The sequence below is a fragment of the Bradyrhizobium sp. 87 genome (assembly GCF_023073015.1).
Lineage (GTDB): Bacteria > Pseudomonadota > Alphaproteobacteria > Rhizobiales > Xanthobacteraceae > Bradyrhizobium > Bradyrhizobium canariense_D.
Genome location: NZ_JADPIQ010000007.1, coordinates 112,032 through 167,114, shown reverse-complemented (window position 1 = coordinate 167,114; position 55,083 = coordinate 112,032). Strand labels below are relative to the sequence as shown.

56 protein-coding genes and 2 pseudogenes (1 of these 58 cut by a window edge) are annotated in these 55,083 nt (G+C 64.4%); 32 read left to right on the top strand and 26 right to left on the bottom strand.

Features of this window, described 5'->3' with window-relative positions:
* Positions 1 to 169: 169 nt before the first annotated feature.
* From IVB50_RS01920 to IVB50_RS01885, 8 genes are all read left to right on the top strand, one after another.
* The gene (locus tag IVB50_RS01920) at positions 170 to 445 is read left to right on the top strand and encodes a DUF1153 domain-containing protein (RefSeq protein ID WP_002714638.1); all 276 of its coding nucleotides are present in this window, start codon (positions 170 to 172) and stop codon (positions 443 to 445) included.
* 192 nt (positions 446 to 637) lie between these two features.
* Positions 638 to 2,245 carry a flagellar basal-body MS-ring/collar protein FliF gene (fliF, locus tag IVB50_RS01915; protein ID WP_085349194.1) on the top strand — a complete coding sequence of 536 codons (1,608 nt, stop codon included), beginning with the start codon at positions 638 to 640 and terminating at the stop codon, positions 2,243 to 2,245.
* A 17-nt stretch (positions 2,246 to 2,262) separates the two neighbouring features.
* Entirely contained in the window at positions 2,263 to 3,354 is a 1,092-nt protein-coding gene (gene fliG / locus IVB50_RS01910; protein WP_018453886.1) for a flagellar motor switch protein FliG, read from the top strand.
* A complete protein-coding gene (locus IVB50_RS01905; protein ID WP_018453885.1) occupies positions 3,354 to 3,974 on the top strand; it encodes a FliH/SctL family protein in 621 nt (206 codons plus the stop codon). The genes fliG and IVB50_RS01905 overlap by 1 nt, the downstream gene beginning before the upstream one ends.
* A 3-nt stretch (positions 3,975 to 3,977) precedes the next feature.
* Complete coding sequence (gene fliN, locus IVB50_RS01900; RefSeq protein WP_247294081.1) at positions 3,978 to 4,328, top strand: flagellar motor switch protein FliN; 351 nt, start codon at positions 3,978 to 3,980, stop codon at positions 4,326 to 4,328.
* A gap of 44 nt (positions 4,329 to 4,372) precedes the next feature.
* Complete coding sequence (locus IVB50_RS01895; RefSeq protein ID WP_026232617.1) at positions 4,373 to 5,758, top strand: sigma-54 dependent transcriptional regulator; 1,386 nt, start codon at positions 4,373 to 4,375, stop codon at positions 5,756 to 5,758.
* A 289-nt stretch (positions 5,759 to 6,047) separates the two neighbouring features.
* The gene (locus tag IVB50_RS01890) at positions 6,048 to 7,298 is read left to right on the top strand and encodes a vanadium-dependent haloperoxidase (protein ID WP_247294079.1); all 1,251 of its coding nucleotides are present in this window, start codon (positions 6,048 to 6,050) and stop codon (positions 7,296 to 7,298) included.
* 164 nt (positions 7,299 to 7,462) lie between these two features.
* Complete coding sequence (locus IVB50_RS01885) at positions 7,463 to 8,611, top strand: M20 family metallopeptidase (protein ID WP_247294077.1); 1,149 nt, start codon at positions 7,463 to 7,465, stop codon at positions 8,609 to 8,611.
* Between the two features lie 30 nt (positions 8,612 to 8,641).
* On the opposite strand, the gene IVB50_RS01880 is transcribed toward IVB50_RS01885, so the two are convergent.
* The 10 genes and pseudogenes from IVB50_RS01880 to IVB50_RS01835 all read right to left on the bottom strand — a co-directional run.
* Positions 8,642 to 8,800 (bottom strand): hypothetical protein, encoded by a 159-nt coding sequence (locus IVB50_RS01880; protein WP_018453881.1) that lies wholly within the window; start codon positions 8,798 to 8,800, stop codon positions 8,642 to 8,644.
* A gap of 95 nt (positions 8,801 to 8,895) precedes the next feature.
* Complete coding sequence (locus IVB50_RS01875; RefSeq protein WP_026232615.1) at positions 8,896 to 9,477, bottom strand: flavin reductase family protein; 582 nt, start codon at positions 9,475 to 9,477, stop codon at positions 8,896 to 8,898.
* 31 nt (positions 9,478 to 9,508) lie between these two features.
* On the bottom strand, positions 9,509 to 10,345 hold the full coding sequence (locus IVB50_RS01870; protein WP_018453879.1) for an ATP-binding cassette domain-containing protein: 837 nt from the start codon (positions 10,343 to 10,345) through the stop codon (positions 9,509 to 9,511).
* Between the two features lie 20 nt (positions 10,346 to 10,365).
* A complete protein-coding gene (ssuC, locus tag IVB50_RS01865; protein ID WP_018453878.1) occupies positions 10,366 to 11,172 on the bottom strand; it encodes an aliphatic sulfonate ABC transporter permease SsuC in 807 nt (268 codons plus the stop codon).
* Positions 11,169 to 12,335 (bottom strand): FMNH2-dependent alkanesulfonate monooxygenase, encoded by a 1,167-nt coding sequence (gene ssuD / locus IVB50_RS01860; RefSeq protein ID WP_245288374.1) that lies wholly within the window; start codon positions 12,333 to 12,335, stop codon positions 11,169 to 11,171. The genes ssuC and ssuD overlap by 4 nt, the downstream gene beginning before the upstream one ends.
* A gap of 8 nt (positions 12,336 to 12,343) precedes the next feature.
* Positions 12,344 to 13,297, bottom strand: a complete 954-nt coding sequence (locus tag IVB50_RS01855; RefSeq protein ID WP_018453876.1) for a sulfonate ABC transporter substrate-binding protein — start codon at positions 13,295 to 13,297, stop codon at positions 12,344 to 12,346.
* 38 nt (positions 13,298 to 13,335) lie between these two features.
* Positions 13,336 to 14,298: a sulfonate ABC transporter substrate-binding protein gene (locus IVB50_RS01850; protein WP_247294074.1), complete on the bottom strand. Its 963-nt coding sequence runs from the start codon at positions 14,296 to 14,298 to the stop codon at positions 13,336 to 13,338.
* 360 nt (positions 14,299 to 14,658) lie between these two features.
* On the bottom strand, positions 14,659 to 15,825 hold the full coding sequence (locus IVB50_RS01845) for a cytochrome P450 (protein ID WP_247294072.1): 1,167 nt from the start codon (positions 15,823 to 15,825) through the stop codon (positions 14,659 to 14,661).
* 77 nt (positions 15,826 to 15,902) lie between these two features.
* Positions 15,903 to 16,691, bottom strand: a complete 789-nt coding sequence (locus tag IVB50_RS01840) for a helix-turn-helix transcriptional regulator (RefSeq protein ID WP_026232612.1) — start codon at positions 16,689 to 16,691, stop codon at positions 15,903 to 15,905.
* Positions 16,692 to 16,819: 128 nt separating this feature from the next.
* Positions 16,820 to 17,161, bottom strand: a pseudogene (locus IVB50_RS01835) (DUF2200 domain-containing protein); the annotation flags it as partial.
* 397 nt (positions 17,162 to 17,558) lie between these two features.
* On the opposite strand from IVB50_RS01835, the gene IVB50_RS01830 reads away from it, so the two are divergent.
* Positions 17,559 to 18,062 (top strand): hypothetical protein, encoded by a 504-nt coding sequence (locus IVB50_RS01830; RefSeq protein ID WP_247294070.1) that lies wholly within the window; start codon positions 17,559 to 17,561, stop codon positions 18,060 to 18,062.
* A gap of 28 nt (positions 18,063 to 18,090) precedes the next feature.
* On the opposite strand, the gene IVB50_RS01825 is transcribed toward IVB50_RS01830, so the two are convergent.
* Both IVB50_RS01825 and IVB50_RS01820 read right to left on the bottom strand, forming a co-directional pair.
* Positions 18,091 to 19,296 (bottom strand): LLM class flavin-dependent oxidoreductase, encoded by a 1,206-nt coding sequence (locus IVB50_RS01825; protein ID WP_018453870.1) that lies wholly within the window; start codon positions 19,294 to 19,296, stop codon positions 18,091 to 18,093.
* 98 nt (positions 19,297 to 19,394) lie between these two features.
* The gene (locus tag IVB50_RS01820) at positions 19,395 to 20,285 is read right to left on the bottom strand and encodes an acyltransferase family protein (protein WP_018453869.1); all 891 of its coding nucleotides are present in this window, start codon (positions 20,283 to 20,285) and stop codon (positions 19,395 to 19,397) included.
* Between the two features lie 25 nt (positions 20,286 to 20,310).
* On the opposite strand from IVB50_RS01820, the pseudogene IVB50_RS01815 reads away from it, so the two are divergent.
* The 3 genes and pseudogenes from IVB50_RS01815 to IVB50_RS01805 form a co-directional block, all read left to right on the top strand.
* Positions 20,311 to 20,616, top strand: a pseudogene (locus IVB50_RS01815) (nitrate reductase cytochrome c-type subunit); the annotation flags it as partial.
* Positions 20,613 to 21,266: a NapC/NirT family cytochrome c gene (locus IVB50_RS01810; protein WP_018453867.1), complete on the top strand. Its 654-nt coding sequence runs from the start codon at positions 20,613 to 20,615 to the stop codon at positions 21,264 to 21,266. The pseudogene IVB50_RS01815 and the gene IVB50_RS01810, both read left to right, overlap by 4 nt.
* Positions 21,267 to 21,355: 89 nt before the next feature.
* On the top strand, positions 21,356 to 22,471 hold the full coding sequence (locus tag IVB50_RS01805; RefSeq protein ID WP_018453866.1) for an ATP-dependent RecD-like DNA helicase: 1,116 nt from the start codon (positions 21,356 to 21,358) through the stop codon (positions 22,469 to 22,471).
* A gap of 94 nt (positions 22,472 to 22,565) precedes the next feature.
* Here the strand turns inward: IVB50_RS01805 and IVB50_RS01800 are convergent, their stop codons facing one another.
* Positions 22,566 to 24,263: a caspase family protein gene (locus tag IVB50_RS01800; RefSeq protein WP_085359416.1), complete on the bottom strand. Its 1,698-nt coding sequence runs from the start codon at positions 24,261 to 24,263 to the stop codon at positions 22,566 to 22,568.
* A 245-nt stretch (positions 24,264 to 24,508) separates the two neighbouring features.
* On the opposite strand from IVB50_RS01800, the gene msrA reads away from it, so the two are divergent.
* The 4 genes from msrA (at position 24,509) to IVB50_RS01780 (ending at position 26,426) form a co-directional block, all read left to right on the top strand.
* Entirely contained in the window at positions 24,509 to 25,213 is a 705-nt protein-coding gene (msrA, locus tag IVB50_RS01795) for a peptide-methionine (S)-S-oxide reductase MsrA (RefSeq protein WP_018453864.1), read from the top strand.
* Between the two features lie 15 nt (positions 25,214 to 25,228).
* Entirely contained in the window at positions 25,229 to 25,648 is a 420-nt protein-coding gene (msrB, locus tag IVB50_RS01790; RefSeq protein ID WP_018453863.1) for a peptide-methionine (R)-S-oxide reductase MsrB, read from the top strand.
* Positions 25,649 to 25,756: 108 nt separating this feature from the next.
* The gene (locus tag IVB50_RS01785) at positions 25,757 to 25,921 is read left to right on the top strand and encodes a DUF3309 family protein (protein WP_083926348.1); all 165 of its coding nucleotides are present in this window, start codon (positions 25,757 to 25,759) and stop codon (positions 25,919 to 25,921) included.
* Positions 25,922 to 26,132: 211 nt separating this feature from the next.
* The gene (locus IVB50_RS01780; RefSeq protein WP_007596188.1) at positions 26,133 to 26,426 is read left to right on the top strand and encodes a hypothetical protein; all 294 of its coding nucleotides are present in this window, start codon (positions 26,133 to 26,135) and stop codon (positions 26,424 to 26,426) included.
* Between the two features lie 79 nt (positions 26,427 to 26,505).
* Here IVB50_RS01780 and IVB50_RS01775 read toward each other — a convergent pair whose 3' ends face one another.
* Complete coding sequence (locus tag IVB50_RS01775) at positions 26,506 to 27,063, bottom strand: DUF4112 domain-containing protein (RefSeq protein WP_247294068.1); 558 nt, start codon at positions 27,061 to 27,063, stop codon at positions 26,506 to 26,508.
* Positions 27,064 to 27,124: 61 nt separating this feature from the next.
* The gene (locus IVB50_RS01770; protein ID WP_085349175.1) at positions 27,125 to 27,550 is read right to left on the bottom strand and encodes a DUF5413 family protein; all 426 of its coding nucleotides are present in this window, start codon (positions 27,548 to 27,550) and stop codon (positions 27,125 to 27,127) included.
* A 132-nt stretch (positions 27,551 to 27,682) separates the two neighbouring features.
* Between IVB50_RS01770 and IVB50_RS01765 the strand changes: the two genes are divergently transcribed.
* From IVB50_RS01765 to IVB50_RS01755, 3 genes are all read left to right on the top strand, one after another.
* A complete protein-coding gene (locus tag IVB50_RS01765; protein ID WP_026232611.1) occupies positions 27,683 to 27,928 on the top strand; it encodes a cysteine rich repeat-containing protein in 246 nt (81 codons plus the stop codon).
* A gap of 37 nt (positions 27,929 to 27,965) precedes the next feature.
* A complete protein-coding gene (locus IVB50_RS01760; RefSeq protein ID WP_018453858.1) occupies positions 27,966 to 28,193 on the top strand; it encodes a hypothetical protein in 228 nt (75 codons plus the stop codon).
* A 260-nt stretch (positions 28,194 to 28,453) separates the two neighbouring features.
* Positions 28,454 to 28,729 (top strand): hypothetical protein, encoded by a 276-nt coding sequence (locus tag IVB50_RS01755; RefSeq protein ID WP_051112961.1) that lies wholly within the window; start codon positions 28,454 to 28,456, stop codon positions 28,727 to 28,729.
* A gap of 156 nt (positions 28,730 to 28,885) precedes the next feature.
* Here IVB50_RS01755 and IVB50_RS01750 read toward each other — a convergent pair whose 3' ends face one another.
* The gene (locus IVB50_RS01750) at positions 28,886 to 30,511 is read right to left on the bottom strand and encodes a hypothetical protein (protein WP_018453856.1); all 1,626 of its coding nucleotides are present in this window, start codon (positions 30,509 to 30,511) and stop codon (positions 28,886 to 28,888) included.
* Positions 30,512 to 30,548: 37 nt separating this feature from the next.
* Positions 30,549 to 31,841: an adenylosuccinate synthase gene (locus tag IVB50_RS01745; RefSeq protein ID WP_247294066.1), complete on the bottom strand. Its 1,293-nt coding sequence runs from the start codon at positions 31,839 to 31,841 to the stop codon at positions 30,549 to 30,551.
* A gap of 366 nt (positions 31,842 to 32,207) precedes the next feature.
* On the opposite strand from IVB50_RS01745, the gene IVB50_RS01740 reads away from it, so the two are divergent.
* The gene (locus IVB50_RS01740; RefSeq protein ID WP_018453854.1) at positions 32,208 to 33,140 is read left to right on the top strand and encodes a DMT family transporter; all 933 of its coding nucleotides are present in this window, start codon (positions 32,208 to 32,210) and stop codon (positions 33,138 to 33,140) included.
* A gap of 28 nt (positions 33,141 to 33,168) precedes the next feature.
* On the opposite strand, the gene IVB50_RS01735 is transcribed toward IVB50_RS01740, so the two are convergent.
* Positions 33,169 to 33,573 (bottom strand): VOC family protein, encoded by a 405-nt coding sequence (locus IVB50_RS01735; RefSeq protein ID WP_018453853.1) that lies wholly within the window; start codon positions 33,571 to 33,573, stop codon positions 33,169 to 33,171.
* Positions 33,574 to 33,659: 86 nt separating this feature from the next.
* Complete coding sequence (locus tag IVB50_RS01730) at positions 33,660 to 34,064, bottom strand: hypothetical protein (protein ID WP_018453852.1); 405 nt, start codon at positions 34,062 to 34,064, stop codon at positions 33,660 to 33,662.
* Between the two features lie 73 nt (positions 34,065 to 34,137).
* On the opposite strand from IVB50_RS01730, the gene IVB50_RS01725 reads away from it, so the two are divergent.
* Positions 34,138 to 34,743, top strand: a complete 606-nt coding sequence (locus IVB50_RS01725) for a TetR/AcrR family transcriptional regulator (protein ID WP_018453851.1) — start codon at positions 34,138 to 34,140, stop codon at positions 34,741 to 34,743.
* Positions 34,744 to 34,760: 17 nt separating this feature from the next.
* Here the strand turns inward: IVB50_RS01725 and IVB50_RS01720 are convergent, their stop codons facing one another.
* Positions 34,761 to 35,150 carry a hypothetical protein gene (locus IVB50_RS01720; protein ID WP_018453850.1) on the bottom strand — a complete coding sequence of 130 codons (390 nt, stop codon included), beginning with the start codon at positions 35,148 to 35,150 and terminating at the stop codon, positions 34,761 to 34,763.
* Between the two features lie 105 nt (positions 35,151 to 35,255).
* Here IVB50_RS01720 and IVB50_RS01715 point away from each other — a divergent pair, with 105 nt between their 5' ends.
* Positions 35,256 to 36,191, top strand: a complete 936-nt coding sequence (locus tag IVB50_RS01715; protein WP_007614154.1) for a DMT family transporter — start codon at positions 35,256 to 35,258, stop codon at positions 36,189 to 36,191.
* 97 nt (positions 36,192 to 36,288) lie between these two features.
* Positions 36,289 to 37,266: a tripartite tricarboxylate transporter substrate binding protein gene (locus tag IVB50_RS01710; RefSeq protein ID WP_018453849.1), complete on the top strand. Its 978-nt coding sequence runs from the start codon at positions 36,289 to 36,291 to the stop codon at positions 37,264 to 37,266.
* A 156-nt stretch (positions 37,267 to 37,422) separates the two neighbouring features.
* Here IVB50_RS01710 and IVB50_RS01705 read toward each other — a convergent pair whose 3' ends face one another.
* Positions 37,423 to 39,108: a methyl-accepting chemotaxis protein gene (locus IVB50_RS01705; protein WP_026232608.1), complete on the bottom strand. Its 1,686-nt coding sequence runs from the start codon at positions 39,106 to 39,108 to the stop codon at positions 37,423 to 37,425.
* Between the two features lie 252 nt (positions 39,109 to 39,360).
* On the opposite strand from IVB50_RS01705, the gene IVB50_RS01700 reads away from it, so the two are divergent.
* The 5 genes from IVB50_RS01700 (at position 39,361) to IVB50_RS01680 (ending at position 45,289) form a co-directional block, all read left to right on the top strand.
* Positions 39,361 to 40,404, top strand: a complete 1,044-nt coding sequence (locus tag IVB50_RS01700) for a C-terminal binding protein (protein ID WP_026232607.1) — start codon at positions 39,361 to 39,363, stop codon at positions 40,402 to 40,404.
* Between the two features lie 88 nt (positions 40,405 to 40,492).
* Positions 40,493 to 41,836 (top strand): extracellular solute-binding protein, encoded by a 1,344-nt coding sequence (locus IVB50_RS01695; RefSeq protein WP_247294064.1) that lies wholly within the window; start codon positions 40,493 to 40,495, stop codon positions 41,834 to 41,836.
* 167 nt (positions 41,837 to 42,003) lie between these two features.
* Positions 42,004 to 42,960 (top strand): sugar ABC transporter permease, encoded by a 957-nt coding sequence (locus IVB50_RS01690; RefSeq protein WP_018453845.1) that lies wholly within the window; start codon positions 42,004 to 42,006, stop codon positions 42,958 to 42,960.
* Positions 42,953 to 43,849, top strand: a complete 897-nt coding sequence (locus IVB50_RS01685) for a carbohydrate ABC transporter permease (protein WP_018453844.1) — start codon at positions 42,953 to 42,955, stop codon at positions 43,847 to 43,849. Before IVB50_RS01690 ends, IVB50_RS01685 begins: the two co-directional genes overlap by 8 nt.
* 84 nt (positions 43,850 to 43,933) lie before the next feature.
* Positions 43,934 to 45,289 (top strand): esterase-like activity of phytase family protein, encoded by a 1,356-nt coding sequence (locus IVB50_RS01680; protein ID WP_247294061.1) that lies wholly within the window; start codon positions 43,934 to 43,936, stop codon positions 45,287 to 45,289.
* Between the two features lie 192 nt (positions 45,290 to 45,481).
* Here IVB50_RS01680 and IVB50_RS01675 read toward each other — a convergent pair whose 3' ends face one another.
* Positions 45,482 to 47,158, bottom strand: coding sequence for a mucoidy inhibitor MuiA family protein (locus IVB50_RS01675; RefSeq protein ID WP_247294060.1), 1,677 nt, complete (start codon positions 47,156 to 47,158; stop codon positions 45,482 to 45,484).
* Between the two features lie 150 nt (positions 47,159 to 47,308).
* Positions 47,309 to 47,929 carry a response regulator gene (locus IVB50_RS01670; RefSeq protein ID WP_026232606.1) on the bottom strand — a complete coding sequence of 207 codons (621 nt, stop codon included), beginning with the start codon at positions 47,927 to 47,929 and terminating at the stop codon, positions 47,309 to 47,311.
* A 202-nt stretch (positions 47,930 to 48,131) separates the two neighbouring features.
* On the opposite strand from IVB50_RS01670, the gene IVB50_RS01665 reads away from it, so the two are divergent.
* Entirely contained in the window at positions 48,132 to 49,148 is a 1,017-nt protein-coding gene (locus tag IVB50_RS01665) for an AraC family transcriptional regulator (RefSeq protein WP_018453840.1), read from the top strand.
* A gap of 13 nt (positions 49,149 to 49,161) precedes the next feature.
* Here IVB50_RS01665 and IVB50_RS01660 read toward each other — a convergent pair whose 3' ends face one another.
* From IVB50_RS01660 to IVB50_RS01650, 3 genes are read right to left on the bottom strand one after another with little or no spacing between them, the layout of a single operon-like run.
* A complete protein-coding gene (locus IVB50_RS01660) occupies positions 49,162 to 49,797 on the bottom strand; it encodes a GNAT family N-acetyltransferase (RefSeq protein ID WP_018453839.1) in 636 nt (211 codons plus the stop codon).
* 22 nt (positions 49,798 to 49,819) lie between these two features.
* Complete coding sequence (locus IVB50_RS01655; protein WP_007596236.1) at positions 49,820 to 50,470, bottom strand: CoA transferase subunit B; 651 nt, start codon at positions 50,468 to 50,470, stop codon at positions 49,820 to 49,822.
* 15 nt (positions 50,471 to 50,485) lie between these two features.
* Positions 50,486 to 51,193: a CoA transferase subunit A gene (locus IVB50_RS01650; protein WP_018453837.1), complete on the bottom strand. Its 708-nt coding sequence runs from the start codon at positions 51,191 to 51,193 to the stop codon at positions 50,486 to 50,488.
* A 289-nt stretch (positions 51,194 to 51,482) separates the two neighbouring features.
* Between IVB50_RS01650 and IVB50_RS01645 the strand changes: the two genes are divergently transcribed.
* From IVB50_RS01645 to IVB50_RS01635, 3 genes are all read left to right on the top strand, one after another.
* Positions 51,483 to 53,411, top strand: a complete 1,929-nt coding sequence (locus IVB50_RS01645) for an AsmA family protein (RefSeq protein WP_247294098.1) — start codon at positions 51,483 to 51,485, stop codon at positions 53,409 to 53,411.
* A 208-nt stretch (positions 53,412 to 53,619) separates the two neighbouring features.
* Positions 53,620 to 55,005: an ABC transporter substrate-binding protein gene (locus tag IVB50_RS01640; protein WP_018453835.1), complete on the top strand. Its 1,386-nt coding sequence runs from the start codon at positions 53,620 to 53,622 to the stop codon at positions 55,003 to 55,005.
* A gap of 76 nt (positions 55,006 to 55,081) precedes the next feature.
* On the top strand, positions 55,082 to 55,083 hold a 2-nt sliver of the coding sequence (locus IVB50_RS01635; protein WP_018453834.1) for a sugar ABC transporter permease. 871 nt of this gene lie beyond the right edge of the window; just 2 of its 873 coding nucleotides fall inside the window; only part of the start codon is in view: it crosses the right edge, with 2 bases visible at positions 55,082 to 55,083; its stop codon lies beyond the right edge, outside the window.

The following is a 55,083-nucleotide window of genomic DNA, read 5'->3' as shown; positions in this document are numbered from 1 at the left end:
CGAACACCCCCTTCGGCCCGCCTGGACGCACCGTCCCGCCGGCCGAGTCGGCTGCGTTCCAGCCATTTTCAACGAGAATTGTATTGAAGCCTTAGGCTTAGCGGATTTTTAAGCCGGCGCGCGTAGGGTTCCTGAGTGAGTTCAGTGGTTGAGAGTTTGTGAGTACGCCATGACAGAACCCCATCGCCCGAGGGTAAAATACGTCATCGGGCCGGACGGTAGTCCGTTGACGATTGCGGATCTGCCTGCACCCGGCACCAAACGCTGGGTCATCCGCCGCAAGGCCGAGGTCGTCGCCGCAGTTCGTGGCGGTCTTCTCTCCCTCGAGGAGGCCTGCAGCCGTTACACGCTGACGGTTGACGAATTCCTCTCCTGGCAGTTTTCGATCGACCAGCATGGTCTGGCGGGACTTCGCACCACCCGTATCCAACAATATCGCCAGTAGGCAATCCGGAAATCTGCGGCTTTTGACGAAAATCGGCCTCGTCTTGCGAGGCCGATTTTTTTCATGCTTCGTTTTGGCGCGACTTTTGTCGCAGCTCTTAACCTTCGTTAACCATATCGAAACCATCACCTAGGCAATAATTGCCCAGTCGGCCTTTCCTGTGAAAGCAGCCGAATCTGTCGGGGCGGTTGCTTGCAAGGTCTTGCGGACTTTCTGAAGGGTATCGGAGCCGCCCGGTTCGGGGCGATGATCGCGGTCACCGCCGCGCTCGTCGGCTTTTTCGCGTTCGTCATCATGCGCGTCACCACGCCGCAGATGACGACGCTGTTCACCGACCTCAGCGTCGAGGACTCCTCGGGCATCATCAAGGACCTGGAGCGTCAGGGCATCCAGTTCGAGCTGCGCAACGAGGGCACCATCATCATGGTGCCCAAGGACAAGGTCACCCGGCTGCGGATGAAGCTCGCCGAGGGCGGCCTGCCCAAGGGCGGCGGCGTCGGCTACGAGGTGTTCGACAAGTCGGATGCGCTCGGCACCACCTCTTTCGTCCAGAACATCAACCATCTCCGCGCGCTGGAAGGCGAGCTCGCCCGCACCATCCGCGCCATCGACCGCATCCAGGCCGCCCGCGTCCATCTGGTGCTGCCCGAGCGCCCGCTGTTCTCGCGCGAGGCGCCGGAGCCGTCGGCCTCGATCGTGGTGCGGGTCCGCGGCGCGCTGGAAGCCCAGCAGATCCGCGCCATCCGCCACCTCGTCGCCTCGGCCGTGAACGGGCTGAAGCCGCAGCGGGTCTCGATCGTCGACGAGACCGGGCAGCTGCTCGCCGACGGCGCCCAGACCGATCCGGACCAGCAGATCGGCGACGAGCGCCGCACCGCCTTCGAGAAGCGGATGCGCAAGCAGGTCGAGGACATCGTCTCCTCCGTGGTGGGGACGGGACGCGCCCGGGTCCAGCTCTCCGCCGATTTCGACTTCAACAAGGTCACCCAGACCTCGGACAAGTACGATCCCGAAGGCCGCGTGCTGCGCTCGAGCCAGACCCGCGAAGAGCAGAGCATGACCGCCGACAACAACGGCCAGGTCACCGTCAACAACGAATTGCCGGGCAACCAGCAGAACGGCGGCGTTGCGGCCAAGGACCAGAGCAAGAAGAGCGAAGAGACCAACAATTACGAGATCTCCCGCACCACCAAGACCGAGGTGACCGAGGCCGGCCGGGTCAACCGCATCTCGGTCGCGGTGCTGGTCGACGGCATCTACTCCAAGAACGAGAAGGGCGATCTGGCCTACCAGGACCGCACCAAGGAGCAGCTCGACCGCATCGCCACGCTGGTGCGCTCGGCGATCGGCTTCGACCAGAAGCGCGGCGATCAGGTCGAGGTGGTCAATCTGCGCTTTGCCGATGCCCCCTCCACCCCCCCGATCGCCGAGCCGAGCGGCTTACTCGGCATGCTCCAGTTCACCAAGGACGACGTCATGTACTTCGTCGAGCTCGGCGTGATGATGCTGCTCGGCCTGGTCGTGCTGTTCCTGGTGGTCCGGCCGCTGGTCAAGCGCATCCTGGCATCCGACGAAGTCGCAGCCGCCATCTCCGGCGCCCTCACCGGTCCGGCGAGCGACGAGGCCGCTCCTGCCAGCCAGGCGCTCTTGCCGAGCGGCGCCGCGAGCGCGATCGACGTCGCCACGGTCCAGGGCCAGGTCCATGCCCAATCCGTCCATCGCGTCGGCGAACTCGCCGAGCGCAATCCCAACGAGACCGTCGCCATCATCCGCCAATGGCTGACCGAACCCACGAAATAATCGAGAAGTGATCTGATATGGCCGCCGCCCTGCAAAACGCCAATTCCAACGACATCACCAGCGTGATCTCCACGCTCGGTCAGCGTGCGGGCAGCCGCGGAGGCGCGAAGACCGAAGCGGTGGCGGGGCCGAAGCGCGCCGCGATCCTGATGCTGGCGCTCGGCGAGCAATATGGCGGCAAGATCTGGTCGCTGCTCGACGACGACGAGGTGCGCCAGCTCTCCCTGGAAATGTCGACGCTCGGCACTGTCGAGGTCGACACCGTGGAGGACATGCTGCTCGAATTCGTCTCGCGGATGTCGGCCTCCGGCGCGCTGATGGGCAATTTCGACGCCACCGAACGGCTGCTCCAGCAATACCTGGCCCCCGAGCGCGTCAACGGCATCATGGACGAAATCCGCGGCCCCGCCGGCCGCAACATGTGGGAGAAGCTCTCCAACGTGCAGGAAGAGGTGCTCGCCAACTATCTCAAGAACGAATATCCGCAGACCATCGCGGTGGTGCTGTCGAAGCTGAAGCCGGAACACGCCGCGCGCGTGCTCGGCATCTTCCCGGAGGACCTGGCGCTCGACGTCGTCAACCGCATGCTGAAGATGGAGGCGGTGCAGAAGGAGGTGATCGAGAGCGTGGAGAAGACGCTGCGCACCGAATTCATGTCCAATTTGTCACAGACCCGCCGACGCGACGCCCACGAGGTGATGGCGGAAATCTTCAACAATTTCGACCGCCAGACCGAAACGCGCTTCATCACCTCGCTGGAAGAGGACAACCGCGAATCGGCCGAGCGGATCAAGGCGCTGATGTTTACCTTCGACGACCTCGTGAAGCTGGATTCCGGCTCCGCCCAGACCCTGATGCGCAACGTCGACAAGGACAAGCTCGGCGTCGCGCTCAAGAGCGCCAACGAGGACGTCCGCAACTTCTTCTTCGGCAACATGTCCTCGCGTGCGGCAAAAATGCTCCAGGACGACATGGCGGCGATGGGCCCGGTCCGCCTGCGCGACGTCGACGAGGCTCAGGCGCTGCTGGTCAACCTCGCCAAGGATCTCGCCGCCAAGGGCGAGATCATGCTGACCAAGAACCGCGCCGACGACGAGCTGGTGTATTGATGGCCGCTCCGGCAAAATTCCTGTTCGACAACGACTTTGCAGCGCCCGACCGGACGCGCGAGAAGGCCGCCACCGCGGCCGAGATCGCCCAGAAGGTCGCGGAAGCCGAGGCGCGCGCCTATCAGGACGGCTTCGCCGCCGGCCAGCGCGAGGCCAAGGCCGAGAGCGACCGCCGTGTCGCGCTCGCCATGGAAGAGATCAACATCGCCATCCGCGGCATCGCTTCGGGCATCGGCAACATCGAATCCAAGATGGAAACCGAGGCGGTCGACGTCGCGGTCGCGGTGGCGCGCAAGCTGTGCGCCGATCTGGTCGCCGCCGAGCCGCTCGGCGAGATCGTCGCGCTGGTCAAGGACTGCTTCTCGCATCTGGTCGCGACGCCGCATCTCGTCGTCCGCATCAACGACGCGCTCTACGATTCCGCGCGCGAGAACATCGAGCGCCTGGCTAGGCAGAACGGCTTCGAAGGCCGGCTGGTGATTCTGGCCGAACCCGAGATTGCCACCGGCGACTGCCGGATCGAATGGGCCGATGGCGGCGTCGTGCTGGAGCGCGCCGCCATCACGGCCAAGATCGACGAAATGGTGGGACGCTATGTTGCGTCCCGCAGGGGGAGTTAAGCCATGAGCGACACTGACGGACAGGTCCCGCTGCCCGATCTCAACGGCCCGATGCCGCCTACCGGCACCGACGTCGGCTACAACGAGGACGAATACGCGACGCGCGCCGCCTCCGACCTCGAGGCCGTGTTCGACGTTCCGGTGCAGGTCTCGGCCGTGCTCGGCCGCTCCAAGATGGACGTCAGCGAGCTGTTGAAGCTCGGACCCGGGACCGTGCTCGAGCTCGACCGGCGCGTCGGCGAGGCCATCGACATCTATGTCAACAACAAGCTGGTCGCCCGCGGCGAAGTGGTCCTGGTCGAGGACAAGCTCGGCGTGACCATGACCGAAATCATCAAGACTGAACGCGCCTAAAGCGACGACGCGCGGCAGCGCGTCCAGACGGACAGGAGACTGATATGCGGCTTCTCATCGTTGGCACATTGAAGGGCCAGCTCACCACCGCCACCAAGATCGCGATGGCGAACGGCGCCACCGTGACCCACGCCGAGGATAACGAACAGGCAATGCGCGTGCTGCGCGGCGGCAAGGGTGCCGACCTGCTGCTGGTCGACGTCGCCCTCGACATCCGCGATCTCGTGATGCGGCTCGAGGCCGAGCACATCCACGCGCCGATCGTCGCCTGCGGCATCACCAACGACGCCCGCGCCGCGGTCGCCGCGATCCACGCCGGCGCCAAGGAATACATCCCGCTGCCGCCGGACCCGGAACTGATCGCGGCGGTGCTGGCTGCCGTCGCCAACGATTCCCGCGAGCTGGTCTATCGCGACGAGGCGATGGCCAAGGTGATCAAGCTCGCCCAGCAGATCGCAGGCTCGGACGCTTCGGTGATGATCACCGGCGAATCCGGGACAGGCAAGGAAGTGCTGGCTCGCTACGTCCACACCCGCTCGGCCCGCGCCAAGCGCCCGTTCATCTCGATCAACTGCGCCGCGATCCCCGAGCATCTGCTGGAGTCCGAGCTGTTCGGCCACGAGAAGGGTGCCTTCACCGGCGCGATCGCCCGCCGCATCGGCAAGTTCGAGGAGGCAACCGGCGGCACGCTGCTGCTCGACGAAATCTCGGAGATGGACGTCCGCCTGCAATCGAAACTGCTCCGCGCCATCCAGGAGCGCGTGATCGACCGTGTCGGCGGCACCAAGCCCGTCCCGGTGGACATCCGCATCATCGCGACCTCGAACCGCAACCTGGTGGACGCGGTGCGCGAGGGCACGTTCCGCGAGGACCTCTTGTTCCGGCTCAACGTCGTGAACCTGAAGATCCCGCCGCTGCGCGAGCGTCCCGCCGACATTCTCGAGCTCGCCCAGCACTTCGTGAAGAAATACGCCGAAGCCAATGGCGTGCCGATGCGCCCGATCTCGGCGGAAGCGCGCCGGGTGCTGTCCACCAACCGCTGGCAGGGCAACGTCCGCGAACTCGAAAACACCATGCACCGGTCAGTCCTGATGGCGCAGGGCGACGAGATCGGCGCCGATGCGATCCTCACGCCCGACGGCGACCGCCTCGACCTCGCCAAAACCGTGCCGGCCGTGGCCCATGCCACCATGGCCGCCGAGCAGGTGACGCGGGCCCTGGTTGGCCGCACCGTCGCCGACGTCGAGCGTGACCTGATCCTGGAGACGCTGAAGCACTGCCTCGGCAACCGGACCCATGCCGCCAATATCCTGGGCATCTCGATCCGTACGCTGCGCAACAAGCTCAACGAATATTCCGACGGCGGCATTCCGATCACGCCAGCGGGAACGCCGGGTGAATATCCACGCATGCCGATGGTGGGGGCGTAGGCGCTCTACGCTGACTGAGAGAAACGAATGCCCGGGCTGGTCCCGGGCATTTTTCTTTGAGAAGAACGCAAAGCAGTCACCACAATCCGTGGCTTCCGGCGAAAGTCAGGATCCATTACTCAGTGCGAACGGTAAGCCACGCCGACCCATTCGGAGCTACTCTTCCGCCGCGTGAAGCAGTTCACAATCAAACCACAACAAGATGGTTAAAGTCCTCGAGCCGCGCGACGTGATGTCGGGCAGAGCCGCATTGGTCTCGCGAAACGTCCTTTACATCGAAGGGCATCCCATGAAGAACTCGTCGTGGACCATCTTCCGCCTCTCATTGATTGTAACGCTGCTCGCAGCGTCGGCGCCGCTTGCGCGCGCCGACGTGATCATGGATTGGAATGCAAAGGCCGACGCGATCGCCACTGAAAAGCAAATCCTTCCAGCGCCCCACAGCCGTGCCTTGTCTATGATGCACGTCGCGATGTTCGAGGCGGTCAACGCGATCGATCGCCGGTACGCGCCTTACAAGCTTGCCCTATCCGCGGATCGTTCGACGTCGCGGGAAGCTGCGGCCGCAGTTGCGGCTCACGACGTGCTGCTGTCGCTCTATCCGGACCTCAAGCCGGAGCTGGATGCGGCGCTGACGAGTTCTCTGGTGCCGATCGCCGACGGCGAGTCCAAGATCGCGGGCATCGGCCTCGGCAAGGAGGCCGCGATGCAGATCATCGCGCTTCGTGAGAACGATGGCAGCGCCGCCCTTGAAACTTACCGGCCCCTGACAACGGCGGGTGCCTACGTTCCGACGACCGTCCCGCTGTTCTCGATCGCGGGCGCGACGACGCCCTGGGTCATGACGTCCGGATCTCAGTATCGCCGCGGCCCGCCGCCGGCGCTCGGTTCAGAGCTGTGGACCCGGGACGTCAACGAAATCCGCGAGGTCGGCAGCCGAACAAGTGTGATCCGGACGCCCGAGCAAACCACGGTCGGTCGATTTTGGTTCTTTGTCGGTGCCCGCACCTACAATCCGATCGTGAGGCAGGCGGCAACGGCCAAGGGCATGGATCTCGTCGACTGCGCCCGGCTGTACGCGCTGACCTCAATTGCCGGCAACGACGCCTTCGTCGCCGTTTTCGACGCGAAGTACCACTACAATTTCTGGCGGCCGATCACGGCCATACGCAACGCCGACCTGACATCGAACGCAGCGACGCCTCGCGACGCATCCTGGCTGCCGCTGGGGGACACGCCGATGCATCCGGAATATCCCTGTGCTCACTGCATTACGTCGGCAGCGATTTCGACCGTGCTCCAGACCATCGTTGGAGATTTCGGCGAGTTCTCGGTGACCAGCCCCACGGCACCAGGCGTCACCCGCAAATGGACGCGGCTCCAGGACTATAGCGACGAAGTCTCCAACGCCCGTATCTGGGCCGGCTTTCACTATCGGTTCTCGACCGAGATCGGCAAGGAGATGGGCCGGAAGATCGGCGCGCTGACCGTCGCCACGCAGCTTCGCGGCGTGGAAGCGATGGCGGAGCCGAGGCGTTAGCCGGTTGCCACACGCTCAACTTCGTTCTGGCGAAAGCCGGGACGACGTGGAAGGCACGGTGCGTCCAATTCCGTGGACCGGCGACATGGCCGCACCGCGTTCTCCGACTAGGTCACACCGGCGCTAGGCCCTATAACCCGCGTGAGAACCACGCGAGGGTCAACATGTCTCAAGCTCAAATCACGGACTGGCTGGCGACGCAGCGGCAGGCGATGATCGACCTGCTGCGCGATGTCGTGAACATCGATTCCGGGTCGTATGACAAGGAAGGCGTCGATGCGGTCGGGGCGCGGTTCGAGCGGCATTTCGCCGAGCATGGCATTCCGTTCCGGCGCGAAAGCCATGCCACATTCGGCGATGCCATCCATGCCGAAGTCGCAAAGCCCGGCAGCAACGAGAAGCCGGTGCTGTTGATGGGACATCGCGACACCGTGTTCGGCAAGGGCGAGGCCGCGCGGCGTCCGTTCACGATTCAAGACAAGCGCGCCTATGGTCCTGGTGTTGCCGACATGAAGTCCGGCGTCGTCATGAACATATTCGTCGCAACCGCGTTCCACAAATTCGGCGGCAACCCGCACCCGATCAAGCTGCTGATCACCTCGGACGAGGAGATCGGCTCGCCCTCCTCGCGGCCGGTGATCGAGCGCGAAGGGCGCGCCGCGCGCGCCGTGTTCAATTCCGAGCCGGGCCGCCCGACCGGCAATATCGTCACGGGGCGCAAGGGCGGCATCTTCATGCATGTCGCGATCACCGGCAAAGCCGCGCATTCCGGCGCCAATTTCGCCGCCGGCGTCAGCGCGATCGGCGAGCTCGCGCACAAGATCGTCCATATCCACGCGCTGACTGATCTCGACAAGGGCATCACGCTCAATGTCGGCCTCCTCTCGGGCGGGCAGTCCGTCAACACGACGGCGCCTTACGCCGAAGGACAGATCGACCTGCGCTACGTCGATCCGGCGGACCGCGCGAGGGTGATGGCCGCGATCGAGACCATCATCGCGACGTCCTACGTTCCTGGCACCAGCGCGACGCTGACGGTCAAAGGCGAGTTCGTGCCGGTGGTACAGAGCGCCGATTCAAGGGCGCTGTTCGAGAACTATCAGGCCGCCGCAAGGCAGGCCGGCCTCACCACGCTCCAGGGCGAGTTCTCCGGCGGCTGCGCCGATTCCGGCTTCACCGCCGCGGTCGGGACACCGACCATCTGCGGGCTCGGCCCGGTCGGCGGGCTCGCGCACTCGCCGGAGGAATATCTCGAGCTCGACAGCATCGTGCCGCGCGCACAGGCGCTGGCGCTGGCGATCTTGCGGGGGTAAAAACAGGTGCCGCGCCCGCCCGCGAAAACCTCACGAATAGCTCGGCGCATCCGGCCTGCGGAAGATCTGGATGGGGTCGCCCGGCACGATCGGATGGCCGCTGAACATCGCATAGGCATAGAGCGCGAGATAGGCGATCGCGAGCGCGCCGACCGCATAGAAGGCCCAGGTCGCGACGCGTTTCATCATTGCGCTCCATTGCTGTCCCGGCGGGAGGCTCAGGCAGCGCTTCTAGAGCGATGAGGAGGAAAACGCCAGCCTGCACGGCCTGTCGCCGGCGGCGATCAAATGCCGCGCCGTACCTGGGTGGGAACGCTGACGTCCGCAAGCCGGAGTGCGTCTTCGTCCTGATCCACCGCCACGTACTGGCCGTGCCAATAGGCCAGCGCAGCGTTGCGGGTCGAATTCCTGACGTCTCTGACACGCCCGATGATGATCCCGTGCGAATGGCGCTCGAAGATCTCTTCGACCTCGCAATCGACGGCGGACAATGCGCCAACCAGCAGCGGAACACCCGAGACCGCCGTCACCCATCTGGCGCCCGCGAAACGATCGGCACCCTTGAGCCCGCCCTTGCCGGCAAAGCGCTCGGCGATGTCGAGCTGATCGGCCGCGAGGATGTTCACGCCGAAGGCGCCGTGGCGCCGGATCAGCGGGAAGGAGGAGGCGTCGCGGTTGATGCTGACGATCAGCGTCGGCGGATCGACCGAGAACGAGCTGACCGAGGTGACGGTCATGCCGGTGATGTCCTTGCCCCGTCCGGCGGTGATGACGCTGACGCCGCCGGTAAGGTGGCGCATGGCGCCGCGGAAATCGGCGGAGGAGACGGCATTTTCGGTCATGAGATCGCGGGGCACTACATTCATGGCTTCGTCCCCAAGCGGGGTCCCTGTCTATCTAGGTACGATCGTCCGCCGACAAAAGGTGGCTCAGGATCGAGCCTTCGAGACCCGCGAGCTCGGCCGAACCGCGTTGGCGGGGCCGGGCCGTGTTAACCACGACGTCATGGGCGATCCGCCCTTCCTCGATCACCAGCACCCGGTCGGCCAGCGCGACCGCCTCGGCGACATCGTGGGTCACCAGGATCGCGGTAAAGCCCTGGTCGCGCCAGACGCGCTCCAGCAACCGTTGCATCGAGATGCGGGTCAACGCGTCCAGCGCGCCAAGCGGCTCGTCGAAGGCGAGCACGCGGGGGCGCGAGACCAGCGCGCGGGCAAGCGCCACGCGCTGCTTCTGGCCGCCCGACAGCACCGAGGGCCACTGGTCGCGCTTGTCGGTCAGTCCGACTTCGGTCAACGCCTTATCGGCGCGTGTATGCGCATCACTGGATGGACGATCGCGGCCAAGGCCGACCTCGACATTGGAGAGAACGCGGGCCCAGGGCAACAGCCGAGGCTCCTGGAACATCACGCGGATATCCTCGGGCTTCACCGCGTCGCCCAGCGAGATGCTGCCGGCTTCGAACTTCTCCAGGCCGGCGATGAGGCGCAGCAGCGTGCTCTTGCCGCAGCCGCTCTTGCCCACGATGGCGACGAACTGGCCGGCGGGGATCTGCAGGTCGATGCCACGCAGCACCTCGTTGTCGCCGTAGGATTTGCGCAGGCCGCAGATGCTGAGCGGCAGGCCAGAGGTCTGCACCGGGCGCTCCTCGCGCACGACGCGGGCGTGAGGCGCGAAATTGGCCCGGCTGGCGAGTTCGGTGTCCGGAAGGGAGGTACGAAGGGCTGTCTGCATGTGATTCCCAGTATGTCTGCTCAGCGTTTCCAATAAGCGGGGTGCCAGGAGAGCGTCAGGCGCTCCAGCACGCGGGAGGCGCTGTCGGCGAGCTTGCCGAGCAGCGCGTAGATCAGGATCGAGAGCACCACGACGTCGATCAGCATGAACTCGCGCGCCTGCATCGCCATGTAGCCGAGCCCCGAGGACGCCGCGATGGTCTCCGCGACGATCAGGGTCAACCACATGATGCCGAGGGCGAAGCGGATGCCGACGAAGATCGAGGGCAGCGCGCCCGGGAAGATCACGCGGCGGAACAGCTCGCCGTCGCTCATGCCGTAGATCCGCCCCATCTCGATCAGCTGCGGGTCGACGGTGCGGATGCCGTGCAGCGTGTTGAGGTAGATCGGGAAGAACACGCCGAGCGCGACCAAAAACAGCTTCGCGCTCTCGTCGATGCCGAACCACAGGATGACCAGCGGGATCAGCGCCAGATGCGGCACGTTGCGCACCATCTGCAGCGTGGTGTCGGTGAGCTTTGACGACAGCTGCGACAGGCCATTGGCGAGGCCGAAGGCAAAGCCGATGCTGCCGCCGATCAGGAAGCCGATCGAGGCGCGCCAGAACGAGACCCAGATGTTGCGAACGAGCTCGCCGGAGAGCAGCAGCTTCCAGCCCGCAAGCAACACGTCGCTCGGCGCCGGCAGCACCCGCGTCGGCACGAAGCCGGTGACGCTGGCGACCTGCCAGATCGCAATGATGGCGAGCGGCACGATCCACTGGATCAGGCCGTCGACGCGCGGCAGGCGCAAACTGCGGGGAAGTGAAACGCTGTCGATCAGACTCATGACTGCGACACCTTCTGTTGCGGACGGAAGTCGCTGCCGACCGTTTCACCAAAAGGACCACCGTTGAAGTGCAGCCTGGTCACGTTGCTGGGCTGCTCCAGCGAGAGCAGCGGAAACACCAGCTCGGCGAAACGATAGGCTTCTTCCAGATGCGGGTAGCCCGACATGATGAAGGTATCGATGCCGATGTCCTGATACTCCCGAATGCGGGCCGCGACCGTCTGGGCGTCGCCGACCAGCGCCGTGCCAGCGCCGCCGCGCACGAGGCCGACACCGGCCCACAGGTTCGGCGCGATCTCGAGCTTGTCGCGCTTGCCGCCGTGAAGCTGCGCCATGCGCTGCTGGCCAACCGAATCCATCCGCGCAAAGTTCTTCTGCGCGGTCGCAATGGTTTCGTCGCTGACGTGCTTGATCAGCTCATTCGCCGCACGCCAGGCCGCGTCATTGGTCTCGCGGACAATCACGTGGAGCCGGATGCCGAAGGATAGTTTTCGACCGCGAGTTGCTGCGACCTCCCTCACCCTCGCGATCTTCTCGGCGACTAAGGCCGGCGGCTCGCCCCAGGTGAGATATTTGTCGACGGTGTCGACGGCGACGTCGATACCGGCATCCGACGAACCGCCGAAATAGAGCGGCGGACGCGGCGACTGAACCGGCGGAAACAGCAGCTTGCCGCCTTCGACATGGATGTGCTTGCCCTCGACATTGACGGTCTTGCCGGCGAGCAGCTCGCCATAGACGTTGAGGAACTCGCGGGTGACCTCGTAGCGCTCGTCATGGGCGAGGAAGATGCCGTCGCCCTTGTTCTCGACGGGATCGCCGCCGGTGACGACGTTGACCAGGAGCCGGCCGTTGGTGATGCGGTCCAGCGTCGCGGTCATGCGCGCGGCCACGCTCGGCGATTGCAGGCCGGGCTTGACCGCCACGAGATAGCGCAGCCGCTCGGTGAACGGCGCGACCGAGGAGGCGACGATCCAGGAATCCTCGCAAGACCGCCCGGTCGGCAGCAGCACGCCGAAATAGCCGAGCTGGTCGGCGGCCTGCGCGATCTGGCGCAGATAGTTGAAATTGACCTCGCGGCCGCCGATGCCGGTGCCGAGATAGCGGCCGTCGCCATGGGTCGGCAGGAACCAGAGGATGTTGGCGTTCGCTTGCTTGCTCATTTGTTTGCTCATGATCCTGGCTTCCGGGCCACGTCGGAAATCTTGATGGATTTGGGAATCAGGTTGAGCGCGAAGAACGCGTCCGCAACCTGCTGCTGATTGGCGATGACGGCATCGGTCAGCGGCTTGATGCCGTAGGATTGCCGCTTCAGCGCGACCTCGACCACCGGGACTGACAGGCCGATGGACGGCGCCAGCTGCTCGGCAACTGCGTGGATGTCGCCCTTGGCCCAGTCATCGACCGCGCTCAGCTCGGCCAGCACGGCGTCGACGATCCTCGGATTGGTTTCGAGGAATTTCTTCGAGGAGAAATAGAACTGGTAGTTGGCGACGATGCCGGTGCCGTCGGCGAGCGTGCGGGCGCCGGTCGCGGCTTCCGCGGCGGCCTGGAACGGATCCCAGATCACCCACGCATCGACCGCGCCGCGCTCGAAAGCGGCGCGCGCATCGGCTGGTGCGAGAAACACCGGCTCGATCTCGGAATATTTGACGCCGGCTTTCTCCAGCGCCTTGACCAGGAGGTAGTGGACATTGGAGCCCTTGTTGAGCGCGACCTTCTTGCCTTTGAGGTCGGCGACCGATTTCAGCGGGCTGTCTTTTGGCACCAGGATCGCCTCGCCCTTCGGCGCCGGCGGCTCGTAGGCGACATACTGGATCGGCGCGCCGGCGGCTTGCGCGAAGATCGGCGGGGCTTCGCCGGTGTTGCCGAAATCGATCGCGCCGATATTGAGCGCCTCGAGAAGCGGCGGGCCGGAGGGGAATTCGGTCCACACCACCTTGTAGCCGTCGGCAGCTAACTTCGGCTCCAGCGTGCCCTTGCTCTTGAGCAGCACCAGCTTGCCGTATTTCTGGTAGCCGATGCGGACGACCTTGTCCTGTCCGTAGGAGGTGCCGACCGCGGCGGCGACGATGCCGATCGACAGCACGATGGCTGCGATCAGACGCTGGATGATACGCCTCATGTTCAAACCCTTTTGAATGGGAAGGCTGGTTGGCACGATCAGGCTGCCGGGTTGCGCCAGACGATGTCGCGGATCACGATCGGCTTCGGGATCAGGCCGAGCTTGTGGAAGCGGTCGGCGACGCCCTGCTGGGTCGTGACGATGTCGTCGGTGACCGGGCCGACCACGAAATTCGCGCGATTGGCGGCGACGGTCTGGATGTCCAGTGGAACGCCGGTGACCGCGGCGAGCGATTTGGCGACCTCGTCGCGGTGCTGTTCGGCCCATTGACCAGCCGCGGTCGTCACATCGATGATCTGCTGCAGGATGGCGCCGTGATTCCTGGCGAATTCGCGGTTGGCGATGAAGAAGGAATTGGTCTTGGTGACTTCGCGCGCATTGATCAGGATGCGGCCGCCCTGCTTGGTCTCGCCGATCGCGAAATACGGATCCCAGATCGCCCAGGCCTCGATGCTGCCATTGGCAAAGGCAGGCCCGGCATCCGGCGGCGTCAGATAGACCGGCGTGATATCGGCATAGGTCAGGCCGGCTTTCTCGAGCGTCTGCACCACGATGTTGTGGGCGCTGGAGCCCTTGGTGAAGCCGACGCGCTTGCCTTTCAAGTCGGCGATGCCGCGGATCGGCGAATCCTTCGGCACCAGGATGCCCTGCCCGCTGGTGATGGGCTGGCCGGCGGCATAGACGATCGCCGCGCCCGCGGCCTGGGCGAACACCGGCGGGGAGTCGCCGACCGCGCCGAAATCGATGCTACCGACATTCATTGCCTCCATCATCGGAGGCCCCGACGAGAACTCGACCCATTTCACGTCGATGCCCAGGGGCGCGAAATGCTTTTCCAGGGCGGCCTGCTGACGCGTGATAACCAGCACGCCGGTCTTCTGGTAGCCGACACGAATGTCCTTCACCGCGCCTTGTGACGTTGCTTGCGCGTTGGCGTGCGAAACGAATGCGGCGGCTGCCGCAGTTCCAACGGATAGTTTGAGAAAATCCCGACGTTGCATCCGACACTCCCGGCCGCGTGCGGCCGTCCTTCATTCGTGCTCGGGAATGATGGGGCGGCTTATCGGAGGTGTCGAGACGCGCGGAAAAATAGCGATGCATGCACTGCGCACGTGGCGGAGCGCATGATTAATCTTTCGATCCACGGAGCGAACGCAGGGGATATTTTTCCGCACGCGAATGTGAAAAACGCACGCAACCGAGCCGAGAAATTAAAAATCGCGAAAACAACCCCATGCACAGTAGCCGGGGCGCGCGAAAACAATGACTTACGCTTATCCGAAATTGACCTTGACTCGTCGGGCAAAACAGGAGCAGGATGGCATCGTGGCGGCGTTGCGGATGGACCGGTCCCTGCCGGCCTAATGCAGCCATCTCACCGGTAGATTCTGCAGCCCGCGAAAGGCCCATCCGCCGATCCGTACCGGCTCGTCGTCGGCGATCTCGAGCCGGCCGGCACGGGCGAACAAGGTCGGCAGTGCGACGTCGGCAATCATGGCGCGCGAGGCCCAGGCGCCGGCGCAGAAATGCGGACCGGCGCCGAACGCGACGCTCTTGGCCGTATCACGCCGCACGTCGAACTGGTCGGCGCGCTCAAAATGCTTCTCGTCGCGGTTGGCGGAGCCGAACATGAGGAATACGCGTTCATCGGTTTCGAACGCGACGTCGCGGATCGTCCACGGCTTTGCGATGCGCCGCGGCGACATGCCGATCGGCGAGATCCAGCGGGCATATTCCTCGAAGGCCTGGAGCCACGTCACCTCGCCCTTGCGCACGAGATCGAGCTGGTCGGGATGGGTCAGCAGCGCCCACACCGTGCCGGCGATCGCCTTGCGCGGCTCGTTCTGGCCGCCGGAGATCGCGAGCTTGACGTTGGCGCGCACGCTCTCCATCGCCATGCCGGACGCGAGGAGCACGCCGAGGATACTCTGGTCGGGATGCTTGCGCATCACCGGCAGGATGTCGTCGATCGCGGCATCGATGCCCGACGTCGCTGCATGGCAACGCGCCTCGACGGCCGCGTCGCCGCTGTAATTGGCGATGCCCTCGATCATGCCCTGTGACCAGGCGTCCATGTCCGCAAAGCCGATATTGGTGAGGCCGGTGATCGACTTCAGGCATTCGCCGGAGAACGGCAACGCGAAGTCGCGCATGAAATCGATCCGCCCGGGCTCGATCGCTTCGATGATGCGGTCGGCATGGGCCTGGAACAGCGCGGCCCAGTGCGCCTTCACCGTCTTCGGCGACACCGTTGGAAACATCGCGCGGCGCTCGACCTGATGCGCCTCGCCGTCCTTGCGCATCATGTTGTGGCCCATCAGCCGGTTCATCAGGCCCGCGGGCTGGTGCGAGGAGAACACGTCGATCTGCTTCTCGGAGATCGAGATATCGTCGCGGCTCGTCAGCAGTGTCGAGCCGAGCTGCGGCACGAAGGCGATCGGCGCCTCCTTGCGCATCGTTGCCAGCATCGGATATGGATCGGCCCAGAATGCGGCCGGGTCGATGTCGATGCGCGGCGCGGTGCTCAAGCTTCGCTCCATTGCTGTTCGCCACCGAGGTTAGCGGCTTCAGGAGGCGCCGTCTGTCCCCAGCGATTGGGACAGCTTCAGTTCAGGCCGCGCGGGCCGGCGAGCAGGCGCAGCACGATCGCAAACAGCTCGCTTTGTGACGAGATGCCGAGCCGCTCATAGGCGCGCTTGCGATAGGTTAGCGTCGAATGCAGGCTGATGCCGAGCGTCTGCGAGATCGCCTCGGAGCTGAAGCCGGAGAGGATGCGCCGGCAAACGTCCTGCTCGCGCGGGGTGAGGCTGGCGAGCGGCGCGCGCGTCGCGAAGAGCGCGGCGAGAGACTGCTCGGTCGTCGCAGCCGAGCCGTGCTGGAAATGGCGTGCCACGCTCGCACTGATGGCCGGTGCGATGGCCTGAAGCCGCGCACGCTGGGGGGCGCTGAAGCGGCCCTGGACAGCGATGCGATAGAAATTGACGTAGAAGCAGGTGTCGTCGACCCAGATCGCGGTCGCGCATTTGTCGACGATGCCGGAATCCACAAAGAACATTTTTCGGTAGCGGGCGCCGTACATGCGCGGCGCGAAGGCGGGCAGCACGAGCGTGGCGCGGCCCTCGCCTTCGAACAGCGCATCGCGGTTGGGATCGGATTGGTGGAACTGGCCGGCATAGGCAGCGCCGAGATCGCCGCCGATCGGGATGTTGCCGGCATCGAGCAGGCAGTGTGCGGCGCCCGCGCGGCTCAGCGCGAACACCATGCAATGCCCGACCCCGGCCTGCCGACGCAACGTCTCGATCAGGACATCAGGGAAATCCGGGCGACCGATGGCAAGCACGGCGGGCGTGACATCCCCAGCTGCCGGATTTGCGGGCGTCCCGCGAGGGCGCATCGTTTTCTCCCCATCGCCTTTTGACGAAATTTATCAGCAATGGCCGCGCAGCGGAAGGCGGGTGTCGCCCGATATCTCCTGCCACGTCGCCGAGCCGGCGGACGAAGGGGCTCAGGAAGCACTTTTGGCAGAATCCTGTCCATTGCTTTTCCCTTGGCCAGCTCATCGATCAGCTTGTCCAGGTAGCGGATCTCTCGCATCGTGGGTTCTTTGACGTCCTCGACCCGGACGCCGCAAACCACGCCTGTGATCAGGGTTCGCGAAGGATTGATCTTTGGGGCCTTCGCAAAGAAGGTTTCGAAGTCCGTCCCCTGCTCCAGTTGAGCTTCCAATTCCGTCTGACCATAGCCCGTCAGCCAGGAGATGACCTGATCGACCTCTGCTTTGGTACGTCCTTTCTTCTCCGCCTTCGCAACGTAAAGCGGGTAAACGCTTGCGAAGCTGGTGGTATAGATCCTGTGTTTCGCCATAACCACTCCATGGATCTCGCTGCGGCCGAAGGCCTTATACGATATCATCGATGGAGTTGCCTGTAGAGGTTCTGACTGAGAAGCCCCGCGAAGCAATATACGGCGGCAAATGCGCTCCATCAAAGCGCCAGTGATATCGGTCACTGAGCGTTCAAGGCAGTTGCGGCACTCTGCATCGTGCCAGCGCAACCACGTTCCGGGCGGCCGCTGAGGTGACTGTCTCGACAGTGTTTTGCCGGCACCCCCTGCTAGGTTAGCAGAATTCGCACCCAGCAGGGTATGCTCGGATGTGAAGCTTACTCCAAGGCAAAGGCGCAGCTATGTTCAAGGTCGAACCCACGCTTGAAAATCTCGCATCGCATATCCAGCGGCAGGACCGGTCACTGAAGGCTATGAGTTGGAGCGTTTTGGGGCTACGATCCTGGCGGCTGCGGCGATCATTTCATCGCAATGGCATGCGACCGCTAATGCCGATACAGTCAAGGCCAAGACCCTGTCTGTGGAAACAATTGCCTTACGAAATGGCACCGGCAAAATCGTCGCCTTGATCTCATCCACTTCCGACGGAACGCCGCACATCTCGCTCTTGGATAGCCGCGAGAAGGTGCGTCTCAGCATCGGGCTTCGCCAGGATGGCGTACCTTCGGTGTCGCTCCTCGATACGGAGCAGGGTCAGCGGGCAGTGCTGTCCCTGAACGATCATCAGGATGCGTCCTTGACGATGTACAATGCTGCAAAACTTCCCCGTGCGACGCTCGCTGTGGACTCCGTCAGCTCGGGTCACATGGTTCTCTTCGGGACCGGCGGTGGTCTAAACTTCTCCGCTTTGGATGGCCGCGTGCAGTGGACTCCGGCGGGCGGAGCCGTTCAGAACATCCAGACGAAAACCCAATCCAAATAAACTCAGCCGGCCGCAGCGGCGAAAGACCCTACCCCGCCGCCGCCTTCGCCGGCGGAACGTTGATCGCGAGCTTGCCATAGCGGTCGGTGAACGCCTGCGTGTCGATCTCCTCGAGCTTGATCTCGCCGCTCATGACGCCCTGCTTCCAGGCCGCCTGCGCGGGATCGTTCTGGAATTCCGGCATCACCTCGCGGCCGAACAGCTCCAGCGATTCGCAGATGTGCTCGTGGCTGTTCTTGCCCGCCTGGTTCAGCAGGATGACCTGGTCGATATGCGAGCCCTGGAAGCGCTTTAGCTTCCTGCGGATCGTCTCGGGCGAGCCGATCAGTCCGCCGCGCAGCGCAGCCTCCTGCGCCTCGGGATTGTCGCGTTTCCACTTGTTGTACTCGTCCCACATGTTGACGGTATAGGGCGCCGGACGCTGGCGATTCTGCGACGCGCCGTAGAAGCGTAGCGCGAACTGGAAGAAGGTGGCGCCGTCGGCGCGCGCACGCGCCTCCTCGTCCGTCTTTGCGCACATGAAGAACGACACCAGCGCCATGTTCGGGTTGATCTCGTAGTCGGCGAGCTTGGCGAGACGCTTGGTCATGGCGTTGTAATAGGCGTGCACCCAGGCGTGCGCGGCGTCTGCGCTGACGAACTGGAAGCCGAGCGCACCAAAGCCCTGGCGGCCGGCGCGCTCGATGGTCGGCAGCTGCGAGCAGGCCATCCACAATGGCGGATGCGGCTTCTGCACCGGTTTTGGCACGACGTTGCGCAACGGGATGTCGAAATATTTGCCGTGGTGCTCGCTTCCTGCGTCCTTGAACATCGGGAAGATCGCGGCGACGGCCTCCTCGAACACCTCTTTCTTGGTCTCCATGTCGCGGCCGAACGGCGTGAGCTCGGTGATGGAGGCGCTCTCGCCCATGCCGAATTCGCAGCGGCCGTTGGAGAGCAGATCGAGCACCGCGACGCGCTCGGCGACACGTGCGGGGTGGTTGGTCGTGAGCTGGAGGATGCCGTGGCCGAGCCGGATGTTCTTGGTGCGCTGGCTCGCGGCTGCGAGAAACGATTCCGGCGAGGGCGAATGCGAGTATTCTTCGAGGAAGTGATGCTCGACAACCCAGGCGTGGTCGTAGCCGAGGCTGTCTGCGAGTTCCATCTGCGACAGCGCGTTCTGATAGAGGCTGAGCTCGTCGCCGGCCACCCACGGCCGTGGCAGTTGCAGCTCATAGAAGATGCCGAACTTCATGACGCCGTCTCTCCCAGGTTTTGTTGCAAGTTTTCTTGCAAATTTTCTTGCCGCTTATGTTTTTGTTGCGGGCATCTTAATGGGCGGGGCGGCGCTGTCTACGCAGTCGCAATTCCGCCTTGCGGGAGAAGGTGCTTTTCGGCGCGGCGGCCATTCAGGACCACGCCGATGAAGGTGAAGCGCACCAGCAGATGATAGCTCGCCAGCATCGGAGGAAGCGCGACGACGAGAAGAACACCGAACTTGATCAGACCGGGCCAGTCGAGCTGCGACAGCGCGACCTGCAGCGCCATCACGATCGGCAGGTGGATCAGATAGACCCAGTAGGATGCATCGGCGAGATAGCGCCAGGTCGGGCTGAAGCCGGACATGAAGCGGAGCGCGAGGCCGATGACCGCAAAGGTCGAAATCCATATCGCCGGCGCATACAGGATCACGGAGACAAGCCGGAGCGTGGCGAAGCCGAAAGGCAGTTTCAGTGCCCCCGGCGCGGACGTCATCGCCCCAACCAGCACGAAACTGATCAGGATCAGAGTGATTGCGAGCAGAAGATGCGGGAGCCAGCGCCGCTCAATCAGTCGCAGCAGATCGATCTGCCGATGCAGCAGCCAGCCGATCGCGAAGGCGGTGCCGAAGCCAATCCAGGCCTGCGCGTTGGTGACGAGCGATTGATCCGGCGTCCTCACGCCCGTCACGTTGATCCAGCGTTGGTCGAGGCAGAAGGCGGCGCCGATCGGGATTGCCAGAACAAGGGGGGCCAGCGGACTTTTCATGATCCCGGCGAAGACGCGGTCAATCACCGCTCGCCACCTGCCTGACGCATCTAGCCAGACAAATGCGCCGCGCAGCAGCAGCACGACGACATAAAGCTCCAGCAGCACATAGATGAACCAGAGATGGGTCAGGGGGAAATTCGGCAGCACCGGTGGCCAGCTGCGGGACCAGCCGCCGTTCGGGAAATGAGACGCCCAGATCGCGATGAAGTACATGGGCGTGAACAGGATCGGCCAACCCGTGCGCAACTATCCGGAGCAGCCGCCGGTGATCCCGCACACGATCGACGGCTATCAGATCGACCTCAACGGCAACAAGTGCCTGTCCTGCCATGCGCGGGCGCGCATCGCGGAATCGCAGGCGCCGATGGTCTCGATCACCCACTTCATGGACCGCGACGGCCAGTTTCTGGCTTCGATCTCGCCGCGCCGCTTCTTCTGCACGGAATGCCACGTGCCGCAGAACACCGCCAATCCGCCCGTCAGCAACGACTTCACCGACATCGACACGCTGCTGTCGCGCGCAAGCCCCGGTGGCCGCCGATGACGACGACCGCTGATGAACCCGGCGAGGGACTGAAGGCCAGACGCGGCTTCGTCGCGCGAAGCTGGGACTTCGCGCGCGAGCTCTGGCAGGTGCTGATCCGTCCGAGCTCGGTGTTCGGGCTCGGCGTGCTGGTGCTGGCGGGCTTCATGGCCGGCGTGATCTTCTGGGGCGGCTTCAACACCGCGCTGGAATTGACCAACACCGAAAAATTTTGCACCGGCTGCCACGAGATGAAGGACAACGTCTTCGCCGAGCTGAAGTCGACCATCCATTTCGCCAACCGCTCCGGCGTGCGCGCGACCTGTCCGGATTGCCACGTGCCGCACAACTGGACCGACAAGATCGCCCGCAAGATGCAGGCCTCCAAGGAGGTCTGGGGCAAGATCTTCGGCACGATCGACACCCGCGAGAAATTCCAGGATCACCGGCTCGAACTGGCGGCGCATGAATGGGCGCGCTTCAAGTCCAACGATTCGCTGGAATGCCGGAACTGCCACAGCGCCGATTCCATGGACATCACCAAGCAGTCGCCGCGCGCCTCGGTCGCGCACCAGCGCTTCCTGTTCACCAAGGAAAAGACCTGCATCGACTGCCACAAGGGCATCGCCCACCATCTGCCCGACATGCGCGGCGTTCCCGGCTGGCAATAGGGCGCCCCGCCCGGCTTGAACCAGCGGTGCGAATGGTTAGTTTTGGGGCTGGCGAATCGCTCCGTTTTCGCCCCCTCCTCAAGACAGACATGGCCACATTCACCCCGCATCAGGATGCCGCGCTCAAGGCCGTTGGCGACTGGCTCAAGGCCAAACCCGGCCGCAACGGCACGCCGCCGGTGTTCCGCCTGTTCGGCTATGCCGGCACCGGCAAGACCACGCTGGCGCGGCACATCGCCGACGGCGTCGACGGCGAGGTGAAGTTCGCCGCCTTCACCGGCAAGGCGGCGCTGGTCATGCGCAACAAGGGGTGCGACGAAGCCTCCACCATCCATTCGCTGATCTACCGCACCCGCGAATCCGGTGAGGAGCAGCCCAGCTTCGAGCTGTGGGACGACGCCCCGGCCTCCAAGGCCAAGCTGATCGTGATCGACGAATGCTCGATGGTCGATGCCGAACTGGGCCGCGACCTGATGTCGTTCGACTGCCCGCTGCTGGTGCTGGGCGATCCCGCGCAGCTGCCGCCGATCCAGGGCGGCGGCTTCTTCACCAATACCGAGCCCGACGCGATGCTGACCGAGGTGCACCGCCAGGCCCAGGACGATCCGATCGTGCGGATGTCGATGGACGTCCGCGAGGGCCGCGAGCTCGACATCGGCCGCTACGGCGAGAGCGAGGTGGTGTCGCGCAAGGAGCTCGACCCTGATCGCGTCATGGCCGCCGACCAGGTGCTGGTCGGCCGCAACAACACGCGACGCGCGTACAACATGCGGGTGCGCCAGCGCCAGAACATCGAGGACATCTTCCCCGTCGCCGGCGACAAGCTGGTCTGCCTGCGCAACAACCGCAAGAAGGGCCTGTTCAACGGCGGGCTGTGGCGCGTGAAGTCGCGCAACACCTCGCGCTCGAAATCCCGCATTCTCAGCATGAGACTGTCGCCGGACGAGGATCTCGGCCACAAGGTGACCAAGGTCTCGGTGCGCGCCGATTGCTTCGAGGGCGGCGTCGAGGCGATCGCCTGGGAGCAGCGCAAGCCCTATGACGAGTTCGACTACGGCTACGTGCTGACCGTGCACAAGTCGCAGGGCTCGCAATGGGACGACGTCGTGCTGTTCGACGAGAGCTTTGCGTTTCAGGAGAGCCGGGCGAGGTGGCTGTACACGGGCATCACGCGGGCGGCGAAGCGGCTGAGCATCGTGGTTTGAAACTGCGGTAGTCCGGATGGAGCGCAGCGTAATCCGGGGTTAGCTCCGCGATCGTGATTCCCGGATTTCGCTGCGCTCCACCCGGGCTACGAAGTCACTTCCCCGCGACGAAATAAAAATCCTCGCGCCCCGGCGGCGAGCCGTAGGAAAACGGCTGCTGCTCGTGCTTGGTCACAAGCCAGACATCGTCGCGAACGATGTCGAACAGTTTTCGGATCTCGACGCGCGGCATCTTGATCTCGCGAGCGAGCGCGGTGGCGAACGGGCTGTCGGCGCCGCCGTCGCCATCCATCGCGGTCTCGCCGTGCTTGGCGGCGTAGACCACCATGAAGCCGGCGCCCGGCTCGATGTTGGAAAAGCCCTTGTCCACGAGCTTGAGCGACAGCGTGCGCTGCATGGTCGGCGCGAACGGATTGTCGCGACAGGCATCCAGCATCACCAGACGCACTTTTCGCGCAGCGCCCACCGCCGCGATCACCTGCTCCAGCGCGACCGCCTGGGTCTCGGCGTCCCTGTCGGCGGCGAGCTTGGCGTCGACGGGAACGAGATAATTCACGCCGCCGATCTCGAACCCGTGGCCGGCATAATAGACCACCGCCCAATCCGCCTTCTCCGCCTCGGCGGCAAACGTCTGCAACGCTTCGAAGAACTTGTCGCGGGTGAGGTCGCTGACGGATATCACGGTCTGGAAGCCGACATCGCGCAGCGCGGCTGCGATCATTTTCGAGTCGCGTGGCGGATTGGGCAAGGCGTGGACGTTCTTGTAGGCGCCGTTCCCGATCACCAGCGCCACACGGCGCCCCGTGGATCCGGCCGGTGCCTGCGGGGTCAGCGCGGCCAATCGCTCCTGCGCGATCGCGCGGGCGCGCGCGACGTCGAGCTCGTCGAACTTCGTCAGCGAATAGGCCGCCGCACGATAGTCGGCACGGGCCTGGGCGAGATCCTTCTTGCGCTCGTAGATCTGGCCGCGACCTGAATGTGCCCGGACGTTGTTCGGGTTGATCTGGATGGCCGTGTTGTAGTCCTTCAGCGCGGCGTCGAAATCGCCCTTCAACATGTTGACGTCGGCGCGATTGTTGATCGCGTACGTGTTCTTCGGCTGCTTCTCGATTAGGCCGTTGCAGTCGGCGAAGGCCTGGTCGAACTTGCCCATCATGCCGTAGGTGATGCAGCGGTTGCCGGTGATCTGCTGCGCGGCCGGTTCGATCTTCTCGGCCTCCGCGAAATCGGCAATCGCGCCGTCAAAATCCTGCATCAGCGTGCGCACGCGGGCGCGGTTGGTGTAGCCGAGCAGGAACCTGGGCGCGTATTTGATCGACAGGTTGAAATCGTCGAGCGCGCTTTGCAGCGCACCCCGGCGCAACTGGATGACGCCGCGGTTGTTGTAGGGGACACCGTAGGTCGGGCGCTTCTGGAGCGCGAGGTCGTAGTCCGCCATCGCATGATCGTCCTGGCCCGTCCGCTCATAGGCGAGGCCGCGCAAATTGAGCGTGACGACGTTGTCGGGATCGAGGTCGACGGCCATGGACAAGGTCTCGATGGCGTGGCCGTAGTCGCGCTTGTTGAGCAGTGTGTTACCGCGCACGGAGAGCGCGATGGCCTTGTCCTTGCCGGTGAGCCGGTCGGCGTTGAGCAGCTTGTCGCAGGCCTGCGCCCTCGCCTGTGCATCCGCCTGGCGGTCGCGGCAAATGGCGAGGTCGTCGCCGGGTTGCGGTTCGGCCGCCGCGAGCGAGCTCCAGCCGGCCAGGATGGCGAGCACGACGACGAGGGTCAGGGATGCCACGCGCAGCATGTTGTCAGGTCAGCTCCAGCCACGATTCTCTTAAGTCGATCACCGATCGCGCCGGTTCATCTAGCGCGGAGTTCCGGTCGTCGCCAAGCCGGGCCGCTGGAGGCGGCGCGTTTCACGGACTCGTGTCCCTCCGGCCGTAACAATCGCCCGGTCCGCCCGTATCTCGAATGTCCGAAAATGCCGGGCAGGCTGTTCGCCCGGCCCCAACCGCCCTAGACTGTCAGACCTTCCGAAAGAGGATCGCCATGCGCCGACCTGCCGTCCTGTCCCTGCTCGCCGCAACCACCGCACTGACGCTGGCCTTTGCCGCGCCGACCCGGGCCGCAGAGGATGCGGTCGTGATCCCCGCTCCTGCCGTTGATGTGGCCCCCGCAAGCGGGATCCAGACCGCCGTGATCGCCGGCGGCTGCTTCTGGGGCGTGCAGGGCGTGTTCCAGCACACCGCGGGCGTCGTCAACGCGGTCTCCGGCTACGCCGGCGGCACCAAGGCGACGGCCGACTACCAGACCGTCTCGAGCGGCCGGACCGGCCACGCGGAATCCGTCGAGATCAAATACGACCCCAAGAAGATCTCCTACGGCAAGATCCTGCAGATCTACTTCTCGGTGGCGCACGACCCGACCCAGCTCAACCGGCAGGGCCCCGACACCGGTCCGCAATATCGCTCGGCGATCTTCACCACGTCCGACGAACAGAAGAAGGTGGCCGAGGCCTATATCGCCCAGCTCAACGGCGCCAAGGTCTTCAGCAAGCCGATCGCGACCAAGGTCGGCGCGCTGGAGGCATTCTATCCGGCGGAGGCCTATCACCAGGATTATCTGACCCTGCACCCGAACCAGCCCTATATCGCCTACAACGACCTTCCGAAGGTCGAGAACCTGAAAAAGCTGTTCGCGGATAACTATATCGAGAAGCCGACGCTGGTGAGCGCCAGCAAGGCCACCAACTGAAAAAACGGGAGACCCATGCCCGACACCAAGACGAAAACCACGGACGACAAGGTCATCAAGAGCGAAGAGCAATGGCGCAGCGAGTTGTCGCCGATGCAATTCGCGGTGCTGCGCGAGAAGGCGACCGAGCGTCCCTTCTCCGGCGAATATGAGCACGACCACCGCGCCGGCACCTACACCTGCGCCGGGTGCGGCAACGTGCTGTTCGAGTCCGACGCGAAGTTCGATTCCGGCTGCGGCTGGCCGAGCTTCACCCAACCCGCCGTCGAGGGCCATATCGAAGAGGAGCGGGACGTCAGCCACGGCATGATCCGTACCGAGGTGCTGTGCGCCAAGTGCAGCGGTCATCTCGGCCATGTCTTCCCCGACGGCCCGGGACCGACGGGCTTGCGTTACTGCATCAATTCCGCCGCGCTGAAGCTCGAACCCAAATAAACCTTGCGCGGCGCCGAGTTCCGTCATGGAACCCGGCGCCGCGATGTGCTTTTCTTCCCTGGTGGTGCGGCTGGCCATGGCGTGGCGGCGGCCGCCAGGGAGGATGCCATGACGCTTGGGACCATCCTGATCATCCTGGTGATCATTTATCTCGTCGGCGGCCTGTCGGGCCGCTTCGGCGGCTACGGCTACGGAATGGGTCATTCCGGCATGGGGATCGGCGGCCTCGTCCTGGTGGTGCTGCTCGTGCTGCTGCTCCTTGGCAAGCTGTAGACCATTCAAGTCGCTGATATTCCTGCAATTTCCCGGGCTGCGGAGCTGCCATGCGCAGATTCATCATCTCGCATCGCGGGGGTCGCAATTTTGTCAAAACGGGCTATATTAGAGGACGAAAATGACATGTGCGGCGCCCACTCAATCGTGGCCTCTGCCCGTCCCAACCCCACGCGCTTAAAGCCCCAGAGAGATCACGAGGTCTTTGACCATGCGTCCACTGCGTCCGTTCAACTTCAACACTTCCGCCGAACTCTTCCCCGCTGCGATCCGCAAGAAGAAGCGTGCAGGCTTCACCTATCGCCGGTTCGGCACCGCGGCCGAAGCCGTCCAGTTCGCGATGGAGCAGTTGCCGACGGATTCGCTGAACGGCGCCTATCTCCAAGTCGAAGAAGCGCGCTTCGACCAGAACGGCATCCGGTCGCTCTATGAGAGCGAAGCCTTCCCGCTGCCCCGCCACCGCAAGCCGGTGGAAGCCAGCACCGACGCTGCCGACGCGGCGTAAGTTTTCGTCACGCGCTCCGATGTGCGCTGAAAGCGCGATGGCCCGAAAGGCCGTCGCGCTTTTTGCGTTTTGGGGCGTGTCAGATGCGAGGCTGCTTGTCGAGCCAGCGGCGGAGCAGGCGCACGTTGCGCATGTTGGCACGGAACATGACGTCGAATGCGTCGCCCGCGAACGGGACGATACCGACGACGCCGTCGAGGGCGACATTTCCGAGCATGCGCGCGGTGATGTACCAGGGCGCCCCGAGCGCCCTCGCCTCTTGCACCAGCCAGAGCGAGATCGCGGTGGTGATGATGTCGCCGACGACGGGGATCAACCCGATCAACCCATCGATGCCATAGCCGATGTTGGTTCCGGGCAGCACGAAGGCGACGTCGAGCAGCTTTGCGATCGCCTCGATCCGCGCGATCCGCTGCTCGCGCGTTAGATTGCCAAACGGGTTGCCGGCGAAGGGACTGTCCTTCCCGAACTCGAAGCGAAATTCGCGAAAGCCCTGCCCCAGCGTTTCGGGCCGGATCTCGTGACCGTCCTGATCGATGATCGGCCCACGCCCGTCGGTGCCCGAAGAGGCCGCACCCGAGCGGCTTCCCGAACGGGATCGACGCGGAGCAAGAATATCGTCATCGGACATGGTCATGGCCTGTAGGGAACGCGCCAGCGCGGCGGAGGTTGCTGCGGCGTGATCGAAGGTCGCGCCCTCAAGTCTGTGCCGCCGCCGGCTGCGGCTCCGCGACATATTTATGCACGAGCCAGGATGAAATCACCGCCGGCACGAACCCGACGAGGCCGTACAGGATGAACTGCACCGCGCCCGAGTCCGGCCCGCGCGAGCTGTAGGTCAGCGAGGCCAGGATGAAGGCGAACACGCCGACCAGCAGCATCCGCAGCACCGGGCCGATCCGGCGGACGTGGACCAGGATATCGTCGACCGCACCGATCATCAGCGAGGGCAGGAAGCCGAACAGATAACTGTATTGCAAGGATTTGAAGAACACCGCGAACAGCTTGCCGACCTCAGCGAGACTGGTCTGGGTCCAATAGCCGGACTGATAGGTCGTCGTCAGCAGCAGCAGGAACCCGCCCACGAACGGGCCGACCAGCGCAAACACGAGATAGCGTTTCATCAGGCACCCTCATCCTTCACCTTACTATAGCAGCGCCGCGGGAACCTTGAATAGCGGGGGTGCGGGCTCTGCGCTGGGAACAAGCGGCATAGCGACGGACTTGAAATTCACCTCTCAGATTTGGAGCCGCCGATGTCCCGCAAACTGTTCTTCCTGGCGACGATCGCACTGACGGCCGTGAGCGGCCTGTCGAACGCGCCCGCTCTCGCACAAGGCCATATGGGTTCGCCGCAGGAGCAGCAGGCCTGTTCGCGGGACGCCTCGCGCTTCTGCCGCAAGGACCTCGGCAATGACGGTGCGGTGCAGGCCTGCCTGCAAGCCAACCGGACCAAACTGTCGCGGTCTTGCAGCAAGGTCTTTCAGAGCCACGGCATGTGAGGACCGGAACCATCCCCGGCGAACGGAGAGTGAAGCCATGTTGCGCGACGAACAGCTCTCGATCCTCAGGGACATCAGCCAATCCATCGCCTTTGCCGACGACCGGCACGGCAAGATAGGCGAGCTGATCGCCGACGGTTATGTGATGAAGGACGGAGATCTGTTCGAGCTCACGGCAAAGGGCGTTACGGCGGTCGAAGAGCATGCAGCGCTTGGCGCAAGCGATGTGGAACAAGCGAGCGTATCCTCCGATCGGTTGATCTGATCGCACACGAGTCGCGTTGTGCGTGACGTGCGCGCAACAATTGCGAATTCCTTTTTGCCTGCCATTGCGGTCGCGCAACAATGGCGCATACTTGGCTCGGGCGGCGCAGCACTTTTCGATTCGAACATCACCAGAGATCGAGCAACCACATGCGGGATTGAGGTCCCGGCGTGATGGCTGAGACATGCGGCAGGTCAAGCCGCGTGCGGCGCCCCAAAACCAAGTGGCTCAAGCCCACGGAACTCGGGGACGCATTCTACATGACACGCAATCAGACGATCGCAACTCTCTTCGCCCTCGCCACCACCGCCATCGCAATCCCGACATCGCCAAGCTTCGCGTTCTCGTCCGAAGCGCAGCAGATGTGCTCGGGCGATGCGATGCGGCTGTGCTCCAGTGAGATCCCCGACATCCCCAGGATCAGGGCCTGCATGGTGCAGAAGAAGGCTCAGGTCAGCCCGGGCTGTCGCGCCGTGATGGACCGCGAGCACGCCGCCGCGACAGGATCGCGCAAGCGGGAAGCAGCCGCGCAATAGAGAGAGCGTATCTGCGGCCATCCTGAGGGCCCGCCCAAGGGGCGGGCCCTCAGGATGAGGTCTCGTTTCGCGGCGAGATATCAAACCCTCATGGTGAGGAGCCCGCCAAGGCTGGCGTCTCGAACCATGCAGGCCGAGGTCTCACGGAGTAGAGATCTAGTCGCCCCACTGCGCGAAGGCGTCGTTGAAGGCGCGCTCGCCGGGAGCGCCCTTCTCGATGGCGATGATGGCGCGGCGCTGGTTGGCGTAGACCAAGGGCACGTCGAACCAGGAGCGCTCCTTCAGCAGCTGGACGTTGCGGCTGCGGTCGGCATCGACGTTGGAGAGGCCGACCAGGAAGAAGCCGTCGGTGACCTTGACCGCGAGGCCTGCGAGCGGCGTGCCGCGTGCCTGCTCGTTCGACTTCATCAGGATGCCCGGCACGTTGGAAACGCCGCCGCCCGGAAAGTCCGGCGGCAGGACGAAGGTCAGCTCCGCGGTGTGGCTCGCCGGCAGCGAGGAGTCGGTGTTGCGGCGGAACGACATCGTCATCTTGAACTTGCGGTCGGGAATCTCGATGTCGGCGCGCACGGCGACGTCGGCCTTCTGGTTGCCCGACGCCTTGATCGGCTCGAGCCGCCACACCACCGAGCCGACATATTGCTTGCCCTTCGGATCGGATGGATCCTCGTCGTAGAGCACGACTTTCTGCGCCACCGGCGCGACCGGCTGGTCGCTGGCCGAGGGCTGGCCGACGCGATCCGGAATCTTGGGCTTGCTCTGCGGCTGAGACGAATCCTTGGGCGCCTCCACCACCTGCGTCGGCGAAGACTTCAACAGGTTGGTCGCGGTCTGGACCAGCTGCTTGCCCCACAGGATGCCGGCACCGACCAGGATCAGCACGATGCCGACGGCGATCGCGCTCTTGAACGGAAAGGCGCGGCCGGTGCGGGCGCGCTTCTTCTTGGGTTCGCGGTCGAGAACGGGGATGTGCGGACGTTGCGACGGCGGCTGCGACGGCGGCGCGTAGCGCTCAGCTTCCTCGATCGATTCGTCGTAGGAATACGGCGCGTCGGCTCCGGCGCCGCGATTCTCCAGGCTCGGCTCGAGCCGGTCGAATTCCGGCGAGGGCGAGGGCACGTTGGCGTAGGTGCGGCGCGCCGCGCGGTTGGCCTGCGCGGCGGCGCCGCCGAGCTCGTTGGCGTCCGCCGTGATGTCGCGGAAGCCGCGCACGCCCGGTGCGGGCGGCAGCGGCGGTGGCGGTCCCATGTCCGGCGGACGGCGCCCACCAGCGCGATCACGTCCGACCGGCGGAGGCTCCGGCATCGACGACGGGGCCGGCGGACCCGGCTGCCGCGGCGCGTCGAAACGCGGGGCCCGCGGCGCACGCGGGGCGTCGCCCTGGTCATCGACATTGAAGGAGGGCCGGTCAGCCCGCGGCGGCGGCGGAGCCGGACGGGTGCGCGGCGGGGCAGCCGTTTGCGGCGCGGGCGAGTTGCCCTCGGTGGCGCGGGTGCTGGCGCGGCGGAAGGCGTCGCCGCTGCCGCTGCTGCGGGCGCCGCCAGCGGGGCGCGAGGCCTCGCGGGCACGCTGGGCCGCCTCTGATTCGACCTTGCGGACGGCCTCTTCCAGCGAGAGGCGCTCGCGGGTGATCTCGGATTCCGAGAGCGGCGGCTGCACGCTGCGGAGCTGCGCGATCAGCGCCGTGCGCGCCCGCTCATAGAGCGCGCGACGGCTCTCGCCGGGAGCGTTGGGGTCCAGGGCGGCAATAGCGCGGGCGATCAGCGGGTAGTAATCAGCCATTTCTACTCAATTATACGCGCGTCCCGGTAAGAGATCGTTAAGCCTCAAACGGATTTTGTACCAGGATAGTATCCTCGCGTTCGGGGCTGGTGGAAAGCAGCGCCACCGGGCACCCCACCAATTCCTCGATCCGGCGGACATATTTGATCGCCTGGGCCGGCAGCTGGGCCCAGGACCGCGCATTGGCGGTCGGCTCCTTCCAGCCCTCGATGGTCTCGTAGATCGGCTCGACCCGGGCCTGGGCGCCTTCGCCCGCCGGGAAATGATCGATCTCCTTGCCGTCCAGCCTGTAGCCGGTGCAGACCTCGATCGAATCGAAGCCGTCGAGGATGTCGAGCTTGGTCAGCGCCAGACCGTTGATGCCGCAGGTCCGGACCGCCTGGCGAACCAGAACCGCATCGAACCAGCCGCAACGGCGGGGCCGCCCGGTATTGGTGCCGAACTCGCGGCCGCGCTCGCCGATCTTGCGGCCGGTCTCGTTGTCCTGCTCGGTCGGGAATGGGCCCTGGCCGACGCGGGTCGTATAGGCCTTGCAGAGGCCGAGCACATAGCCGACCGCGGCGGGGCCGAGGCCCGAGCCGGTCGCCGCCTGCGCCGCCACCGTGTTGGACGAGGTGACGTAAGGGTAGGTGCCGTGATCGACGTCGAGCAGGGCGCCTTGCGCGCCTTCGAACAACATGCGCTTGCCCTCGCGCCGCTTGATGTCGAGCAGCCGCCACACCGTCTCGGCATAGGGCAGGAGCTGCGGCGCGAGCGCGGTCAATTCCTTCATGATCTCCTTGCCGTCGAACTCCGGCAGGCCGAGGCCGCGGCGCAATGCGTTGTGATGCGCCAGCAGCCGGTCGATCTTGTGCGGCAGGGTGTCGAGATCGGCGAGGTCCATCAGGCGGATGGCGCGGCGGCCGACCTTATCCTCGTAGGCCGGGCCAATGCCACGGCGGGTGGTGCCGATCGCGGTCGCCGCATTGGCGGATTCGCGATGCGCGTCGAGTTCGCGGTGCAGCGGCAGGATCAGGGTGACGTTCTCGGCGACCCGCAGATTGTCCGGGCCGACCGCGACGCCCTGCGACCGCAGCTTGGTGACCTCGTCGAGGAAGGCGGCGGGATCGAACACGACGCCGTTGCCGATCACCGACAGCTTCTGCTCGCGCAGCACGCCCGAGGGCAGCAGCGCCAGCTTGTAGGTCTTGCCGTTGATCACCAGCGTGTGGCCGGCGTTATGGCCGCCCTGGAAACGGACGACGATGTCCGCCTGCTCCGACAACCAGTCGACGATCTTGCCCTTTCCTTCGTCGCCCCACTGGGCGCCGACGACGACAACATTGGCCATTCGCGGGTAATCCCTATGCAATCTGTCAGATGCGCCCAGCCCAATCACGGCCGGGGCCGCTCGAACGCGAGGCAGCCAACCGGATAAAGGATGCAGCCTCTCTAGGCAAGCAAGAACGGGACTTTTTCGAGGCCGCGAGCGCACTCCAAGCCTTTGATATCCCCTGAAAATCCAGAAACCTTCGCGGCGGGTGCAATGCTTCGACCAAAGCGTGAGAGGCTGCTTCCGCCGCTGCATGGTCGCGATGCATCCGGCCCCCGTTGATGCAACCTCGATTTCCGTGTCTTTGAACGGGGCCGGGTTTGAACCGGCCCGGGTGCCACCGGGCTGGAGGCTTGGCGCATGACGCGGGGCCACAACAATCCAATGTCCGCCACCGACGAGACCACCGGCGCCGCCACGTCCGGCCACAACTGGATCGCCAACCAGCCCTATCTGCTGCTCAGCATCACCGCGCTGTGCTGGGCGGGCAATGCCATCGTCGGCCGGCTCGCCGCCGGTCACATCCCGCCGGTGACGCTGTCGTTCCTGCGCTGGTTCTTCGCCTTCCTGCTGGTGCTGCCGTTCGCCTGGAAACACCTTGCGCAGGACTGGCCCGCGATCCGCGGCAAGCTCGGCCTGATGGTCACGCTCTCGATCACCGGCATCGGCGCCTTCAACACGCTGCAATATTGGGCGCTGGAGCATACGCAGGCGCTCAACACTCTCCTCTTGCAATCCGCCGCGCCGCTGGTCGTGGCGCTGTGGTCGCTCGCCATCCTCGGCGTCCGCCTCACCGTAGCGCAGGCCTTCGGCGTGCTGCTGTCGATGTGCGGCGTGCTGATCATCCTGCTGCATGGCGACTTCACCACGCTGTCGAACATCGACTTCAACAAGGGCGACCTCATCTTTGTCGTCGCGCTGATCATCTTCGCGCTCTATTCGGTGCTGACCTTGAAGCGGCCGCCGATGCACGGCCTGTCGTTCCTCGCCTTCACGTTCGGCTGCGGTGCTGCCTGTCTCATTCCGCTGGAGATCTGGGAGTTGTCCGCGCGTCCCGGGATGAAGCTCGACGGGCCGAACCTCCTGACCCTCTTCTATGTCGCGGTATTCCCCTCGACGCTCGCCTATCTCTGCTTCAATCGCGGTGTCCGCCTGATCGGCGCCAACCGCGCCGCGCCGTTCTTCCATGTCGTGCCGGTGTTCGGCTCGATCATGGCAATGGCGTTTCTGGGCGAGCACCCGCAGGCGTTCCACTTCATCGGCTTCGCGCTGGTGCTGGCCGGCGTGTTCGTGGCGTCACGGAAGCAGGCGAGCTAGGCTTGGGGCCCGGTTCGATCGGCTGCGATCAAGCGTTTGTCGACGGGTTCATCCACACCATCTCCCAAACATAGCCATCGGGGTCTTCAATGTGTCGGTTGTACATGAAGCCGAGATCCTGCGCCGGATTGGGATCGGCGCGACCGCCCGCAGCCACCGCGCGCGCCAGCGTTGCATCGACGGCATCGCGGTCGTCGACCGTGAGAGCGAACATAGCCTGGCTGTGGCGCCGCGCGTCGCCGATCTCGCGGCTGGTGAATTCACGATACCGGTCGTGGGTCAGCAGCATCACGCCGATCGCGTCCGTGAACATGAGCGACGTCGAATTTGCTCCGGAGAATTGAGGATTCACCGCGCCACCCAGGGCTACGTAGAACGCTGTCGATGCGGCGAGATCGCGTACCGGCAGGTTGACCAGAATCATCTTGGACATTGCTTTTCCTTCGAAAGCGGCTGGAAGCCGCGCTATGGTCTGACATTGGGAACAGAGAGCTCTCAACACTCCTCCCTGGACTGCATTCAAATGTAGCGCGCGGCGCCCATGCAGAGCGCGGCCATGCCCAGCAGGCCGGCCGCCGCACGTTGGGCGGCGGCGATACGTGCACGGAGGTCCTCCGGCTTGCCGGTGCCGCGACGCAAGGCCGCGAGCGCACGAGGACCGATGACAGCCTGAATAGCGGCCGCGATCAGTGCACAGACAGCACCGACGGCGAGCACCTGCTCGGTCGTGCCGAAGCTGTGGGAATGAACGAGATGGCCGAGATAGCCGCCGGTTAGGATGGCAATCGTCGCCGCGCCGAGTTGTGGAAAGACCAGCTGCTCACCGGCAACTCCGCCGATGCGGGCCAGCGCAAAGCTTGATCCCGCCCAGAACACGGACGACAACACATGAAGTGACAAGGCGATCACGAGGGCAGTTTGCATGGCAAGCTCCGAACCGGCTTCTAAATTAGATATACTACATGTATAGTCAATACGTCAACAGAATGGCAAGGCGATGCCGAAGCGCAATTATGTGAGCTCCGCGCGGGCTTCCGCGGCGGCGGCGACGCGCGAGCGCATCATCGCGGCCGGCGCGCGACTCCTACGCGAGGACGCGAGCATTGCGAACTTCTCCCTCGACGTGGTCGCCAAGGCGGCCGGCGTCACGCGATTGACCGTCTACAACCAGTTCGGATCGCGGCGGGGATTGCTGGAGGCCGTGTTCGACGACATCGCGCACCAGGGCGGACTGTTCGAACTGGCCGAGGTGATGACGATGGCGGATCCGCGCGCCGCGCTCGACCGCGTCATCGAAATCTTCTGTACGTTCTGGGGGCGCGATCCCGCCATCGGCGGGCTCAACCAGGCCATCGCGACCGATCCGGAATTCGGCGAGGCGCTGATCGAGCGTAACGAGCGACGGCGCGAATTGCTGACCGCGCTGCTGTCGCGGATCGTGGGCAAGCACGCGGCAAAGCGCGCCATGCGGGACACGGTTGATTTGATCTTCGTGCTGACGAGTTATCCGACGTTTGCAGCGCTGAGCCGGCAGCGGTCGACGGAGGAGGTCTGTCGCTTGCTGCAGACGGCGTGCCACGCGGCTGTGGACGGGCTGAAGTAAGCCGGCAGCAGGCGGCGCTACTTCATCTTGAACTTGCTGTACGCTTCGCTGGTCGCAATGATGACGTGCTCGGCGCAGGCGTTGACGCGGTGCGGATCAGCCTCCGTCTCGTAGGCCTTCGAGGTCATCATGTCGATGAAAGCCGTGACGGTGGGATAATAGACCAGCGCCGCGAAATCCCAGTCGTTGCCCTGCTGCGGGCCGAGCGCGACGGCCCTGGCCTCGCCGGTCCAGAGCAGCGTGCCGCCGCGTGCCTTGATCATCGGCACTGTGACCGCACTGTAGCGCAGATAGGCGTCCCAGCCGGAACCGTCGCCGTCGCCGGAGTGCGCGTGGAAGCGCATCAGGTTCAACATCACCACCGGTGCATGCCGATCGAGCCGATCAAGGCCATCGATGTTCAACATATTAACCGCCAATGCCGCCTCCTCTGGTCATGCCTGCATTGTAGCATTGCGGTCGCATGACTTGTGTCACGACGCAAATCCGGCGCAAGCTCGTATGCAACGCCAATGACGATCGCTTCGCCCGCGCCACCGGCCTCCAATCCGGCCAGTTGGCTCAACAACCAGCCTTATCTGCTGCTCAGCCTGAGCTCGCTGTTCTGGGCCGGCAACATCGTGCTCGCGCGCCACGTCGGCGCGCATGTGCCGCCGCTGACGGTGACCACGATCCGCTGGTTCGGCGTGTTCCTGATCCTCCTGCCCTTCGCCTGGCCGCATCTGAAGCGCGACTGGCCGAATCTGCGCAAGAGCCTGCCGCTGATGCTGTTCCTGTCGCTGGTGGGCTTTGCCTTCAACAACGCGATCTCGTACTGGGCGATGCAGTACACGGAAGCGCTGAACGCGCTGCTGATCCAGTCGGCCGGACCGTTGTTCGTGGCGCTGTGGTCGCTGGTGCTGTTCGGCGTGCGGCTGACCGGTGCGCAGCTCGCCGGCATCGGGATCTCGCTTCTCGGCGTGCTGATCATCATCCTGCGCGGCGATCTCGCCGCGCTCGCGAGCATCAGCTTCAACAGGGGCGACATCATGTTCGCCTCCTCGCTGGTGGCGTTCGGGATCTACTCTGCCTTCATCCCGCGGCGGCCCAAGATCCACCAGCTCTCCTTTCTCTCCTTCACCACCTGCTGCGGCGCGACGATGCTGCTGCCGACCGCGATCTGGGAGGCCTGGAGTGGTCGCGTCCTGCAACTCGACGGGGTGACGCTAGCGACGCTGGGCTACATCCTGATCTTTCCCTCGACGCTGGCCTATCTCTTCTTCAACCGGGGCGTGGCGCTGATCGGCCCGAACCGCGCCGCGCCGTTCTTCCATCTGGTGCCGGTGTTCGGCTCGGCGATGGCGATCCTGCTGCTCGGCGAAAAGATTCAGCCCTTCCACCTGATCGGCTACCTGCTGGTGCTCGCCGGCGTCGTGATCGCCTCGCGCCAGGGTTCTGCGGTGAAGTAATTCCGCGACGCGAGACGAGGCGACAAACTCGCGCCTTCCGCTTTCGACGAGGAGACGCTAGGTTCCCCGCCAACCAAAAAAGAGGGAACGACCAGACATGCTTTCAGCGTTGATCCGAAACCTGCGTGCCATCGGCACGGGCGCCCTTTGTCTCGCCGCCGCGTCCGCTGCGCAGGCCGACAATTATCCGAGCCGCAACATCACGCTGGTGCTGCCGTTCGCCGCCGGCAGCGGCACCGACACCACGACGCGGCTGATCTCGCAGCATTTGTCGCAGGCCCTCGGCGTCGGCATCGTCATCGAGAACAAGGCGGGCGCCAACGGCATGATCGCCGCCACCTATGTCGCGCGCGCCGCGCCCGACGGCTACACGCTGCTGGTGACCACCAACACCACGCATTCGGCCAATCCCTATCTGCTCAAAAGCCTGACCTACGATCCGGTCAAGGACTTCACCCCGATCGCGCGCACCGGCGACCTGCCCTTCATGCTGGTGATCCACCCGGAGGTGCCGGCCAAGACCGTCGGCGAGCTCATCGCCTACGGCAAGGCCAATCCGGGCAAGCTGAGCTACGCCTCGGGCTCGTCCTCGGCGATCGTGTCGGGGGCGACCTTTGCACACAATGCCGGGCTCGACCTCCTGCACGTGCCCTACAAGAGCTCGCCGCCGGCGCTCAACGACGTCATGGGCGGCCGCGTCTCGATGATGTTCGTGGACATCCTGACCGGCCTGCCGCATGTCCAGGGCAACGCGCTACGCGCGCTCGCCGTCACGACGAAGGACCGCTCGTCGCTGGTGCCGAACCTGCCCTCGATGCAGGAGGCCGGCGTGCCGGACTTCGACATCTCGTCGTGGCAGGGCTATTTTGGCCCCGCCGGCATGCCCAAGGAGATCGTGACGCGACTCAACGCCGAGATCCGGAAGATCGTCGAGAAGCCGGAGATCAAGGCCCAGCTCGCCACCCTCGGCATGGACGCGTTTTCGGGCACGCCCGAGCAGCTCGGCACGTTCGTGAACGAACAGCTGGTGTTGTGGGAGAAGCTGATCCGCGAGGCAGGGATCGAGAAGCAGTAGGGGCTCGCGAAAGCCGCGCGCTCGGCATTCTCCGTCATGGCCGGGCTTGTCCCGGCCATCCACGTCGATCAAAGCGTCCGGTGTCCAAGAACGTGGATGCCCGGGACAAGCCCGGGCATGACGATAGAGGAGATGGCGTCGCTTTGGTGTGGCGACCTACGCCGCGCGCACCTTGGCGAGGAAGCCGTCGACTGCGCTGCGCAGCGCGCCGGACTGGCTGTCGAGCTCGCGAGCGTTGGTGAGCACGTCGCTTGCCGCCGTGCCGGTCGCTTCCGCGGCCGAGGTGACGCTGCCGATATTGGCGTTGATCTCGTTCGATCCGGCCGCGACCGACTGAATGTTGCGGGCGATCTCGCGGGTCGCCTCGCCTTGCTGCTCGATCGACGCGGAAATGCCCGCGGTGATCTCGCTCATCTCGGCGATGGTCTGAGTGATGCCGCCGATGGCGGCGACCGCATCGCTGGTCGATGTCTGCATCGCCGCGACCTGGGCGGAGATTTCCTCGGTGGCCTTGGCGGTCTGGTTGGCCAGCGCCTTGACTTCGGAAGCGACGACGGCGAAGCCGCGGCCGGATTCACCGGCACGCGCCGCTTCGATGGTGGCGTTGAGGGCGAGCAGATTGGTCTGTGCCGCGATCGAGTGGATCAGCTTGACCACCTCGCCGATCTTCTCGGCGCCGGTGGAGAGTTCCTGCACCGTGGCATTGGTGCGCTCGGCGTCGTTGACAGCGCGGCTCGCCACTTCGGTCGAGCGGGTGACCTGGCGCGAGATCTCCGCAACCGAGCTCGACAGCTCTTCGGCAGCCGCGGCAACCGTGCCGACATTGCCCGACGCTCTCTGCGAGGCCGCGCCGACCGTCGCCGCACGCGACGAGGCGTCGCCGGCGGTCGCGGTCATCGATTGCGCAGTGGCTTGCATGCCCGTCGCAGCCGAGGAGACCGAGCGGACGATACCATTGACGCTGCGTTCGAAGTCGCTGGCGATGCCCTCCATCACGCTGCGACGTTCCGCCGCTGCGCGATCCTTGGCATCGGCTTCGCTCTTCTCGATGTCGCGGATGCGGACAGCGTTGTCCTTGAAGATCTGGACGGTCGACGCCATTGCGCCGACCTCGTCACCACGGCCGACGCCCGGAATGTCGCCGTCGAGCTTGCCCTCGGCGAGATCCTTCATGCGGGCTCCGAGCAGGGCGAGCGGGCGGCTGATGCTGCGACCGATCAGCCAGGCAACGCTGCCGGCGACGATGACGATACCGAGCATGGCCAAGCCGAGCAGCCAGTAGACCGGACCCATCTTGGCGTCGATATCATCGAGATAGGCGCCGGTGCCGAGATACATGTCGAAGCCGGGGACCGCGACCGCGTAGCCGAGCTTGCGGATCGGCTTCTCCTGGCCGGGCTTCACATATTCATAATACAGCAGGATCGAACCATTGGCCTTGACCCCGTCCATCAACTCGGCAGACAGCTTGCGGCCGTTGGTCACGACATCCATGCGGTTGCTGCCGATCTGCTTCGGATCGGGCGCGAGCTGGGTGATGCCGTCATAGGACGTGCCGAACAAATAGCCCGCACCGTTGTCATACGTCATTGCATTGCCGTAGCGACGAATCTCGGCCATCGCCGCATCCTTCGTCAGCTCGCCGGCGTCGACCCGCTTCTTGAGGGCAGCGGCGTAGTTGCGCCCCATCTCCACGATCGCCTTGGCCTGATCGATGCGCGCGTTCACCATCTCCTGCTTCATCAGGTATCCGGCGAGGATCCCGGAAATGCACAGTCCGAACAAGGTGACGCCGACGAGGATGCCGAGCTTGGGGGCGATCTTCATATTGCTTAATTTCACGGGATGCTCCGGCAACACAGGGATAAGGACGCGCGAGTGAATCGATCGAAATCAAATTAACCTTTAGGGGGTGACCCCTTAGCAAGCTGTTACGGGGCGCCCCGTAGAAGCCCGGAGAAGACGTCAAACCAGTCGTATAAATCGCCTCAATGACAACCGGGAATTGTACGCGACCTCCTCGATTTCGCGTAAAAGACGCAAAGGCCCGCGCAAAGCATGGGTCACAACAAGAAACCAAATCGGGAGCAGGACATGCCGAGATACAGGGTGGTGACGCCGAAGGGCGCGAGCTTCACGGTCGCGAGCAGCGATTATTCCTACGAGCGCGAGGCGCTCGATCCGATCGACGCCGAGATCGTCGAGGCGCCGGCCGACGAGGCCGGGTTCATCGCCGCCGCGAAGACAGCGGACGCCATCTACGCCAAGGGCATCCCGATCACCAAGACCATCATCGACGCGCTGGAGAGCTGCAAGGTCATCACGCTGGGCTCGGTCGGCGTCGACAGCGTCGACATCAAGGCCGCGACCGCGCGCGGCATTCCCGTCACCAACATCCCCGACACCTTCATCGAGGAGGTCGCCGACCATGCCATGATGCTGCTGCTCGCTGGCTTCCGCCGGCTGGTCGAGCAGGACCGGATGGTGCGTAGCGGCCGCTGGGCCGAGGGCCGGCCGGCGTTGTCGAAGATACCGCGGCTGATGGGCCAGACGCTCGGCTTCATCTCGTTCGGCCGCGTGGCGCGTGCGGTTGCGAAACGCGCAGCTCCCTTCGGCCTGCGGATGATGGCCTACGATCCCTTCATCCAGGAAACGCTGATGTCCGACCACGGCGTGATTCCGGCGACGCTGAACGAGGTGTTGTCGCAATCCGACTTCGTCTCGATGCACGCCCCCGCCCGGCCCGAGGTGCATCACATGCTCACCGAGAAGCACTTCCGGCAGATGAAGAAGGGGTCCGTCTTCATCAACACGGGTCGCGGCGCCACCGTGGACGAGGAAAGCCTGATCAAGGCGCTTCAGGAGGGCTGGATCGCCCATGCCGCCCTCGACGTGCTGGAGAAGGAGCCGCCCTCGCACAACAATCCGCTGCTCGGCATGGACAATGTCACCCTGACCGCCCACGTCGCCTCCGCCTCGGCACGGTTTGACGAGGCGCGCAAGCGCCGGGTGGGCTACGAATTGTCACTGGTGCTTCAGGGCATGTGGCCGGTAAGCTGCGTCAATCCGTCGGTGCTGCAAGACACCGCGCTCCGCCGCTGGCAGCCTGTCAGCATGGACCGCGGCCCGAACAGCTAGACGGGACGGCCGCGAAGGCGCGCCGGCAACCGGAAAGACCCTTCACCGGCGATCAACGCCGGGAAGGGAAACATATAGGGAGGAACCGATGAGGAACGACATCACGCGTCGTGATGCCTTGGCGCTGGGCCTGTCCGCTGCGGCAATCGCGGCAACCGGTGCTCCGGCAAATGCGCAATCCGCGATCAAGGCCGCGGACGTCCCCACACCGAAACTGCCGATCGAGAAAGGCGCATCCCTGCGCATGCTGCGACCGGTACGTTTCGTCCAGGCCGACGAGGACGTGTTCCGCGCCAATGCGGCCAAATTCACCAAGGAGACCGGGGTCGAGGTCAAGGTCGACTTCGTCGGCTGGGAGGACATCAACCAGCAGACCGCGGTGACCGCGAATTCCGGTGCCGGCCCCGATATTATCATCGGCTTCTCCGATGCGCCGCACATCTATATCGACAAGCTGATCGAGCTGACCGACGTCGCCGACTATGTCGGCAAGCGGTACGGCGGCTGGCTGCCGCTGGCGCAGCGCTACGGCAAGAAGAACAAGAGCGACGCCTGGATCGGACTGCCGTTCGGCGCGACCGCGGGTCCGCTGATCTACCGCAAGTCGATCCTGCGATCGGTCGGCTTCGACAAGGTGCCGGAAGACCATGCCGGAATCCTCGATCTCTGCCAGAAGCTTCAGAAGGCCGGCAAGCCGGCCGGCTTGGCGCTCGGCAACGCCAAGGGCGACGGCAACGGTTTTGCGAACTGGGCGCTGTGGTCGCACAACGCGGCGCTGCTCGACGAAGAGGGGAACGTCGTCATCAACAGCAAGGAGACGATCGCCGCACTGAACTGGGTCAAACAGCTCTATCCGACCTTCATCGCCGGCACGACGTCATGGAACGACGTCAGCAACAACCGCGCCTACGCCGCGCAGGAGATCTCGCTGACCGCCAACGGCGTCTCGCTGTATTTTTCACTGAAGAACGATCCGGCGACCAAGGCGATCGCCGACGACAGCGAACATCAACTGCTGCCGAAGGGTGTCGCCAAGGTCTCGCCGATGGCGGGCCTGACGCTAAACGCCATGCTGTTCAAGCACAGCCAGTACCCCAACGCCGCAAAGGCCTTCCTGCAATACATGCTGGAAAAGGACCAGTACGAGCCGTGGCTCAACGCCAATTCCGGCTACTGGGCCCAGCCGCTCGCGGCTTACGCGGAGGCCAAGGTCTGGAGCGAAGATCCCAAGATCAAGATCTTCAAGGACACCATGAACACCATCTACTATGACGGCTATGCTGGCCCGATCTCGACCGCGACCGGTGCCGTCAGCGCCGACTACGTGCTGATTCAGATGTTCGCATCCGTCGCGACCGACGCTGCCACGCCGGAAGCCGCAGCCGCGGAAGCCGAGCAGCGCTGCAAGCGGTACTTCCGGCGGCAGAAGTAGCGCTGGCCAAAAGCGCGTCATCGCGAGCGAAGCGAAGCAATCCAGCCTGTCTTCCCAGTTACAGCCTGGATTGCTTCGTCGCCCCAGTGCAAAATTGCTTCGCAATTTTGTTACGGGCTCCTCGCAGTGACGGGCCTGGTGACTTTCAGAGACGGGACAACAAACCGATGTCCGTGACCACACTCTCTTCTCCTGCCCTCGTGCACCGGCAACCCTCCTGGCTGGTGCGCCTGTTCGACTACAAGCCGTTCCTGATCGTGATGTGCCTCGCACCTGCGATCGGGCTGCTCACGGTGTTCCTGACCTATCCGCTCGGCCTCGGCATCTGGCTCGCCTTCACCGACACGACGATCGGCAGAAAAGGCGTCTTCGTCGGCTTCGAGAATTTCCAGTATCTGCTCACCGATTCCCTGTGGTGGAACGCGGTGTTCTACAGCGTGGTCTACACGGGGATCGCGACCTTTGGAAAGTTCGCGCTCGGCTTCTGGCTCGCACTGCTGCTCAACAACCATTTTCCGTTCAAGAGCCTGTTGCGTGCGATCATCCTGATGCCCTGGATCGTGCCGACGGTGCTCTCGGCGCTGGCGTTCTGGTGGATCTACGATCCGCAGTTCTCGATCATCTCCTACCTTCTGGTCGACGTGCTGCACTGGCGCACCACCAATATCGACTTCCTCGGCTCGCCCTGGCCGGCGCGCTTCTCGCTGATCGCCGCCAATATCTGGCGCGGCATTCCCTTCGTCGCGATCTCGCTGCTGGCGGGCCTGCAGACCATTTCGCCCTCGCTCTACGAAGCCGCGATGCTCGATGGCGCCAGCGCCTGGCAGCGGTTCCGCTACATCACCTTCCCGATGATGATGCCGATCCTCGCGATCGTCATGACCTTCTCGATCATCTTCACCTTCACCGATTTCCAGCTGGTCTACGCCATCACCCGGGGCGGCCCCGGCAACTCAACCCATTTGCTGGCAACGCTGGCCTTCCAGCGCGGCATTGCGGGCGGCGAGCTCGGCGAGGGCGCGGCGATTGCGGTGTCGATGATCCCGTTCCTCGTGTTCGCAACGCTGTTCTCTTATTTCGGCCTGGCGCGCCGCAAATGGCAGCAGGGAGAGAGCAATGACTGATACCGCCGCCGAGCCGGCCGCCGTCGCCACCACGCCGCCGGACACCATGGCCTGGGATTCCGGGCTGCGGCGGCTGATGATGATCTATCTGCCGCTCGGCTGCTTCGTGCTGATCCTCCTATTTCCGTTCTACTGGATGACGATCACGTCTTTCAAGCCGAACGCAGAGCTGATGAACTACAAGGAGCACAACCCTTTCTGGATCTCCTCGCCGACGCTGGCCCACATCAAGCACCTGTTGTTCGACACCGCCTATCCGCGCTGGCTGTGGACGACGATGCTGGTCGCGGTCGGGGCGACTACGCTGTCGCTGATCGCGAGCACGCTGGCCGCCTATGCGATCGAGCGCCTGCGCTTCCGCGGCAGTCCCTATGTCGGCCTCGGCATTTACATGGCCTATCTCGTGCCGCCGTCGATCCTGTTCATTCCGCTCGCGACCGTGGTCGTGCAGTTCGGCCTGTTCGACAGCCCGCTTGCGTTGATCCTGGTCTACCCGACCTTCCTGGTGCCGTTCTGCACCTGGCTCCTGATCGGCTATTTCAAGTCGATCCCCTACGAGCTCGAGGAATGCGCGCTGGTGGACGGTGCCACCAGGCTCCAGATCCTGCGGCGGATCACGCTGCCGCTGGCGGTGCCCGGCCTGATCTCGGCCGGCATCTTCTCCTTCACGCTGTCCTGGAACGAGTTCATCTACGCGCTCGCCTTTATCCAGAGCGGCGCCAACAAGACGGTGCCGGTCGCGATCCTGACCGAGCTCGTCACCGGCGACGTCTATCAGTGGGGCGCGCTGATGGCGGGCTCGCTGCTCGGCTCGCTGCCGGTTGCGATCTTCTACTCGCTGTTCGTCGATTACTACGTGTCGTCGCTGACGGGCGCGGTCAAGGAGTAGCTGTCGGCTGCGGCGTTTGGCCCGGTTTCACAAAACTGCAATGCGCGGTCCGCATAAGACGGCCTCCGTTAACAGGAGACGCACATGCGCGCGACTTTGCTTAGTACCGTCGCAACGATCATTCTGACCGCGAGCTCCGCGCTGGCGCAGAGCGAAGGCGAATTCCCCGCCAAGCTCGCCGGCCACGTCGTGATGCCGGCCGCCACGTTCATCGACGCGCCGGCTGATGCTCCCGCCGATCTCAAGACATCCGGTAAATACACCACCGGGAAGCGGGTCGACGCGCTCGGCACGGTGATGGGCAAGTCCTATGAGCGGGCCACCGGCGTGTCGCTGCCGTTCAAGGGCCAGCCGCTGCAGGGCCATTCCGGTATCAAGTCGATGGGGGACGGCACTTTCTGGGTCATCACCGACAACGGCATGGGCGCGCGCGCCAATTCGCCAGATTCGATGCTGTACCTCAACCGCTACAGGATGGATTGGGCCGGCGGCAAGATCGAGCGGCTGGAGACCGTGTTCCTGCACGATCCCGACAGACGCGTGCCGTTCCGCATCGTGCATGAAGACACCGAGAGGCGTTACCTCACCGGCTCCGACTTCGACACCGAAGGTTTCCAGATTATCGGCGACACCTTCTGGATCGGCGACGAGTTCGGCCCCTACATCCTGAAGGCCGACAAGACCGGCAAGATTCTGGCCGTATTCGAGACGGTCGCCGACGGTAAGCCCGTGCGATCGCCGGATCATTGGGCGGTGGCGACCCCGGGCGCGCCGGGTGCGACCTACACCAACGTCAACCTCCGACGCTCCAAGGGTTACGAGGGCTTCGCCGCCTCGAAAGGCGGCAAGTTTCTCTACGGCCTGCTCGAGGGGCCGCTCTGGGATGCCGAGAAAAAGGACTGGGAGAAGGTCGACGGCAAGGAAGCCTCGCGCATCCTCGAATTCGACGTCGCCGCGGAAAAATTCACCGGCCGCTACTGGCAGTATGTGTTCGAGCAGAACGGCAATGCCATCGGCGACTTCAACATGATCGACCCGAGCGCCGGCCTGATCATCGAGCGCGACAACGGCGAAGGCACGCCCGAAAAGGCCTGCCCGCAAGGCACCCGCGGCGAGAACTGCTTCCCCGACGTGGCCAAGTTCAAGCGCGTCTACAAGATCGAGCTCACCGACGCCAATGTCGGCAAGCCCGTGCGCAAGATCGGCTACATCGACCTCCTGAAGATCAGGGATCCCGACAAGAAGGCGAAGAAGCCGCTCAATGACGGCGTCTACACGTTCCCGTTCTTCACCATCGAGAACGTCGATCGTGTCGACGAAACCCACATCATCGTCGGCAATGACAACAATCTGCCGTTCTCGTCCAGCCGCGATCCCAACAAGGCCGACGACGACGAGTTCATGCTGCTCGATGTCGCGGACTTCCTGAAGGCGAAGTAAGCCAGCGCTCTCTCAACGCGGGTCATCGCCCGGCTCGACCGGGCGATCCAGTACGCCGCGGCGCCAGCGATCAAATCGTGAGGCCGCGGCGTACTAGATGCCCCGCCCTCGTGCGTAACTGCGCACTAGGCGGGACATGACGGACAGTGAGCGAGCACGAGGTAAAGACAACTCGCACCTCGGCGCCGCACATCAACCCGCCGGCACGATCACCATGCTCTTGTCCTTCGGCCAGCGAATGCGCCAGACGAAGTTGATGTCCTTGACCTCGCCGGGCTTGGCGTCGAACGACCATTCCAGCACGCCGCGCCGGTCGCGAATGTTGCTTGCGGTCGGCGGCGTGGTCGCAGGCAGCATCTCGACGAGGATGTCCTCGTTCTCGCTGACCGGCAATTGATCCTCAATCGCGACCTTGATCGGGAAGTCGTGACCATTGCGGATCGTCGTCTTGAACGATCGCTCGTCGGTCTTCGACGTCGTGACCAGGAGACCGGCCGAACCTTCGTTGCGCTTGAGCACCGCGCGCTCGATCCTGACCTTGTCGTCGGCGCCGAAGCCGAGCCGCACGATATCGTCCTTGGCCGAAGCCGAGAGTTTGCCGCGGCCGACGAAAGTCCCGTCGCGATAGATTGCGACCTTGCCCGGCAACAGGCTCGTGTCGTCGGTCTGCTTGAAGCTCGCTTCGAGGAAGGCGGTGGGGTCCATCACCGGTGCCGCGCGCACCATGAGATCGGCGGGCACGGTCATCGAGGCGATGCGCAGGCTCTTGGCGCCCTCGGCGGCCCCGAGGCTGACGCGGCCGGGAATTTTGTAGGTGGCCTGGAAGTCACCGATCTCGGCGACCGCCTGCTGCTCTTCGGCGCGTTCGCGGATATCGTCCGCCGCCTTGGCCGCGGAAGTTTCCATCTTGCGCTGCTGCATGGGCGCCGCCGCAGGCATTGCCGAATCCGAAACTGAGCCCAGCGCCCGCGGCTTCGGCACTTGCGGATACTGCGCGACCAGCGAATTCAGCTCCGGCGCGCTGCCGCCGCGGCCGATGCGGACCGTGGAGACGCCGAGCGCGACGTTCGACCAGTCCTCGCCGGTCGCCTGCGTGACCTCGGCGCGGCGGACAAGCTCGAGCTGCGGTTTGCGGTCCTTCGCGCCGGTATCGAGCCGGGCGTCGTAGAGCGGCAGCCAGCGCGCATTACGCACATTGTAGGTGACCCGCAACGTCGCCTTGGTTGCTGCCGGCGCCGCGATGTCCATGCGGACTTCGAGCTTGCTCGGCGGCTTGGCCTTGCGCTCGACTTCGAGCTGGGCGATCTGCCGATCGATCTCGCGCATCTTGCGCGTGGCGTCGCGAACGGCGGTATCGGCGCTCGCAATTTCGTCGCCAACGGCGGCAAAGGCCGTGCGCCATTCGGCAATCGGCCGCGCCTCGCCCTTGTCGCCGATGCCCGCGGGAGAGGCTTCCGCAAAGTGCTCCGCGAATTTGCGCCGCGCAATGGCCGAGTCGATCGCGCCTTGCAGGTCGGCGCGCTGGTCGTTCAGCGCCTCGATGCGCTTGTCCAGCTCCGGCAGATTGACCGGCGCCGCACGCGGCGTTCGCGCATCGATCGTACCGATGGTGAGCTTCGCTCCCCCCTCACCCTCCACCCGGATCGAGGAGGTGTCGAGACCAAGCGGGAAGTCCTTGGCAATGAGCGTCGAGTCACCAGACGGCAGGTCCACCGCGATGACGCGGGTGACGGTCGCGCCATCGGGGTAAACCGTAACGGTATGGATCGCCGATGTGGCGTCCAATTCGGCGGCCCATGACCACGACGCGAATGCCGTGGTCACCAGAACCAGGCTCGTCGTTGCCAAACATTTTGCGGTGATGCGCATCAAGTCCCTCCTCCAAGTCATCGCCGCCGCCAGCCGGACGCGCGATCCAATGCCTCGCCAACACGGTTGGACGCGGCAGGGGAGGAACTGGTTCGATTGGGGTTTCCGTGGGGCGCCGCCGCGGCGGCAGCAAGGCCCGCGACGGAGCGCTTAATCCTGAGGGGTAGAACCCTGCGCGAAGATGCGGCGAAGCAGGTCCGTCACGTTCTTCGCACCGGCCTTCCTCAGAATGCCGGCGCGATAGCCCTCGACCGTGCGCGCGCTCAGATGCATGCGCCGGGCGATCTCCTTGTTGGTCAGGCCCGCGGCGAGATGCTCGAGCACGTCGCCTTCGCGCGCGGACAGGGGTTCGCAGCCGGGCAACCACCGCTGCCGGTTGGAGCCCGGCTGCGCGAACTCGTCGATGGCGGCATCGATCCGGTCGACGATGTCGCGGGTGCGGAACGGCTTCTCGATGAAGTCGGCCGCGCCGCTCCTGATGGCATCCACCGCCATGGCGATGCTGCCGTTTGTCGCGGTCACCAGCACCGGCGCCATGCAGTTTTCCTCGCGCAGGCGCTTGAGCACGTCGAGACCGGAGCGATCGGGCGGCATCTCCAGCAGCACGCAGGCCGGCATCCGCGCCTTGGCCTCCGAGAGCAGAGACGCGCCGTCGGCGAAGCAGATCACGTTGTATGCGCTTTGTTGAAGCGCGGTGGACAATTGTTCGCGGGAGGCGGCATCGGTGTCGATGACGAATACCTCACCCTTGGAAAGCATGTTCCCCGGCATAATTCCGATCCAGCAATGTCTTGGGTCAAATGGTCCGAGACGGCAGCGGGGCCTCGTCGCGCCGCGCCGTCATATGCACGGCATTCACGCCCGTGCTTCGGTTTTACTTATGTATGTTCCACCCGGTTCCCGGATTTGACGGATCGGGACAGAAACTTTACATTTCGGGACATCTGCGGGATGTCCGGCAGGAACGGGTCGCATGACCGACCTCATTCGCAGCGCGGGCTTGAGCTATTACCCGGAGGTCGCCCGGTCGGTCGGGCTCGACCCCAAACACATGATGCGCAAGGTCAGGCTGCCGCTGGCCTGCCTCGACAAGCCCGACACGCCCATTGCCGTCACCGGTCTCCGCCGTCTGCTCGAATTGTCGGCCGAGGCGTCCGGCGCCGAAGATTTCGGCTTGCGGCTTGCTGAACGCGGCGGGCTGACCAATTTCGGCGCGGTCGGCCTGATCGTGCGCGAACAGGCGACCGTTGGTGAAGCCATCGAAGCCTTCTCGCGCTTCATCCCGATCCATCACGACGGCATGAAGCTGGACGTCACCCGCAACAAGCAGACCGTGACCGTCACGCAGCACCTGCGCGGCCGGCAGCCGACCGCGCCGCGCCAGTCGATCGACATGGCGCTCGGCAGCGTCCACCGCATCATCCAGTCGCTGTTCGGCAGCGATTGGCGGCCGCAGGAAGTTCACCTGCATTACCCACCGCCGCTCGACCGCAAACGCTACCGCGAGTTCTACGGCTGCCGTGTGACCTTCAATGCGGAGGCCGATTCGATCCTGTTGTCGGCACACGACATGGAGCGCCGGATCCCGAGCGCGCATCCGCTGATCGCGAGCTATCTGCGCAAGCGGATCGAGGCGATCGAGACGCGGCCGGCAAGCTGGGAGGAGAAGGTCGACGAGGTCGTGCGTCTCCTGCTCGCCGGCGGCGACTGCACGGTCGAGCGCGTCGCCGAACACCTCGCCTGCACCCGGCGTACCATCCACCGCCACCTCGCCGAAGCCGGCACCAGCTTCTCGGCCATTCTCGACGCGCAGCGCGCCGATCTCGTGGTCCAGCTCATCGACGACCCCGGCCGGCCGCTGGCCGACATCGCCGTGCAGCTCGGCTTCTCCGCACAGAGCGCCATGGCCCGCTGGTTTCGCGGCCATTTCGGCTGCACCATCACCGCATGGCGCAAAGGCGCCCGGCCATTGGCGGCAACGGCGGCTTGATTTTCAAGACCGATCACATCACCCGCGCAAACATGCGAAAGCCCGGCGCACCGATGATCGCCTCGAAGGCAGGATCGCGCTTCTCCTCGGCAAGGACAAAGCCGGCCTTGGTATAAGCGCGCTCGGCGGGCTCGTTGCCGATCAGGAACGATATTGTCGCCCGTGCACATCCAGCCGCTCGCCCCTTCTCCAGCGCATGCGCGATCAGTGACTGCACCAGGCCGCGGCCGCGATAGGCGGGATCGGTCGCGACATGCTCGATCATCCAATCGCCTTCGCCGCCCTGAACCCAGCAGGCGCGGGTGTAGCCGCCGCGTTGACGGATGGCCTCCAGCTCTGCCGCGGCGATTCCGGACGCGGCTGCGACTTCCTCGATCGCACGCCAAGCCGCTGGTCCCGTGCCGGCCGCCGGTAGCGCACACAAGGCGGCAGCAGGCTTGCCATCGATCTCGGCGACCAGAAATTGCGAGACGTGCCACATCGACACCGCGCGAGCGGCTGCGACGTGCGCGATGAAATCGCGGCACTGTGTTTCAGGCCAACCGAGCGCAACGTCGAACCAGCCGCGCGGCCGGTAGCCGCGCTGCGATGAAAGGATGGTTTGTGCGATGAAATCGGCGTCTTCGGGACGCGCAGACCGTATCGTCATGCGCGCCCCCTTCGCGAAAACCTTACGTGTTCTTCAGTGCGACGCGAAATTCGGCCTCGGTCTTGGCCTTGACCTCGTCGAGCGAGACGCCGTCGGCGAGCTCGATCAGCGCCATGCCGCCGCTGCCGTGCTTGTCGATGGTGAAGACGGCCAGGTCAGTCACGACCATGTCGACCACGCGCTCGCCGGTCAGCGGCAAATTGCACTGCTTCAGGAGCTTTGGACCGTCCTTGGCCGAATGCTCCATCACCACGACCACGCGCTTGACGCCGGCGACGAGATCCATCGCGCCGCCCATGCCCTTGACCATCTTGCCGGGGATCATCCAGTTGGCGAGATCGCCGTTCTGGGCCACCTGCATGGCGCCGAGGATCGACAGATCCATGTGGCCGCCACGGATCATGCCGAAGGAATCCGCGCTCGAGAAATACGAAGTCGACGGCAGTTCGCTCACGGTCTGCTTGCCGGCGTTGATGAGATCGGCGTCCTCTTCGCCCTCGTACGGGAACGGGCCCATGCCGAGCATGCCGTTCTCGCTCTGAAGGCTGACGTCCATGCCGTCCGGGATGTAGTTCGAGACCAGCGTCGGAATGCCGATGCCGAGATTGACGTAATAGCCGTCACGCAGTTCCTTCGCGGCGCGCGCAGCCATCTGTTCACGGGTCCAGGCCATCTTAGTCTCCTGATCTCAAGCTGCCGTGCGCGGGCGGGTGTTGCGGAATTCGATGCGCTTCTTGGCCGTTCCGACCTCGACGATGCGCTTGACGAAAAGACCGGGCGTGTGGATGTGGTCGGGATTGAGTTCACCGGCCGGAACCAGATGCTCGACCTCGGCCACCGTGACCCTGGCGGCGGTCGCCATCATCGGGTTAAAGTTGCGCGCGGTCTTGCGATAGATGAGGTTACCTGCGGTGTCGCCCTTCCAGGCGTGGACGATGGCGAGGTCGGCGAACAGGCCGCGCTCCATCAGGTATTTCTGTCCGTCGAATTCTTTCACTTCCTTGCCTTCGGCGATCAGCGTGCCGACGCCGGTCTTGGTGTAGAAGGCCGGAATGCCGGCGCCGCCCGCGCGGATGCGCTCGGCCAGCGTGCCCTGCGGATTGAATTCGAGTTCCAGCTCGCCGGCGAGGAATTGCTGGGCGAACAGCTTGTTCTCCCCGACATAGGACGAGATCATCTTCTTGATCTGGCGGGTTTCGAGCAGGCGGCTGAGGCCAATGCCGTCGACGCCGGCATTGTTTGAGACCACCGTCAGGTCCTTGACGCCGGAGTCGCGGATCGCGTCCGACAGCGTCTCGGCGATGCCGCAGAGGCCGAAGCCGCCCGACATAATCATCATGCCGTCTTTCAGAACGCCCTCGAGAGCCGACTTGGCGTCGGGATAGACCTTGTTCATGCAAATTACCTTCGAGTGAACCTTCGGCTTGCAGGCGTCGCGCCTTAGTGGCGGCGATTATTAGGCGAAATCGTCCGAAGCCGTCAATGATACGGGGTTCTCCGCTCCGCCCCCGGGTGATAGAAGCTGCCCAAGCCGTGGGCGCAACCGTTCCCGCGGCCTTGAAAGCGACAAGAAAACCCATCAAGTTGCGGCACTTAACACAATAGGTCTTGGGCGTGGGGCGCGCAGGTTTCCCAGCCCGCCTTCTGGCTCCAGCGACCAACTCGATCAGGACATGCCATTGACCATGGTCCAAGGAATGAAGCGCCTCGGGACGCCGATCGCGGCGCTGCTCGGCGTGGCGCTGATCGCCCTGATCGCGACCTCATGGCTCATCAACCGCGACGCACTGCGCAAGGCCGTGGAAACGCAGATCCGCGACGTCACCGGACTCGAGGTCAACGTCGCAGGCGCGATCGACATTTCGGTGCTGCCGGCAAGCTACATCTCCTTCCATGACGTCGGGCTGAAGGGCGGCGGCACCAGCGATCCCGCGCTCCATGTCGACGTTCTCACCGCGAACCTGCGGCTGCTGCCGCTGCTGCTGCAACGGTTCGAGATCGCCGACCTGACGCTGCTGCGGCCGCGCATCCATGTCAGCCTGAAGCCGGACGGTGAAAGCAACTGGACACCGTTCATCCAGACCATCGCGCGCACCATGAAGCCTGGCGCCGAGAATCAAGTGTCGTTCTCCGAGATCCGGATCCAGGACGGCGTGCTCAATTACGAGGACGCCGCCACGCACGGCACCGAGAAGCTCGAGGACATCGACCTGTCGCTGGCCTGGCCCTCGATCTCGCGCTCCTTCGCTGCGACCGGACAATTCGACTGGCGGGGCGAACGGGTCGACGGCTCGATCAGCTTTTCCGATTTCGTCGCCGCCCTCTCCGGCGAGCGCTCGGGGTTGAAGGCGCGGATCGCGAGCGCACCGCTCAAGCTCGCCTTCGACGGCAGCGTCGCCAATCGCACCAGCCCGATGATGGAGGGTACGCTCACCATCGACAGCCCGTCCTTGCGCAACGCGCTGCGCTGGACCGGCCAGCCGCAGCCCGCCAGCGGCGGCTTCGGCCGTTTCGCGCTGAAGGCGCGGGCCAATGTCGTCGGCGCGTCGATCGCGCTCACCAACGTCAATGTCGAGCTCGACGGCAACACCGCCGAGGGCGTGATGACCTACGCCAATAACGGCCGGCAGACGCTGCAGGCGACGCTCGCAGCCGACGCGCTCGACTTCACCCCCTATATCTCGACTTTCCGTCTGCTCGCGAGCGGCGCGCGCGACTGGAACAGGCAGCTGTTCGATCTCAACGCCTTGTCGACCACCGACCTCGACATGCGCCTGTCGGCCGCCAAGCTGACGGTCGGGACGTCGAAACTCGGCCGCACCGCGATCGGCGCGAATCTCCGCAACGGCACGCTGGCGCTCTCGGTCGGCGAGGCCCAGGTCTATGGCGGCATCGCCAAGGGCTCGTTCGGCATCGCGCGCTCCGACACCGTCGCCGACATCAAGGCGCAATTCCAGTTCACCGACGTCGACCTTCAGGCCTGCGCCTCCGAGCTGTTCGGCATCAACAAGCTGTCCGGGCGCGGCAACATCAACGTCTCGCTCCTCGCGTCCGGCTCGAGCCCGTTCGGCCTCGTGCAGTCGCTCGACGGCAGCGCCACAGTGACCGGGCATGACGGCGCGATCGCGGGCTTCAATGCCGAGCAGCTCCTGAAGCGGCTCGAGCGGCGGCCGCTGTCCGGCGGCGGCAATTTCCGCAACGGCTCTACCCCTTACGACAATCTCACCATCGCGGTGAAGTTCTCCGACGGCGTCGCCACCGCCGAGGACATCCGCGTCGAAGGACCGGCGGCGAAGATCACCATGACCGGTACCGCCTCGGTGCCGACGCGCGAATACGACATGAAGGGCGTGGCCAGCCTCAACAGCGCGTCGGGGTTCGAATTGCCCTTCGTGGTGCAGGGCCCCTGGGACGACCCCCTCGTCTTCCCCGATCCGGAAAGCCTGATCCGCCGTTCGCCGGCCTCTGCGCCCCTGCTCGACATGCTGAAAGACCGCAAGCCGGGCGACGCGGTGCGCTCCGCGATTGAGCGCATCACCGGCACCGGAAAACGTCCCGCACCGGCCGAAGCGCCGACGGCGGAGAACGCCAAGGAAGGCGCGAAGTCCAATTAAGGACGGCGATCAAGCGGCGCCAGCAGATCGGCGCGAATTGATCAGGGCGAATTGATGCGGCGATTGGATCGATGCGCACATTAAGCATCTCCTCTCGCCCGACACCCCACGACCTATGTCTGACAAGAAGCCGCTAGATCGGATAGCGGCCATGCGCTAGTGTTTTATACGACCGGTTAAAAACACCGGCCGTTTGAGGGAGAAAAACGTGAAATCCAAGGTTATTGGCGCAGTATCACTGGCGGTCGCTGCGGCCGGGCTGTTTGCAGCCGCTGCACCCGCATTTGCGCAGCAGAAGACGATTACGGTCTGGTGGGGCAAGGGCTTCTACCGCTCCGAAGACGACGCGCTGCTCGAGACAATCAAGAAGTTCGAAGCCAAGACCGGCATCAAGGTCGAATTGTCGCAGTACGCGATCCAGGACATGATTCCGAAGACGGTCGCCGCACTCGATTCAGGCACCGTGCCCGATGTTGCCTATTCCGACACCTACGACGTGCAGGTCCAGGGCAAGTGGGCCTACGAAGGCAGGCTCGAGGACCTCTCAGACATCATGGAGCCGATCAAGGATCGGTTCGTGCAGAACACGCTGGATGCGTCGATCCTCTATAACGACGTCACCAAGAAGAAGGCCTATTACGGCTTCCCGCTGAAGCAGCAGAGCATGCATGTCGAGATCTGGAACGACATGCTTGAGAAGGCCGGCTTCAAGCTCGCCGACATCCCGACCGACTGGGAAGGCTACTGGACGTTCTGGTGCGACAAGGTGCAACCGGGGATCCGCAAGGCGACCGGCCAGCGCGTCTACGGCGTCGGCCAGCCGATGGGCGTGGAATCCACCGACGCTTTCCAGTCGTTCTACACCTTCATGGATGCCTATCACGTCAAGCTGGTCGACGACGACGGCAAGCTTACGGTCGACGATCCCAAGGTCCGGGAGAACCTGATCAAGGCGATGAAGGACTACACCGACACCTACATCAAGGGCTGCACCCCGCCGTCCTCGACGACCTGGAAGGATCCCGACAACAACGTCGCGTTCCACAACAAGACCATCGTGATGACCCACAACTTCACGATCTCGATCGCGGCGAAGTGGTTCGAGGATTCCCAGAACCAGACGCTCACGCCCGAGCAGCGCGAAGCCGGCAAGAAGGCCTATGGCGAGGACATCATCACCGCGTCCTTCCCGAAGGCTCCGGACGGTTCGACGATCCGCTACCGCTCGGACGTCAAGACCGGGCTGGTCTTCTCCGTGGCCAAGAACAAGGCCGAGGCCAAGCAGTTCATCGCCTTCCTGCTCCAGGAAGAGAACGTCCGCCCCTATATCGAGGGTGCGCTCGGCCGCTGGTTCCCGGTGACGAAGGAAAGCCAAGAGAGCCCGTTCTGGCAGGCTGACCGGCATCGCAAGGCGGTCTACTCGCAGTTCAAGGGCGGCACCGCCGCGTTCGACTTCACCAAGAACTGGAAGTTCACCATCCTGAACAACGAGAACGTCTGGGCCAAGGCGATGAACCGCGTGGTCAGCGAGAAGGTGCCGGTGGACAAGGCGGTCGACGAGCTGATCGCCCGCATCAAGGCGGTCGCGGGCTGATCTCGGACTGCAATAAGGTATATGCTAATACCGGTCGCGGCTCTCCGCGACCGGTTGCTTTCGGTGGGTATGCGATAT

Excerpts from the sequence above, each read along its gene's own strand:
- IVB50_RS01920 (WP_002714638.1), top strand. The coding sequence starts at position 170 with ATGACAGAACCCCATCGCCCGAGGGTAAAATACGTCATCGGGCCGGAC.
- fliG (WP_018453886.1), top strand. The coding sequence starts at position 2,263 with ATGGCCGCCGCCCTGCAAAACGCCAATTCCAACGACATCACCAGCGTG.
- IVB50_RS01905 (WP_018453885.1), top strand. The coding sequence starts at position 3,354 with ATGGCCGCTCCGGCAAAATTCCTGTTCGACAACGACTTTGCAGCGCCC.
- fliN (WP_247294081.1), top strand. The coding sequence starts at position 3,978 with ATGAGCGACACTGACGGACAGGTCCCGCTGCCCGATCTCAACGGCCCG.
- IVB50_RS01895 (WP_026232617.1), top strand. The coding sequence starts at position 4,373 with ATGCGGCTTCTCATCGTTGGCACATTGAAGGGCCAGCTCACCACCGCC.
- IVB50_RS01890 (WP_247294079.1), top strand. The coding sequence starts at position 6,048 with ATGAAGAACTCGTCGTGGACCATCTTCCGCCTCTCATTGATTGTAACG.
- IVB50_RS01885 (WP_247294077.1), top strand. The coding sequence starts at position 7,463 with ATGTCTCAAGCTCAAATCACGGACTGGCTGGCGACGCAGCGGCAGGCG.
- IVB50_RS01880 (WP_018453881.1), bottom strand. The coding sequence starts at position 8,800 with ATGATGAAACGCGTCGCGACCTGGGCCTTCTATGCGGTCGGCGCGCTC.
- IVB50_RS01875 (WP_026232615.1), bottom strand. The coding sequence starts at position 9,477 with ATGAATGTAGTGCCCCGCGATCTCATGACCGAAAATGCCGTCTCCTCC.
- IVB50_RS01870 (WP_018453879.1), bottom strand. The coding sequence starts at position 10,345 with ATGCAGACAGCCCTTCGTACCTCCCTTCCGGACACCGAACTCGCCAGC.
- ssuC (WP_018453878.1), bottom strand. The coding sequence starts at position 11,172 with ATGAGTCTGATCGACAGCGTTTCACTTCCCCGCAGTTTGCGCCTGCCG.
- ssuD (WP_245288374.1), bottom strand. The coding sequence starts at position 12,335 with ATGAGCAAGCAAGCGAACGCCAACATCCTCTGGTTCCTGCCGACCCAT.
- IVB50_RS01855 (WP_018453876.1), bottom strand. The coding sequence starts at position 13,297 with ATGAGGCGTATCATCCAGCGTCTGATCGCAGCCATCGTGCTGTCGATC.
- IVB50_RS01850 (WP_247294074.1), bottom strand. The coding sequence starts at position 14,298 with ATGCAACGTCGGGATTTTCTCAAACTATCCGTTGGAACTGCGGCAGCC.
- IVB50_RS01840 (WP_026232612.1), bottom strand. The coding sequence starts at position 16,691 with ATGCGCCCTCGCGGGACGCCCGCAAATCCGGCAGCTGGGGATGTCACG.
- IVB50_RS01825 (WP_018453870.1), bottom strand. The coding sequence starts at position 19,296 with ATGAAGTTCGGCATCTTCTATGAGCTGCAACTGCCACGGCCGTGGGTG.
- IVB50_RS01820 (WP_018453869.1), bottom strand. The coding sequence starts at position 20,285 with ATGTACTTCATCGCGATCTGGGCGTCTCATTTCCCGAACGGCGGCTGG.
- IVB50_RS01810 (WP_018453867.1), top strand. The coding sequence starts at position 20,613 with ATGACGACGACCGCTGATGAACCCGGCGAGGGACTGAAGGCCAGACGC.
- IVB50_RS01805 (WP_018453866.1), top strand. The coding sequence starts at position 21,356 with ATGGCCACATTCACCCCGCATCAGGATGCCGCGCTCAAGGCCGTTGGC.
- IVB50_RS01800 (WP_085359416.1), bottom strand. The coding sequence starts at position 24,263 with ATGCTGCGCGTGGCATCCCTGACCCTCGTCGTCGTGCTCGCCATCCTG.
- msrA (WP_018453864.1), top strand. The coding sequence starts at position 24,509 with ATGCGCCGACCTGCCGTCCTGTCCCTGCTCGCCGCAACCACCGCACTG.
- msrB (WP_018453863.1), top strand. The coding sequence starts at position 25,229 with ATGCCCGACACCAAGACGAAAACCACGGACGACAAGGTCATCAAGAGC.
- IVB50_RS01785 (WP_083926348.1), top strand. The coding sequence starts at position 25,757 with ATGACGCTTGGGACCATCCTGATCATCCTGGTGATCATTTATCTCGTC.
- IVB50_RS01780 (WP_007596188.1), top strand. The coding sequence starts at position 26,133 with ATGCGTCCACTGCGTCCGTTCAACTTCAACACTTCCGCCGAACTCTTC.
- IVB50_RS01775 (WP_247294068.1), bottom strand. The coding sequence starts at position 27,063 with ATGACCATGTCCGATGACGATATTCTTGCTCCGCGTCGATCCCGTTCG.
- IVB50_RS01770 (WP_085349175.1), bottom strand. The coding sequence starts at position 27,550 with ATGAAACGCTATCTCGTGTTTGCGCTGGTCGGCCCGTTCGTGGGCGGG.
- IVB50_RS01765 (WP_026232611.1), top strand. The coding sequence starts at position 27,683 with ATGTCCCGCAAACTGTTCTTCCTGGCGACGATCGCACTGACGGCCGTG.
- IVB50_RS01760 (WP_018453858.1), top strand. The coding sequence starts at position 27,966 with ATGTTGCGCGACGAACAGCTCTCGATCCTCAGGGACATCAGCCAATCC.
- IVB50_RS01755 (WP_051112961.1), top strand. The coding sequence starts at position 28,454 with ATGACACGCAATCAGACGATCGCAACTCTCTTCGCCCTCGCCACCACC.
- IVB50_RS01750 (WP_018453856.1), bottom strand. The coding sequence starts at position 30,511 with ATGGCTGATTACTACCCGCTGATCGCCCGCGCTATTGCCGCCCTGGAC.
- IVB50_RS01745 (WP_247294066.1), bottom strand. The coding sequence starts at position 31,841 with ATGGCCAATGTTGTCGTCGTCGGCGCCCAGTGGGGCGACGAAGGAAAG.
- IVB50_RS01740 (WP_018453854.1), top strand. The coding sequence starts at position 32,208 with ATGTCCGCCACCGACGAGACCACCGGCGCCGCCACGTCCGGCCACAAC.
- IVB50_RS01735 (WP_018453853.1), bottom strand. The coding sequence starts at position 33,573 with ATGTCCAAGATGATTCTGGTCAACCTGCCGGTACGCGATCTCGCCGCA.
- IVB50_RS01730 (WP_018453852.1), bottom strand. The coding sequence starts at position 34,064 with ATGCAAACTGCCCTCGTGATCGCCTTGTCACTTCATGTGTTGTCGTCC.
- IVB50_RS01725 (WP_018453851.1), top strand. The coding sequence starts at position 34,138 with ATGCCGAAGCGCAATTATGTGAGCTCCGCGCGGGCTTCCGCGGCGGCG.
- IVB50_RS01720 (WP_018453850.1), bottom strand. The coding sequence starts at position 35,150 with ATGTTGAACATCGATGGCCTTGATCGGCTCGATCGGCATGCACCGGTG.
- IVB50_RS01715 (WP_007614154.1), top strand. The coding sequence starts at position 35,256 with ATGACGATCGCTTCGCCCGCGCCACCGGCCTCCAATCCGGCCAGTTGG.
- IVB50_RS01710 (WP_018453849.1), top strand. The coding sequence starts at position 36,289 with ATGCTTTCAGCGTTGATCCGAAACCTGCGTGCCATCGGCACGGGCGCC.
- IVB50_RS01700 (WP_026232607.1), top strand. The coding sequence starts at position 39,361 with ATGCCGAGATACAGGGTGGTGACGCCGAAGGGCGCGAGCTTCACGGTC.
- IVB50_RS01695 (WP_247294064.1), top strand. The coding sequence starts at position 40,493 with ATGAGGAACGACATCACGCGTCGTGATGCCTTGGCGCTGGGCCTGTCC.
- IVB50_RS01690 (WP_018453845.1), top strand. The coding sequence starts at position 42,004 with ATGTCCGTGACCACACTCTCTTCTCCTGCCCTCGTGCACCGGCAACCC.
- IVB50_RS01685 (WP_018453844.1), top strand. The coding sequence starts at position 42,953 with ATGACTGATACCGCCGCCGAGCCGGCCGCCGTCGCCACCACGCCGCCG.
- IVB50_RS01680 (WP_247294061.1), top strand. The coding sequence starts at position 43,934 with ATGCGCGCGACTTTGCTTAGTACCGTCGCAACGATCATTCTGACCGCG.
- IVB50_RS01675 (WP_247294060.1), bottom strand. The coding sequence starts at position 47,158 with ATGCGCATCACCGCAAAATGTTTGGCAACGACGAGCCTGGTTCTGGTG.
- IVB50_RS01670 (WP_026232606.1), bottom strand. The coding sequence starts at position 47,929 with ATGCCGGGGAACATGCTTTCCAAGGGTGAGGTATTCGTCATCGACACC.
- IVB50_RS01665 (WP_018453840.1), top strand. The coding sequence starts at position 48,132 with ATGACCGACCTCATTCGCAGCGCGGGCTTGAGCTATTACCCGGAGGTC.
- IVB50_RS01660 (WP_018453839.1), bottom strand. The coding sequence starts at position 49,797 with ATGACGATACGGTCTGCGCGTCCCGAAGACGCCGATTTCATCGCACAA.
- IVB50_RS01655 (WP_007596236.1), bottom strand. The coding sequence starts at position 50,470 with ATGGCCTGGACCCGTGAACAGATGGCTGCGCGCGCCGCGAAGGAACTG.
- IVB50_RS01650 (WP_018453837.1), bottom strand. The coding sequence starts at position 51,193 with ATGAACAAGGTCTATCCCGACGCCAAGTCGGCTCTCGAGGGCGTTCTG.
- IVB50_RS01645 (WP_247294098.1), top strand. The coding sequence starts at position 51,483 with ATGGTCCAAGGAATGAAGCGCCTCGGGACGCCGATCGCGGCGCTGCTC.